Below are 55,241 nucleotides of genomic sequence, written 5' to 3'. Positions count from 1 at the left end.
TGCATGGGCACGCAACGGGCGTGACGTGGCACGCAGCGGGAAGCCGGTCGTATATCGCCACCAAAATCGTGAAGTTTGGCCACAAGGGATTTCGCAACCCGACAGTAGCCAAGCGGAACCGTGCCAGTTTTCGATTCCTGTTAGCGGATGCATGCAGTTCGGTCGGTTAAGGAAGCAACCCGCCCCGCTTGATCAAGTTGAGCGCCCGATTCATGACTTGGAGATGAACATGAAAAGCAAGCGTCTAAGCGTTCTGTCTGCCGCAGCTGTTGTCCTTCTATCTCTCAGTGGTGCCGCGCAGGCCGACGGCCTTTGCTCGAACGCAACGCTGAAGGGAGCGTTCGAGTTTATTGGTCACGGAGAGATTCTTGGATTGATCGGTACCGATGGCAAGGTGCATCCCTACGCGGCCCCGTCGATCCTCGATGATGTCGCCCTGGTGACGTTCGACGGTACGAGCCATTTTTCACGCACCGACTTCGGGGTGATCGGCGGCCTGCCGAAAGGTGGGCAGACCACGTTCAATCCGCACCAGACCGGCACCTACACGGTGAACTCCGATTGCACCGGCACCATGAGCACCGTCTATACCACCGGCGGAGCCGTGCCGGCCGGCGTCGAGACCGATCTGAACATCGTCGTCGCGGCCGACGGGACGCTCATCGAATCCGTTGTCTACAAAGCGGTCACCGTGGCAGGCGAGAGCGCGGATGGTGTAGTCAAGTGTCCGACGAATTGCCAGCAAGGTGTGCAAGAGCGCTTTGAGGGGAGAAAGATCTTCGTGCATCGAGAAAACCACGATTGACCGTTGTACCGTGGTCGCTGCCGTTCGAACGCCGTCGGGCCGAACGGCAGCAGTAGGTCGATCACAGCCGGTCCGGAACGTAGCGCTGATGCGAGAACGCGAACCGCCCCCCCTGACCACGTCCCGGTGATCGCAGCAGCAAGTTTGCGGTGACGTAAATCCGTTCGTCACCGCGATCTGGCAATATGCATCGGCAGACCTCAGACAGGGCACTCCATGCACATCGCGATCCTGACCTTCCAGGGCTTCAACGAACTCGATTCCCTCATCGCACTGGGCGTGCTCAATCGAATCAAGAAGCCCGACTGGCGGGTCACGCTTTCATGCCCGGAGCATTTCGTCACTTCGATGAATGGTGTGACCGTGCAGGCGCAGTCGACGTTGGCTGACGCAAGCACGGCGGATGCCGTCATCGTCGGGAGCGGCATTCAGACCCGGGATGTCGTCAACGACGCGTCGCTGATGGCGCAGTTGAATCTCGATCCTGCCCGGCAACTGATCGGTGCCCAATGTTCGGGCACGCTGGTGCTGGCAAAGCTTGGCCTTCTCGACAGCATCCCGGCCTGTACGGACCACACGACCAAACCCTGGGTCGTCGAGGCGGGCGTCGAAGTCCTCAATCAGCCATTCTTCGCTCAGGGTAACGTCGCAACGGCGGGCGGCTGCTTTGCTTCGCAGTATCTGGCCGCATGGATCATTGCCCGCCTGGAAGGCGAGGAAGCCGCGCGGAGCGCACTGCACTACGTGGCGCCGGTCGGGGAGAAGGAAGAGTACGTTGCTCGTGCGCTGACGAACATCAAGCCTTACCTGCCGTAGCTTGATAAAAAATGGCGCTCCCTCCATCGCAGGGCGCCGGGTTCAGCCGTAACGTCGTGGTCCCGTTACCGGCTTCTACGGTGTGCCCGGTTGCCGCGTCGTTCGGCTGCCGCGTGGAAGCAGGCGCGAGAATGTTCGCCGACCCGTTCAGGCAGAGCCATTCAGCGACGCCGGCTTGCAACGGATCGGACTCCACCAACCAGTTCGTATGACAAAGACGGCAGCGATACTGGCGCACGACTATGGCAGGCCGTCCTAGCGGCCGCAATTTCGTTGGCTTGTGCAACTCCACCAGTTCCCGATGGGCGACAGGATCGGAAGTCACGTGCAGGTTCGTGCAGGCTTCGCAAGGCATGGGGTCATGCCTTTCAGGAACGCGTGGGTTCGGTGAAGCGCTTCTTCGCTCATGGCGCAAATTGTCCGCTGATTGCAACGTGATCGGCCGTGCGTCCGTCCCGTGTTCAATTCAAGCACACGCGCCATCGCGGTGTGCGTCGATTGTCGGTCGTGACCGACATTCCGGACGCGCATCGAAGGGTCGTTCGTCTTCGCCGTGGGGCGAACGCAGGCGATTGCGCGTCCCATCCGGAGCACTCGGTTGCACGCAGTGGCGCTCAGTTTGCAACCGGCTTGCCGGACGCATCCTTGATTTTCGCTTTCCATTGCTTGCGGATTTCGGACACCACCGAATCGGGAAGCGAGATGTAGTCCAGATCCGTGGCGGCCGCGTTGCCGTTGTGGAATGCCCAGTCGAAGAACTTCAGCGTTTCCGCACCTTGTGCCGGCTTCTCCTGGGTTGCGTGCAGCAGCACGAACGTCGCGCCGACAACCGGCCATGCGTCCTTGCCCGGCTCGTCCGTCAGGATCTGGTAGAACGACTTCGACCAGTTCGCGCCTGCAGCCGCGGCCTTGAACGTTTCCGTCTTCGGTTCGACCACCGTGCCCGTCGAGTTCTTCAGGGCCGTATAGACCATGTTGTTTTTCTTCGCGTACGCCCATTCGACGTAACCGATCGCGCCCGGCAGGCGCTGCACGAACGCTGCTACGCCATCGTTGCCCTTGCCGCCGGTGCCCGTCGGCCAGTTGACCGTCGTGCCTTCGCCGACCTTCGACTTCCACGCGCCGTTGACCTTCGACAGGTAGTTCGTCCAGATGAAACTCGTGCCCGAACCGTCAGCCCGGCGCACCACGGCGATGTCCGCATCCGATAGCTTGACCTTCGGGTTCAGCGCGGCGATCGCCGGGTCGTTCCACTTCGTGATCTTGCCGAGGTAGATGTCGCCGAGCACCGGGCCCGACAGCGTCAGTTCGCCGGCCTTCACACCCGGCACGTTGACGACCGGCACCACGCCGCCGACCACCGTCGGGAACTGGAACAGGCCTTCCTTCGCGAGTTCGTCATCCTTCAGCGGAGCATCCGAGCCGGCAAAATCGACCGTCTTCGCGTTGATTTGCTTCAGGCCGCCCGACGAGCCGATGCCTTGATAGTTGACCTTGCCACCGCCCGCCTTCTTGTACGCGTCTGCCCACTTTGCGTAAATCGGTGCGGCAAAAGTGCTGCCTGCGCCGGTGATATCTGCCGCGTGAGCACTGAGGGCAACAAGAACGAGGGTGCAGGGCATCAAGATCCGGATGTTCATGTAACGCCTCCTGTCTGCTATCGGCATGTCGGCCCGCAAGCAGGCCTCGGTTGAGAAGTCTGACTTGTCGAGTGGGATCTGCCGGCCGCCTTTCGGCAACGTCTGTCGATCGACCGCGGCAGCGATCTTCTCTCGATTGCTTTCAAACACGGTGAGCCATTGCGTGGGGGCAGCAGCCTCGATGCCGCATGTTTCTCGCATGACGTCCGCCGGGAGCTTGATTGAAACGTACCCCAACCGAGGCCGCAGGCAGAGAGCGGACGGTCTTGATCGTCACCGACGATCGGGTAGGTCAGACAAGGGGCGAAGTCCGTCATCGTGCGCGGCAAGCGGTCTCGCAACGAAGGGTGATAGGAGTATTGCAGTTGACTGTGAAAATTCAAGGAGGGCGCAATTGCTCGATCCGCCAGGTTCAATGCACGTCACTTGCGACGATGGACGCCAACGCCCGATCGCCGTCGCGTTGGGCGGTGTCTTCAGTGGAAAAGCTGTCGGTACTGAATGCGATGAGTTTGAAGCCGGATCCCGTGGCGCGAGGAATCGTAATACCCCAGTGCCAGCCTCCATCCTGCTGGAACACGTGGAGGGCAGGGGGCGCTTGGGCCAGTGCGGGTGAAGAAGTCGTCATGGCGTGCTCTCCCGTCATGGGGCGACTGCGGGGCAACTACATTGGACGCGAACTCAGTCTACGGGCTCTTTTGCTGCGGCGCAATATTCAGGATTCGCGAAAATGCCAATGTATGAATCGCCACAATTTTGAAATACAAATATGCAACGTCGGAGCGGGCTGGCATATTGATGTGACGATTATGATTTTTCGGAGGCTTTATGGATCGCAGTTCGCTTGTGTGGGCGGGGGTGCCGCATAGCAGCGATGGCGTCGTGTTTCAGGTTCGGATCGGCCGCGGACTTCAGCGTTTTCATATTGCCCGGTTGATTCTCGAGAAGGCGTGCGACCTCGAGCGACTGGCATCCGACGCGCGGCAGCTCGAGTGCTTTTACGAGCACTTGACTCCGATCCTGGCGGTTGCGCGAAAGATGCGCTCGAGTGCGAAGGCCGATACGGTTTCGCTGAATGTTTCGGATTTTGTTCGAGCGGGGAATGCCCGGGGCGAGCAGGCGGCTTGGGCGGCGATGCGGTGAGCGCCGTAGAGCAGTTGAGGGGGCGGAGGTCTCGGTCTCGGAACGGGCGGGCGCAGGGCTTGGCGTAACTTCGCGTGTTGCGTCTTGTCAGGTGCGGCGCAGGCACTGCTGCATGGTTGATGTGATGTTTGCGGGCTTGCGCGTAGTCGTGCGATTGAGCCTCGCGATGCAAGGGCGTCGCTCGATGCGCATACCCATGAATGAAAAACGCTGGCCGGTGAACTGGCCAGCAAAACGGTCCTGGCGATCCGAGGTTGATGTGTGCCAGAACCAAAGACACTGAACGGCGTGCGCGTGCAGCCAGACGATCACGTCAAACGATCGGCCCCGAACATCGGGGGCTTTCCGGCTTACACTTGCGCGACAATCTGTGATCGCAGTTTAGGCCGGGCTGGCGGATGCGATCAGACGGTCACTCACGCTCGGAAACTTGAAGGTATCGCAGGGCTTCTTCGGTACTTCCCATGCTGCGATCATCGCGTTAGTCGGCAGATAGTCGGGATCGGCCGACGCGACCCCGGCCCACACGCTGCGAGACATCTGTCTGCCATGGAGATAAAAGTGCAGCTCCCGGCCAGCGCGGTCGCACATACACCTGATTCTCTCGACCGATTGGCCCAATCCTCTAATCCGTGCGACCTGGTTGCGATCCAGCTCGAACAGGGCACTCATCACGCCGTCACAGTCGCCCATGCCAATCACGTTGCTGTCATCGGTCAGCGCCCATGTCGGATGCGGCGTGCCTAAGCGCAGCATAAAGAAATCTGCAGATTCCGAACCCACCATACTGTTTCCCCTGCAAAAGATACGTCGCTCTGCTCACTGAAGATCAATAACTGCGAACGTTCATCCAATCCTGTTCTCGTCGCCGCACCGGGATGCGCGAGTGGATGTGCCCCAGCGTCTTGCGACGGGCGGGCGCAACATTGAAACGCGCTGCGCCCGTCGCATCCGAAGCACCTACACGCTTGCCTGACCCGTCACGGTTTCTGCGGGGACACTGTCCGAACCGGAAAGTCTCACTGCAACAGCAGCTGCCGCGGTGCTCCCGTAGACGTTGAGGGCAGTTCTCCCCATGTCGAAAAAGGCGTCGACGCCCAACAGCAGCAGCACCGCATCGGCCGGCAACCCGATCGACGTCAGAACGATGGTGATGGCGACGATCGCCCCGGAGGGCACATTGGCTGCTCCGTCGATGGTGATGATCGTCAAGATCAAAATCGTAATCACCAGCGGCCAGGACCAGGCAAGATGATAGGCGTCGGCCAGATAGCCGACCGCAAGGGCTGTGTAGAGGACCGCGCCGTCGCGATTGAAAATATATGCCAGCGGCAGAATCGTGGACGCCACGCCGTAGGGAACGCCGAATTCAACCAGCTTCTTCAGGTGCAACGGGTACGTAATTTCGGACGAGCGCGTCGTGAAACCAAGGATCAGGGGTTCCTTCACCTTCCTGAGAACGGCGAGAGGCGACTGACCGGCGACGCGAATGACGATGGTGAGGACAACCGCCAGCACCGCCATGCCGAGATACGCCACGCCCAGAAGCTCGACGAGCGAGTGCACACCGGTAAAGCCCTTGGCTGACAACAGTTGCGCGATCGCGGCGAAGATCGCGAGCGGCGACCATGCGATCACCCACTGGGTCATCTTGAACAGTCCCGACAGCAGCGCCTCGAAAACGGCAATCGCAGGCTCGGCACGCTCCGGGGCTGCCGACAATGCTGCACCGAAAATGACGCCGAATACGAGTACCGGGAGAGAGTTCCCTGCAGCGAGCGCAGCGACGATGTTCGCGGGGATCAAATCAACGAGAAATTTCGTCCAGTCGATGCTGGACGCGAGTGCTGTGGGCATCGATCCAGAGTGAGTGAGGCTCGCCCCGAGACCCGGTCGAAATGCAAAGTTGAGCAGCAGGCCGAGCGATGCAGCCAGGCCGGTCATTAAAACGAAGAAGGCGATACTGGACAGTGCGACTTTTCCAAGCCGCTCGCGAAGTCGGCCCGCACGAAAGACCCCGACCGTGACCGACAGGAAGATCAACGGCATGACGACCATCTTGATCGCGTGGCCGAACATCGCGCTTAGAAAGCCGAGTTTCGCGGCAAAGTCTGGCGCAAATACGCCGCAAGCGACGCCCAGGACAAGCCCGCCAAGCATCTGGATCGGGAGCGAAAGCCCCTTATTTTTCGTGTTCATGCCGCGCCTTGAGTAGTTTTATCCGTGCGGGCGTACCGTCAACGATGTGATTCCACATGTGCTGACGTGCAAGCTCGCCGTTGTTCGCTTCGATTGCGTGAAAGATGTGCAGGTGCTCGATCGTGCCGCGCCGAACGGTTTCAGCGTCGCTACGCGGGAGTTCGTTCAGCGCCAGCGTTTGGGCCCGCAATAGACCATACGCCGACGAGATTCGCGCGTTCCTTGCGGCGGCAAACAACGCTTGATGAAACACCCAACCGATACGTTGCTCGAGCATGATGTCCGCGACGTCCTGGTCAATCAGCTCCTGCATTTTCTCGGCCGCCTCGCGAAGGTCCGCCGTTACCCCTGATTTGGCTGCAAGAAACGCCGCCGTACTCTCGAGGGCCAGCCGCATTTCGAAAATTTCGCGGAGATCGCTCGTCGTCGGCGATGCGACATAGGTCCCACTCTTTTCGATCACGACGACCAGCCCTTCGGCCTCGAGCAAATGCAATGCGCTGCGCACGGGCATGTGGCCGAAGCCAAGCTCGTCCGACAGGCCTCGATGCGATACTTTCTGCCCAGGCGCAAGGCGGCCGTCAAAGATCCTCGACCGGATCTCGTCGTAGGCAAGTTCTGCATCTGTCGAGACTTTCGACGTCATCTGTGATCGCAGTTAGCGTGTAATTGGAAAAGAAATGGCCGATAGGAAATTACCCTTACTGGTCACGCCCGGCAACTGCTAATTTTGCGAGTGGGTATCCCGAAAGAGAACCGGAAGAAAATTCGCGTCACGAAGCGAGCCGATAATCAGATGACTTCACACGATGTGCGCTTTACCATTTGCGCCGTCCGTGCGGAAGAAACCGATCCCCTCAGGGCCGCAATCTTGATGGCTGGAGATGATGAGGCGAGTGTTATACCCGGAGACCTCGCCCCAACGACAATGCATTTCGCCGTTCGTGATAATGACGGTATTGTTGCAGTGGCGTAAACGCGTAAAGAAGGGCGATCCGGTTTTTTGAACGCTGAAGCCTGGCGCCTTCGCGGCATGGCTGTCCATCCATCGGTACGTGGTCTAGACCAGCTTTCTACTTCAATCCGCCTTCGATTGCGTCTGGTGCCCGTGGATTTCCGCGATCAACCGGAAAAAGCAATGATCGAAGGTGCCCTGGCCTGCCTGGGTAGGGCTCACATGTTGAAAAACCATAATATGCGTTGACGAGATCCTCGATTATCAGACTCGAGTGCCACATGGCGCCCGCGTACTTGGCCTCTGCAAATTTCCGATGAGGTGAGAACCTCGGATCGACAAGCACAGGCAACGATCCGAGGGCAGGCCAGTGCCTCTTCGTGATCGCCGCATTTGCAGTTGACGTTACTGACATGACCGAAGACGTAGGCAGCACCGATAAATCAATTGCCTCCGCGAGCGACGTCACGCAATCGAAAACGGCGATGCACATAATGCCCGGGTACCATTCCCATGTCTCCAGAACCTGCCCAACAACGACTTTTCCATCCTTGCGCGGAATCCCGAATATCGCTCCCGGGACAGCAGTTTGTCGTACTCGAGGCATCAGGACACCTGCTATTCTCGCCAAGAAGTCCGAGTTTATCAGCGGCCTGAACGGGATTGTCTGTCACTCGGCGTCGCGATTCGGATCGATTCCGATTGCGGATGATCCGGCCGCCGGATTCTGACGGCAACGTTCTGCATGCGTATCGGGTAACGACGTGGCAGTCCGACGTTGCGCAAAGTATCTGGCGTATCTCGATGTCTTCAAACTGACGCACCGGAAACTGCCATGAGCTATCCGAGCACCTCGTTCATTCTGTCGGCGATCGATCCGGATCTTCTGTACCCGTGCCTCGAGGTTCGATTCGAAACCGACGACCTGGACGCGCTGCGGCGGCTGGTCGACCCGGACGCACCCGAGGATGCGGACCTCGACGACTACTATCTTCTGTCACCGGCACAGGTCGCCGCCATTTGCGAAGCTTTCTCGATCGCGTTTGACCACGGCTCGCGCGATGCCGTTATCTCGAAGTATGCCGATAAACGGTTTCGCATTCCTTATCTTATCCATACCGGTTACGAGCTGGCTCTGATGGTGCAAGGGCGAAAACCATTCGGGTTCATTGAATTCAACAGCGAATGGCGGCCATCGGTCGTACTGAAGGCTCGCTTCGACGAGTATGTGGCCCAAGGTGTGTTGCACTCGCACGAAATCCTCCTTGATGCACCGGCCCGCCCCGGCCGTCCAGCGCGTCGAATCGGGCAAGTCCTGTATACGCTCAAAGGCGAGGAGTGGCGCATCGAGGCTCTGGAATTTTTTCGTAAGAACCTCAACCTGCACGGCGATGGCTGCGAAAACATGGAGCGCCTGGAAGGTGCGTTGCTCGGTTACGAGCGATGGCAAAACGACTGGTGGATCGACCATCTCGCGCGCAGCGGTAGCAGTCGTTACGGCGCGTCCAGTATCGTCAAGGTGGACCGGGCGCAATTCGACTGGCTCGTTCACGCAGGCTTCCGGGCGCTTCCGCCCGTCGACGCACCGACGTTCACACTCTATTCGTCGCACTGGTTCGATGAAGATGCAATGAAGGCGGCGATGCGGAACGACCAGACTATTGAAGCGTTTGTTCAGTTCAACGTCGGATTGGTTCACATCATGCACGCAGCCGATTTCCGAACCGCAGGCCCTTACGAGATTCCGGCAACACTGATCCCGACGATAAACCAACATCTGTTGCGTGCGGTAAGGGGCCTGATTCGTCGAAGTGATTGCGTCGAACCGTCCGCTTCATAAGGAAGAATCCGGCCAGTTCGAGACCTTCGCCGTGATCGTTCAGATCGTTGAAAGTCGCCAAAGCCCCGTTGACGATCATGCTTTGGATAGGCAATATCGCCCGATGAACTCCGACGCGCTCAACTCCATGATGTGCACCATGACCGCCAACGGCGAGTCGTGGGAATCGTGACGTTCATACATCACATATAGACTTCCTCAACGGCCCCGCCAGTCATGACGGGGCCGTGTCTTTTCAGTCGCTCCGAATGCATTGGCACAGTCAGGAGCGATTGCATGCATGACAGAGTACGTGTTGACGTCCGTCGGAACGCCGCCGGCGTGGCAACCTGGTCGTTCGGAGCGAGGAGCGTGGCATGCTGACGATACGAAAAGCGACTTGCCATGACGCCCTCGACGCGTGGGATATCCGTCATGCCTCGGTGCATGCCGCGTGCGCCGGGTACTATCCCGAAGCAGCCCTTTCCGGATGGGTGGATGGCACGCCTTCAGACAAATGGTTCAGCATGGTCGAGCGTGACTTCTACGTGGCCGTCGATGAGGGGCGGGTTGTCGGTACGGGTATGCTGACGATCGCAAGCGGGCAAGTGGACGCAATCTTCGTCCGGCCGTCACACATGGGGCGTGGCATTGGATACGGGATTCTGCAGTTTGTCGAAACATTGGCGGGCAATCACGGCCTTGTCGAAATCCGTCTCGATGCAACGCTGAACGCGGTGCCGTTCTATCGTCGTTGCGGCTGGACGGGCGACGTGGTTTCAACGTATCGAACTTCGCGTGGAATCGAATTGGCTTGCGTGCCAATGACCAAGCGCGTTGCAGTCGGCGCGTAGATTGCCGTCGGGCCGATGACTGCCACCCGCACCTGGCACCAGTCGGCTCTGACTCACACCCCTGCGATCAACGGCCGTAACCGGGAGTCATTGCAGACGTCGGCGCCAGGCGGCGTGTTGTGGCGTCCAGATTCGAAGCACCCGCCCGGGTGCGACCCGTGCGATGATGCGCGCTGACCAATATGAGAGATGGAATGACGACTACCTTCGACGAGGCGAAAACGGCGGCGATCGCCGCGTTTGCCCAATTGGATTTCTACACGGCTGTGCAAGCGATGCGCGCCGAGGCGGATTACGACCACGAACGAGACCAGTGGATCTCGCGCTATATCGACGAGCACGGCGGCGGCGCGGACGATGCCGCATACGACGCGTTGCACGCGCAGGCCGAGGCAAGTCCGGAATTCGCGCAGTTCGTCGATGCGGTTCGCCGGGAAATCCTGGAATACTTCGGCGTGACCGACGATCAACTGGATTGCATGGTCGTGCTGCGCAATGACGACAGCGATGAGCTTTGGGCGGAAGTCAACCGGCAGCGGAGCGCACTGGGAACCGGTGAAGTGCGCGGAGATCTCTGACCCTTGGGCGACCTCGATGTCGTCTCGCGGGCGGCGGCGCCTCGATTACCGTGCAGCAACAGGAGAACCCGATGATCAAAGTCAGTGTCATGTACCCGTACGCCGCCGGCGCACGATTCGATCATGCTTACTACCGCGAGAGGCACATGCCGATGGTGAAGCAGCGGCTCGGCACTGCATGTCTGTACTACACGGTGGACAAGGGCATCGCAGGCGGTGCTGCGGGCACTGATCCTGTTTACGTGGCCAAGTGCGACTTCGTCTGCACCTCTGTCGAAGCTTTCGAGGCGGCCCGCGACCCGCACGCGCAGGAGATCATGGCCGACATCGCCAATTACACGGATATACAACCCGTGCTTCAAATCAGTGAGGTGGTCGTAGAGCGTTCGGAAGTCTGACCACGGTTCGAATATCGCCACGCGCCGCATCCGCGGATGGCTTGCCCCGGCAACAAGGCGGTGCTGATGCGGGCGCTCAGCCGGGGTATCGAAGTCGGGCGTCTTTCGAGGCTGCCTGTTTGACCTGCGGCCCGTGCCTGCAAGCAGGAAGTTGACTGATCGCAGTAGGATAGGGCTCTGCTACGGGCAGATCACGAGCGTCGATAGCGCGCCTTTGCCGACGCCGTGCCAGGCTTGCCAATGAACGCGATACACCGCGGCCCCGGCGGTTCGCCAATCAATTTGATCAATTGAAGGATGCAGACATGAGCACGATTTACGATATTCCTGTCAACGCCATCGACGGTGCGCAGACAACCCTGCGCCCCTACGAAGGCAAAGTGCTGCTGGTGGTGAACGTGGCGTCCAAATGCGGGCTGACGCCGCAATACGAAGGTCTTGAAGCGCTCTACGAAGGCAGGCGCGCCGAAGGCCTCGAAGTGCTGGCGTTCCCCGCCAACAACTTCAAGGGCCAGGAGCCGGGCACCGACGCGGAAATCCAGTCTTTCTGCACCGGCACCTTCGGCGTGAAGTTTCCGTTGTTCTCGAAAATCTCCGTGATCGGCGACGACCAGCATCCGCTCTATCGCTCGCTCACCCACGCGCAGCCGCAGGCGACCGGTGACGGCCCGTTCCGTGCGCGCCTCGAAGGCTACGGTATTCAACCGAACCCGGCGCCCGAGGTGCTGTGGAACTTCGAGAAGTTTCTCGTGAGCCGTTCGGGCGAAGTGGTCGCGCGTTTCTCGCCCGACACGGCCGCTGACGACCCGAAGTTGGTCGCGGCCATCGATGCGGAGCTTGCCAAGGCCGTGTAAGCGGGTGCGCGTGACGCGTGCCAGGAGGGATTGCCCGACCTGCACCCGTGGTCGTGGGTGCCGGGATGGGGCAATCCAGCGCAATTTCTGCCGACACGCAACTCGCGCACTGAAAACGGAACGCGAATGGATCGTCCCGTTCACTGAACCGATCACGAATGAACGTCAGGCGAGCGAAGCGGGACGGGTCGAAGTGGTGATAGCGGGATTTTGCAAGTCAGGCGACGGCACGATTTGCAGACAGCATTGGCCGCCCGGTCGTGTTGTTGAACGCGAGCGGGCGGATTCGTCGCCGCAGCCGGTGATGTGCGATGGGTGGGCAACTCAGCTCTTGCCGAGATCCCCCGCCGCAGGCGCCAGCGCCCAGTCGAGTGCGAAGTCCGCGACGTCCTCCCAGCCCTTCTCGCCACAGGTGTAGTGACTGCGGCCGGCAAACAGCTTGTACGCCGAGATCGCCCGTGAGCCCTTCGCATTCCTTTCGAAATTCTCGCGCTGGACGGCCGGCGGCAGGATGTGGTCGTTGCCGCCGGCGATAAAGAGCAGCGGTGCGCGATCGTCGTTTGCGAAGTTGTAGCGCGTCGGGGCATTCGGGTTGACGTTCGCGAATCCGCCTTGAAACAGGATGCGCCCCGACACGGGTACCGCGTAGCGGTCATAAACCCGCTTCGATTCCTCGAGGCTCAGGTTGTTCGTGAATGCATAGTGAAAGTCTTTCTCGGTGATGGGCACCGCACGATGCAGGTTGGCCGGATTGCGCAGCACCGGGAACGTTGCCTTGATCTCGCTGAACGGCAGCGCCCACACGCCCTTCACCGCAGCGCCGTCGATCGAGACACCGGCCGAGCCGTAGCCCGCGTCGAGGAGAAGCTGCGCGAATGCGCCGCCGAACGAGTGCCCCATGATGATCGGCTTCGTGTCGAGTGCCGCGATGGTCCGGGCCAGGTGATCGAAGATCTCGCGCACGCCCAGATTCACCAGCGGCGACGGGTCGCGGCGGAGCGCCTCGACGCCGGCCGTACCCGGCTGGACGCCCGGATATCCCGGCGTGATGACGCGCATGCCGCGCTGCTCGTAGCGCGTGACCCAATGTTCCCACGACAACGGTGTCATCCACAGACCGTGAATCAGTACAACTGTGTCGGTACGCGTTTCCGGATTCATATCCTTGCTCCTGTGATCGCTGGATGACGAACATCACGCCCGTGAGACCTCGGTATTTCCGGATCCGTCAGCCCCGTGCCCGGCAGCAACGACACAACGGGTACTACGCGGTTGCCGTGTGCCGTGCACCTTGAGAATAGCCTTTGACACCGGCATCGTTCAGCGTGAATGATGTGTCCATCATAAAGACCATCCGAGTACGCGACATGGCCAAAAAGCCGGAATTCTTTGCTCAAACGCCGACGGCGCTGGACGATGACGCAGATCCGTTCGCCTTCAAGCGGGATGCCTTTTCCGACGTGCTGGAGCTGATTCGCATTCGCGGCAATACGGTCTTCACGTGCGCGGCGTCGGCGCCTTTCGGATTGCGCTTTCCTGCCGGAAAGTATCGTTTGCATATCATCCGCAGCGGCAGTGTGGCGATCGAAGTGGAGGGGCTGGAGGAGCGATACCACGCGTCGCAGGGAGACCTGGTCATGCTGATGCATGGTCACGGCCATGTCATCTCCGACCGGCCGGGCCGCTCTGCGCGTCTCGTCACGGATCTCGCCCCACAGTACTACGACCGTGAGCGCCTGACGATCGGGAGCGGCGACACCACCTGGCTGTGCGGCGACTTCGGGTTCGACGGTGTGCTGTCGCAACGGTTGCTGTCCGTGCTGCCGCCGGTGCTGGTGCTGAAAGGGTTGCGGGAGCGGCCGTTCGAGTGGCTGGAGCTGAGCTGCCATTTCATCCTCGACGAGGCGTTGAGTCCGCGCGCGGGCGCCGCCGCGATGATCTCCCGATTGCTGGATGTCATCTTCGTCCAGTTGCTGCGCACCTGGGCGACGGAGGGCTCGGCAGGGCACGGATGGTTGTCCGGCGCGATCGATAGCCGGATCAACCCGGCGATGTCCGCGATTCATGCGGATCCTGGGCGTGCGTGGAGCGTCAGCGATCTCGCCGAGTTGTCGAACCTGTCGCGCTCGGCCTTTGCGGACCGGTTCCAGCGTGTCGTCGGGCAGGCGCCGTTGAGCTATCTCACGACCTGGCGCCTGGATCGGGCGGCGGAGTTGTTGCGGTACAGCCGCGCGCCGATTTCGAATATCGCCGGCCGGGTCGGGTATACGTCCGAAGCAGCGTTCAGTCGGGCGTTTCGCGGGCGGTACGAGATGTCGCCGATGCAGTGGCGGAAGGTGAATACGGAGTAGGGTGGGCAGGGCGGGTTCCCATCCCGGTCCGGCCGATGTCAGGGGCTAGATGGTCTGCAACCGGTATTGCGTCAGTCCGGAATATTCCCTGCGCTCCCTGACTGAAAACGCATGACGTTCGTAGAACGGGATATTGCGCGGCTCTCCCGTTTCCAACGATATTTTCCCCGACGGATCGATGTCTCGAAGATGTGACAACGTCGCACTCAGAAGCGCCGATCCAATTCCTTCGCCTTGCCGACCCGGCGATACGCCAATGAATTCAATCCGGCTGCAATCCGTATCCAGGGAATTCACGGGCGGAGTCTCGCGAAGCAAATCGATCCGGCTCAACGATGACGTGCCACAACCCGTCGCGATGTCGCGCCCCAGCGCTGCGAGCGGGTGGGGCGATTCGCAGCTGGATGCTGGTGCAAAGTAGCTGACCGCTACGAGGTCGTCATTTCGCCAGGCACCCAAAGCCGGCATGCCTGCATCGTAGTGATACTTCAGGTAGCTCCCGAGATAATGTGTCCGGCGCTCATCGAATCCCGGACTTTCGGCGAACAAACACCAACCAAGCGTAGGGTCTTGCTCGAACGCCGAATTGAGCAAGGCGAGCGCTGCGTCGAGAAACCGATGGGGCAGCGAGGCGACCTTCAATTCTGTACCGTGCATGTTTTGAGGTGGCTCAGTCGGAAAGTTGCGGGTGGAACGCGTTGGCGAAACCTGCAGCGTAGCTGATGAGTCGATTCCTCAGTGGGAAACATGTCGGTGCTGTTCCGGGCATCTTGTCGTACGGACAATCGATCAGAACGTCAACGACGTTTTTCCCTCTTTTCGGGTCGAATGGCGCTATTTGAGGGTTCCCGATAAAATGCGACTTTCCGGGTTTTTCACCGGGTCTTTCAGTCAACGACTTCGTCATGCATCGAATCGGATTTTTCGTCTGTCGCGGCTACGATGCGCTTGATCTTGCGGGGCCACTGTCGGCCTTCAATCAGGTGGCCACGGCCGCGGGCCATACGCCCTATGACCTCCATGTCGTCTCGCAGCCCGGCGGCGCGGTTCCGGGCAATACGGGCGTTTCGATCGAGACGAAGCCGATCGGAAGGCGCACGTTCGACACGGTCGTTTTCGTGGGCGGTGACGTCGATCCGATGCAGACATCGGAGAACATCGCCGCAGCCAGAAAACTCGGCGCCAGGGCCGCGCGGGTGGCGAGCGTGTGTACGGGGGCGTTTCTGCTTGCGGAAACCGGTTTGCTGGACGGCTTGAGAGCGACGACGCACTGGCGATACGCGGGTCAACTGCAGTCGCGCTTCCCTCGCATCAAGGTCGAGAGCGATAGCATCTATATCGAAGCGGGCCGTATCTGGACATCGGCGGGCATCGCCTCCGGAATCGATCTCGCGCTCGGCATGATCGAAAGAGACATGGGCTCGGAGGTGGCGCGCGCTGTATCGAGGCTGCTGGTCGTTCCGTATCGTCGGCCGGGAGGGCAGTCGCAATTCTCGGCGATGTCGCAGATGGAGCCGGAATCCGATCGTATCCGCATCGCGCTGAATTTTGCCCGGGAACATCTGGCCGAAGCGTTGCCTGTCGAGCGGCTCGCCGATGCCGCACGATTGAGCTTGCGGCAGTTCGGGCGCGCATTTCGCCGGGAAACCGGTGAAACACCTGCGAAGGCAGTCGAGCGCTTGCGCGTCGAAGCGGCGCGGCTGCGTCTGCAGGGTGGCAGCGAACCGATCGAACAGATTGCGCTGGCTGTCGGATTCACCGATCCGGAGCGGATGCGGCGGGCCTTCATCAAGCTGCATGGGCACCCGCCGCAAGCGATTCGACGCGAGAGCCGATCGAACGGAGCGCGTTGATCGACCGCCGGCCGATCAGCGCGCTGTGTGGCCAACGTCCGTCTGACGGCTTGGTGGCGCATCGGGTGCGTCACGATCCGTTTCGCCAGACGATCAATGGTCGTCCGATTTCAGCGGACCATAGTCGTTCCACATGTCGCGGTGCAACTTCCAGGCGCCGCCCTGCTTCAGAAAAACGAGGATCTGCTTGCCGCGGTATTTGAGCTTGCCATCGTGGTCGTGGATCTCCGCATCCGAAACCTCCGTCACCATCCGGTCATTACCGTAGAACTCGTAATTGCTGAACGAGACGGTGGCTGGCTTTGACCCGGCATACCCGTTGGTGAAGTACCCGACGATCGCGCTGCTGCCCGTGACCTTGTCGCCTCCGGGCGGCAAGAGCGTGCCGTCGTTGGTGTAGAGGCGGCCGATCGCCTCGTAGTCGCCTCGCGCAAAGGCATCCGCCCATCGCGCATTCTCGGCTTTGATGGCCGCTTCGGGCGGACGTGGCGAACCACCGGCAGTGGCCGGCGCTGCAAACGCGAAATAGGTGACGCAGGCCGCAAGAGCAGCGGTGAAAACACGATTCTGTTGCATCGAGTGATTTCCGGACATGGCTTGAATTGAGAGGACTGCGAATACTTCAAGGTGGAGCAGGCAAGGTCGGCTACGGTGTTCATCGAGGCCCGCAGATGGCCTTGCTCACATTGTCTGCAGGCGTTTCAACGAACGCCCGGGATGCGTGCGAGCCCCCTGGATGCGCCGGGCAGTTCCTTGTCGACCATCGCGATCACTTCCGGCTGCGCATCTCGCGGATGACCGGAGTGGAACGGCGGCGCGGGATCGTATTCGATCACGAGTTGCGTGAATTCGGCGGCTTGCCGGCCGCGCAGTTTCGCCGCGACGCGAAGTGCGAAGTCGATGCCCGCCGTCACGCCGCCGCCGCTCATGAACCGGCCGTTGTCGTCCTCGACGAAGCGATCGGGCACGGGAATGGCGCCATATTCGGCCAGCTTGTTGACGAACGCCCAATGGCAGGCGCTGCGCTTGCCCTTGAGAATGCCCGTTGCGGCGAGCACGAGCGATCCGTTGCACACCGACGTCACGTGCCTGGCGCTTTCTGCCAGACGCCGGATCTGCGCTTGATACGCGGGGCGCATCGGCGCCGACAGATCGGACCCGCCGGGGACCAGGAGCACGTCCGTCTTGTCGATATCGGCCAGCCGTTCGGTCTTGCCGTACACGACGCCGAATTCGAGTGTCACGTTGCCGCCATTGAGGCTTGCGTAGCGAACGTTCGTATTCGGGAGTCGATGGAAGATCTCGCTGGGGCCGGCGAAGTCGAGCAGCGTCCCGCCGTCGTAATTGACGATCAGGATGTTGAGCGGGTCGCTCGGCGCAAGTACCCCTTCGCTGCCTGCCTGCGCAAGAGCAGGGGTGGCGTGCCCAAGCAGGGCGCCGCCACCCAGGACGGCACCAAGCGTGGCAACGCCGCCAAACTTGAGCATGTCTCGGCGCGAACGACCTGCTTGGGTGAGCGGCTGTCCGGACGCATTGTTATCGTGACTGTCGGTCAAGATCATTTCTCCTTGCACTTCGGCCCCTCCGCGAGCGCAACCAGGCTGGGCCGGATGGAATAGCCGCCGCGACGAAACGCGTGGCGGACGTGAGATCGGATGTGTGGATGAGCCGCGATGATGTGCGGGGCTCTGGAGTCGGTAATCGCAGGCTTAAAGCTGCGAAGCACCGCCATCGACGACCAGTTCGGTGCCGACGACGTACGAGGATTCGTCGCTGGCGAGATAGAGTGCCGCGCTGGCGATGTCCTCGGCCTTGCCCAGGCGGCCGACCGGAATGGTTTCGGCGAACTCGGCTTTGCGGTCGCGCACCCATTCGTCCGGCATGCCCCACTTGCTGAGCAGCGGCGTGTCGATCGCGCCGGGCGCGATCGCGTTGAAGCGGATTTTCCGGTCGAGAAACTCGTAGGACCAACTGCGTGCAAGCGACCGCACGGCGGCCTTCGCTGCCGCAGTCAACGAGATGCCATGTTTGCCGGTCTGCGCGACGAACGAGGTATTGAGAATGAACGACGCGCCTTCCCGCAAGTCGGGCAGCACCGCCTGAAGCGTGAACACCACGCCCTTGACGTTGATGTCCATGATCTCGTCATAGAGTGCGTCGTCGATGTCGCCGACGGCGGACGGGAACGCCCAGCCGGCGTTCGCGAACACGATATCCAGGCCGCCGAACTGCTCTTTTACCTCGGCGGCAATCGCCCGCATGTCCTTGATCGAACGGACGTCGCCCTTGAGAACGAGCGCATGCTCGCCAAGCTCGGCCTTCACGCGCTCGAACACGGCGTCGTCGCGCCCCGTCACCGCTACGCGTGCGCCTTCCGCAATGAACAGCTTCGCGGTGGCAAGACCGATGCCGCTGGTACCACCGGTGATTAACGCCGACTTGTTTTTAAGCCTCATCTTCTGCTCCTTTCTTCGTCGTGATGGATCAGGCCGTCAGTTCAAAACGCAAGTGCGTTTATGTGCTGTTCACGGCTTGATCTTCCACGCCAAGTATGGAACGCGAAGCGTATGGCTCAAAGGTCGTATAACCCTCAAAAAACGCCACTCGGTCAAACGAGTGACTCATGCATCTCGTCGTCAGGTGGTGGCATCGCAGGTCAGTGCACGTTGGGCTTCAGCCTGCGTTCTCGTAAAGCAACCCATACCCACTGCCCGTCCGCTTGATACGTGCGAACCCGAGTTCCCCCAGATGCATGCCGGCGATCAACAGCCCCTCCGAGCTGACCTGATCCAGAAGCCGTGACCGCGTGGCAGTTGCCAGCGATGCATCGTGATCGAAGGCAATCGATACATCCGGCCGCTGTATCTGGATATGCGGGAAATGCACCACGTCGCCCCACACAAGCAGGCCCTGATCGCGGGACTCGAGAACATATCCGGTGTGTCCATCGGTGTGCCCCGGCAGGGGGAGCGCGCGGATACCGGGGAGCACGTGTCCGTCTTCGAACCGACGAAGCCTGTCGCCATAGGCATCGAATACCTGACGTGCCTTCGCAAAGTTGCCGCGTGCCCGCTCACTGGCGCGACTCAGATTGCCGTCGTCCCGCCAGAACCTGACCTCTCGCTGATGCGCAACCAGTTCCGCATTCGGGAACGCGACCTGTCCCGCATCGTTCACCAGTCCGCCGACATGATCGGGATGCGCGTGGGTGAGCAGGATCGTGTCGATCGCTGCGGGCTCGATACCGGCAAGCACCAGGTTCGTTCGGAGTTGGCCTCCCCATTGCTTGAACCCGCCGGCCCCACCGTCAATGAGAACGGTACGACCCGCTCCGCGCACGACGTAGCAATTGATATGCACGGCGGCAGGCTCTTTCCGACCGGCATCGCGCTGAATTCTTGCCGCGTCGGACGAATCGATATTCGACAGAAAGTCGAGGCTGGCAGTGAGATATCCATCACTGATGGCAGTAATCGTGAAATCCCCGACTTGCTGAGCGGGAAAGGTAAGCGTGGACATCATGTTTCTCCGAATCGGCTAATTGCGAGCGTGAATGTTCGATGCGGTGTAACCAAAACACCGAATGCGCGCGGTGAGACCGGTGCGTTGAACGATCGCCTGATCCAGCGCTGCCATGAACCGCTCCATGACCGCGGGTGTACGAGACGCCCCGACGCGATACCGGATGTCCGCGAACACGGGATGTCCATGCCCATGGCGAGCGTCCAGAAAAATGATGTGGACGTTCTTGAGCTCCGCTTCAAGCACATGCGTACACAGCTCGACGCAGTCGCGCGACAACTCGGCAAGACGCTCGTCAGCCGGCATCCGCTTCGCATCGATCGAGAAAGTGACGTTCGGCATCGCGGTCTACTCCTGAGCCGCCGAAACGGCGCGTGCGCTTGTCAGCTGCGCCGTCATCGGCGAGTAAAGGTGAATGCCTTCCGGGAGTGCGTTGACACGCAGCGCGCTATTCCGCGGCACGACGGCGAGCCAGCGTCGCGCCGGCGACTTCTCCAGCGCAACGGCCTGCATGGCGAGCGGTGCGAGGCCCAACCGAATCAGCGGATCGGGACCGTCGGCACAAAGCGCGAGGCGTTCACCGTCCTTCACCGCCGGGGCAAGACCGATATCGCTGTAGAGATTCCGATGCCAGTCGGTGATGTGTTGCTGCCATTTCGCGAAATTGCCACCGCCTTTCCGGCGATATTCGTCGCCGGTCAGCACGTCGAGGCCGTCGATCGTGTGGACCGCCAGATAGACAGGGCAACCGCCGTTGATCGCCTTGAACCGCTGCGACGTATGAAACCCCGTCACCGAGATCAGGGCGGGCAGCTTGTCGAGGCTGTAGAAGTCGTTCCATTCGGCTTCGCTGTCGAGGTCGGCGAAGCTGCATTCCACGGTGTAGATCATCGGATCGTCCTTTGAGCAGGGCGCACATCCATCTGCGAACGCGCGATGTTCAGTGCGGTAACGTAATGCTAAGCTCGCATTTCCGCCCCATAAAACGAAATAAAGTCAGCCTTCAGTGACATTTGATCAAGCTGATGGCGCGCACACCCTGACCAACAAGGCGCCCATGCCCCGCAAGATCCCAAGCAATTCCGCGCTCCAGGCGTTCGAAGCCGCGGCCCGACACGGCAGCTTTGCCCGAGCCGCCGAGGAACTGGCACGGACCGAGGGCGCCGTCAGTCGCCAGATCGGCCGGCTGGAGGCGTTCCTGGGCGTCACGCTGTTCGAGCGGATCGGCAACCGGGTGCGGCTGGCGCCGAACGGGGCGCGATACGCGGTGCAGGTGCGCGAGATCCTGGATCGGCTGGAACGGGACAGCCTGTACCTGATGGGGCAGCCGATCGAAGGCGCGAGCATCGATATCGCCGCCATTCCAACCTTCGCCACCCGCTGGCTGATCCCCCGTCTGAAACGCTTTCAGGACCGGCATCCGAACATCACCGTGCATATCGCCGAGCGGATGGAGCCGTTCCTGCTGGCCGGGAGCGGTTTCGACGCAGCCATTCATTTCGAGCATCCGGCATGGGCGGGGATGCATCTGCATCCGCTGCTGGAGGAAGTGCTGGTGCCCGTCTGCAGTCCGGCGCTGCTCGCCGGTGCCGGGGCGAATCCGTCGCTGGATGCACTGCCGCGACTTCACCGGCGACAAAACCCGGACGCGTGGCAGGCTTATGCGCAGGAGTCCGGCATCGTGCTGACCAATTCGGCGGTCGGCGCGCGTTACGACCTTCATTCGATGCTGATCGAAGCGGCGCTGGCCGGCCTGGGTGTCGCGCTGGTGCCGCGCCTTTACATCGACGCGGAGCTCGAGCAGGGCCGGCTGGTCGCGCCGTGGCCGGCGGGCAAGGCGGTGACGAAAAACTTCTGCCTCGTCCTGCCCGAGCCGATCGAACTGGCCGACGGGCCGTTGCAGGCATTCGCGACATGGATGCTGGATGAAGCGCGGGGATTGGCGCGTCGCAGCCGCGCGTGATGCGCATCGCGCAGCGGCCATCGCCGCAGCGTTTCCTCACAAGTCGATGCGCCGGGCGCGGGCGGGGCTCGGGTACACTCGGTGTCCCGTCACGCACGCAGCATCAGCATGGACAGTCAGCTTTGGATCATCTGCGGGCTTACCTTCGTCATCCATGTGATCGCGACACTGGCTTATGCCGTGCGGATCGCCGGCGTGCGCACCCGTCGCATCGCGTTGTCGTTCTCGTTGTTCGGGATCATCGCGCTGGTGTCCCGAACGGCCAACTCCTTTCAGGGGCCGTTCATCGCGAAACGGGTTGAAATGGACATCGCGCACCGGATGGGGAGCGGGTTGCTGACCGACTTCCGGTGGTTCCTGCTGTCCGCAACCGTGGCGACCATTGTCGGAACATTTCTGATTCCGACGTTCCAGCGTTATTTCAGTCGCGCGGTCGAACACTTCCAGGCGAACCGCTCGATTCCCCGACTGCTGCTGCACGCGTGCAGTCGTGCGGGTATCAACTATCTGCGCGTCGGCGCACGACTGCCTTCGAGCCAGAACGTGACGCAACTGACCGCGAATGCCGGTGTGTCGTGGCGCGTCATCGCGTTGAATGTCGCCGCGATGGCGATCTGGACGGTCGGCGTGTTCGCGTCGTTGTATGCGGGCTACCTGAAGCCCGACCTGAGAGTGACATGCGCGAACCTGTCGTCCGTCATCAACGGTTTCGCGACCGTCGTGCTGGCGGTCGTCATCGACCCGCAGGTTTCCGTCATGACCGACGACGTGATCGAAGGGCGGATCTCGGAAAACAGCTTCCGGCGGGCCATCACGACACTCGCGGGGGCGCGCGTGCTCGGCACGTTGTGCGCGCAGGCGCTGCTCGTTCCGGCCGCGCTCGTCATCGTGCGCGTCGCCGAGCTGATTTAGCGCGGCAGGCTTGAACGGCGCGAACGAGCGAGATCGGATCGACGCGGCGGAATGGCGCGATCCCGGTTCGGATAGCGGCTTGTTCGCGGCCTCGCGCGATGCGCATCGATACGTCGACATGCACGCCGGAGGATGGCGCGCGCCGTATACGTGCCCATGTCGACGCCGCGCGTGGGTGAGTGTTGCGGGGTTTTACCGGAATACGCCGCATCCTCGTTTAAACTCGGTCGCTCGGAAGATCCCCGGCGACGCAGCATGCGTCGTCGTGGCGCGACACATCGCATCGTGCCCGCGAACGGGGGACGCGCGATGAAACCGATTCCTGCCGCGAGGTCTCGCTGTCGTGGCGTCAAAAAATCAGCAGTCTTGCACAACTCGAACTACGTGCCTCAGGGAGCCAATCGAATGAATTCCCCGGTGATTCGGGCCGCCGTCGCAAAAGACGTGGGAGACATCTACGCGGTACATCGCGACTCGGTCGTCAATCTTTGTGCCGGTCATTACACGCAGCAACAGATCGAAGGCTGGCTGGACGGGCGTGATCCTTCGATGTACCTGGCCGCCATCACCGATGGCTCGATCTGGGTTGCCGACGACGGCGGACTCTGCGGCTTCGTCGAGACGGCCGGCGACGAGGTCACCAAGCTGTTCGTCCGTGGCCATTCTGCGGGAGGCGGCGTTGGCGCCATGCTGCTCGCGCATGCGGTCTCGGAGATCGCGAACGGCGGCCATGCGCGTGCGTATCTCGAAGCCACCACGAACGCCCGGGCTTTCTATGAGCGACACGGGTTCGAGGTCGTCGGGCAGGGGCGTTTTTCGCACGGGCGAAGCCAGGTCGAACTCGAGATCGTGAAGATGGAGCGCCGCTTGGCGCGGGTCTAGACGGCGAGCGAGGCGGCTCCGGCGAATGAACGGGAGGTGGCTGGCTCGTCGTGTCCAGACAGGGGATTCATGGATTGAATGCGCGTCGATTCAAAATATAAATTTCGGGAGGACTCTGGCACGGGATATGCTTCGCAGTTCTGATCCGATCGGAACAGAGGCCGGATATTCGTCTGGAAAATCAGACAACAGCATGAACCGGGTTGATCTGACAAGGCGATCAATTAGAGGATGGACCGTTTGTGCAATCCGCGCGGCAGTGCCAAGCTGCGCGCGAAGCAAAGTCGTACACGGATGGATCGAGTTGGGTGACGTGAAACGCAGGCCGTAACTCCTTGCGACGGCCACTACTGACAGTTCAGGATATGACATTACAGATTGGGGTCCCTCTGGAGACGGCCCACGAGGAGCGGCGCGTAGCGACCGTTCCCGACGTGGTCGAAAAGCTGATCAAGCTCGGGTTCTCGGTGGCCGTGCAAAGCGGTGCCGGCACCGGTGCGAACTTCAGCGACGACGACTACCGTACGGCCGGGGCCGAAGTCGTGGCGACGGCTGCCGATCTATGGGGCCGCAGCGATATCGTCCTCAAGGTGCGTCCGCCGAGCAGCGAGGAAGTCGCGCTGATGCGCGAGGGCGGCACGCTGATCGGTTTCGTCTGGCCGGCGCAGAACCCTGAACTGATGCAGCAGCTGGCCGCGAAGCGGGCCACGGTGCTGGCGATCGATTCGCTGCCGCGCACGCTGTCGCGTGCGCAGAAGATGGATGCACTCACGTCGATGGCCGGCGTGAGCGGCTACCGCGCCGTCATCGAGGCGGCCCATGCGTTCGGCCGTTACTTCAACGGGCAGATCACGGCCGCGGGCAAGGTGCCGCCGGCCAAGGTGTTCATCGCCGGCGCGGGCGTCGCCGGCCTCGCGGCGATCGGCACGGCCGCGGGCCTCGGCGCGATCGTGCGCGCCAACGACACGCGCGCGGAAGTGGCCGACCAGGTCAAGTCGCTGGGCGGCGAATTCGTCAAGGTCGACTACGAGGAAGAAGGCTCGGGCGGCGGCGGTTACGCGAAGGTGATGAGCGAAGGCTTCCAGCAGGCGCAGCGCGCGATGTACGCGCAGCAGGCCAAGGAAGCGGACATCATCATCACGACCGCGCTGATTCCCGGCAAGCCGGCGCCGAAGCTGATCACGGCCGAGATGGTGCAATCGATGAAGCCGGGCAGCGTGATCGTCGACATGGCCGGCGAGCAAGGCGGCAACTGCGAGCTGACGGTGCCGGGCGAGGCGGTGGTCCGCCACGGCGTGACCATCGTCGGCTACACGGATCTCGCGTCGCGTCTGGCACGGCAGTCGTCGACGCTGTATGCGACCAACCTGCTGCGCGTGGTCGAGGAGCTGTGCAAAGGCAAGGACGGCACGATCGACGTCGACTTCAACGACGACGCGATCCGCGGCCTCACGGTCATCAAGGAAGGCAACGTCACCTGGCCGCCGCCGCCGATCCAGCAGCCGGCCGCCGCACCGAAACCCGCCGCGGCGCCGGTCGCGGCAGCCGCATCCAAGGGGCATGGCCACGGCAGCGGCGCGCCGATGTCGGCCAAGTCGCTCGCGATCGTGTTTGCCGTCGGCGCACTGGCGTTCCTGCTGGTCGGCCAGTTCGCGCCGGCCACGTTCCTGGCGCACTTCACGGTGTTCGTGCTGGCCTGCTTCATCGGCTACATGGTGATCTGGAACGTCACGCCGTCGCTGCACACGCCGCTGATGAGCGTCACCAATGCGATCTCGTCGATCATCGCGATCGGCGCGCTGGTGCAGGTCGCGCCGCCATTGGGCGACGCGGCGGCGGAGGGCCGTCCGTCAGGGCTGATCCTGGGCCTGGCGGTGGGCGCGTTGACGCTCACGGCCGTCAACATGTTCGGCGGCTTCGCGGTGACGCGACGCATGCTGGCGATGTTCCGCAAGTAAGGAGACGACCACAATGACTTCCAATCTGACTACCGTCTCCTATATCGGCGCGGCCATCCTCTTCATCCTCAGCCTCGGCGGGCTGGCCAATCCCGAGACCGCGCGCCGCGGCAACCTGCTCGGCATGATCGGCATGCTGATCGCCGTGCTCGCCACGGTACTCGGCCCGCGCGTGTCGGCCGAGGGCATTCCGTACATCGTGGCCGCGCTGGTCGTCGGCGGCGCCGTCGGCCTCTACGCGGCGAAGAAGGTGCAGATGACGCAGATGCCCGAGCTGGTTGCGCTGATGCACAGCCTGGTCGGCCTGGCGGCGTGCCTGGTGGGCTTCGCGAGCTATATCGATACGTCGGTGCAGTTCACGGGCGCCGAGCACGCGATCCACGAAGTGGAAATTTACGTCGGCATCCTGATCGGTGCGGTGACCTTCGCGGGCTCGGTCATTGCGTTCGGCAAGCTCTCCGGCAAGATCGGCGGCAAGCCGCTGCTGCTGCCGGCACGGCACTGGCTCAACCTGGCCGCGCTGGTGGTGGTGATCGTGTTCGGCCGCGCGTTCCTGCACGCGGAGACGGTCCAGGATGGCATGACGCCGCTCATCGTGATGACGGTGGTGTCGCTGCTGTTCGGCGTGCACATGGTGATGGCGATCGGCGGCGCGGACATGCCCGTCGTGGTGTCGATGCTCAACAGCTACTCGGGCTGGGCGGCGGCGGCCACCGGCTTCATGCTCGGCAACGACCTGCTGATCGTGATCGGCGCGCTGGTGGGTTCGTCGGGTGCGATCCTGTCGTACATCATGTGCCGCGCGATGAACCGCAACTTCATCAGCGTGATTGCGGGCGGCTTCGGTACCGGCAGCGGTGCGCCCGCAGCGGCGAACGGCAGTGCGCAGCCGGCCGGCGAAGTGGTGGCGGTGAGCGCGCTGGAGACGGCCGAGCTGCTGCGCGATGCCAAGAGCGTGATCATCGTGCCGGGGTACGGGATGGCCGTGGCGCAAGCCCAGCACACCGTGCACGAACTCACGAAGGTACTGCGCGAGAAGGGCGTCGACGTGCGTTTCGCGATCCATCCGGTGGCCGGCCGCATGCCGGGGCACATGAACGTGCTGCTCGCCGAGGCGAAGGTGCCTTACGACATCGTGATGGAGATGGACGAGATCAACGGCGATTTCCCCGAAGCCGACGTGTCGATGGTGATCGGCGCGAACGACATCGTGAACCCGGCGGCGCAGGAAGATCCGGGCAGCCCGATCGCCGGCATGCCGGTGCTCGAGGTGTGGAAGGCGAAGACCTCGATCGTGATGAAGCGCAGCATGGCGTCCGGCTATGCGGGTGTCGACAATCCGCTGTTCTACAAGGACAACAACCGGATGCTGTTCGGCGACGCGAAGAAGATGCTGGACGAGGTGTTCGGCGCGTTGAAGGCCTGACGAGGCGCGTGTTCGGGCGCGTGCGCGGGTCGAACGATAACCGGCTGGGGTGTCGGACAGTCGGTTGATCGGGGCCCGGCACGCCGGACATGTGCATCGGGAAATTCACGGAAGTGCGGGGCGGGATGGTCCGTTTCGCACTTCCTTCCGGAAAATGACGGCGATCGATTGTCGGTGCGCCGATCCCCCTCCGACCAGCAGTCACACCCGATCCTTCCCCGTGACTGCGCTGGCGACGATCCCGTCTATCCAGCGAATCCAAGCTCCGCGAAACTGGTGGTCCTTGCGTCGCACGCGCGCGCCAGCGCCGGATCGTGACTCGAAAAAAAGACAGCCCGGTCTTTGGCCAATGTCTTGAACAGGTCGATCAGCACCGCACGCGACGCAGCGTCGAGCCCGTTGCCCGGTTCGTCGGCGATCACGACGGTGGGCGTGCCGAGCGTCGTCGCCGTCAGGAACAGCTTCTTGCGCGTGCCGAGCGACATCTGCTCGAAACGCTTCTCCATATGCGGGGCAAGCCCGAATCGATCCGCCAGCTCGAGCGTGCGGGTATCGACGACGGTCTTCTTGGCGGCCGCCACGAGATCGAGAAACTCGCGACCGGTCTGGAACGGATAGGCCAGGCAATCGTCGGGCACGTACGCCAGCGCGGATTTCGCGTCGAGCGGCGCGGTGCGCAGCGAATGGCCGCCGAGCCATACCTCGCCTTCATCGGCGTCGAGGGTGCCGGCGAGAATCGCGAGCAACGTCGATTTGCCACTGCCGTTTTCGTCGCACAGCGCGACGCATCCGGCACCGGATGCATAGTTGAGCCCTTGGAAGATGACGCGCTTGTCGTAGCGCTTGCCGAGATTGTCGAAGCGGAGCATGGATCGGGTGATCAAACGAAAATTTGCCAGGTGAGCGCGACCCAGACGATGGACAGCAGGAGGCCCAGCAACACGGATTGTCGGGACGCGTAGCGTTGCGGCAGATAGTGTAATGCGAGGAGCGGTGCGCCCGAGCCCACGAGCGCCATCGCCATCTGCGATGACAGCACGCCATGCATCGCCAGAAGCAGCGGTGCGACGGCGGCGAACGGCAACGCCAGCGCGGCGACGGTCAACCCGTCGGCGCGGCGCTTCGCGAAAGCAGACATCGGCAACGATTGGATGAAGTGAGCCGCATGCAGGTGAGCCGCCCGCAAATCGCGATAGGTCGTCGCCGCGATCAGTGCAATGGCCGCCTGCGCCATCAACGTCAGCGGAACGGCGCGCTTGTCGAACCCCCAGAGTGCGAGCAGGAAGCAGGCGGAGGCCGTGACTGCGCCCATCATCAGGCAGTGTCCGACGGTGCTTGCGGCACGGTCCCGCAGGATGCCGATTTGCAGCCTGGCCATGGGCGAAAGTCCATTCCGCACGCGGGTGCGGATGGAATCCATGACGCGTCGCGCGAACGCCCCCGGGGCTCGCGAGCGAGCGGTCGACGCAGGGGCGGTATGTGCGATCGCGAATGCGGCGAGCAACAACGGCACGGCCAGCAACACCGGACGTAACGCGCCCTCGGCATGAAAGCCGCCGACGAGGAAGACATTGGCAACCATCAACGCGATTGCGTTGCGCGTATTGCGCGACAGCGCGGTCAGTTGCCATCCGAGCGTAATCAGGAACAGGTCGAGAACGAACAGGTAGTTGATCGCCTTCTGCGGCAGAAAGGCGAGTGCGACTGCGGCGGCGAGTACGGGCAGCAGCAGCGGCGTACTCGCGACGATCACGACGATGGTGTCGACGAGACGACGGCGGCCATCGGGGACCGGCAACGACGCAAGGAAGGTGCCGAACGGCCCTCCGGTGATGGCGGTACGCTGCGCCAATACCCACAGGATGCCCACGGCTTCGAGCAGGTGCACCCATGCGTACCGCCATTCGATGCCGTGCGACGGCGCCAGCGCTGCGAGTACCGGGGCACCCAGGATGCGCGTCTGCGAAAACACCGGCATCGCCGGCAGCAACAGCATGGCCAGCAGGAGCAGTGCCTGCCAATGCCGGCGCAGCAGGCCGGACGTCGCGAGTGCGTACCACCTCAATCGGCAAGACAACATCCCTTCCCGCTCCCTTTCACTGAGCAAACGAACCCGGCATCCTGCCACGGCGATTGGCGCGCCACAACCACTGCCGTTTTCGGGGGCGTGGTGACGCGCATGAGATCGCCGAGTCGTATGAGGAACCGTCGCCGCGAATCGTCGCGCCGGACGCGCAAACGGGCGGGGCACGGCTACTCCGGATATCTGCCAGCGTAGCATCCGGATTCGCGCCTCGTCGGACTCACGAGCACGACAGCGATGACGATCGTCGGGCAATCGCCGGACAGGTTCGCTCGCCGAAAGTCGAGACGCGCGCGTCATACGGCTCGGGTATGCTGGATGAATGCCGTCCGGATGACCGGGCAGGACGGCAAAACTGCACACAATCACCGCGATCGTATCGCAACCACTGGCCGCACCGGGCCGATTTCAACTCGGGAACAGGGATTCGACATGGCAGAACTGGACAACGTGCTGTACGAGCGGATCGGCGCGCTGAGCGACGAGGGCGATGCGTTGATGGAAGACGGCGACTACGAAGGCGCGCTGGCGAAATTCTGGGCGGGATTCGACCTGCTTCCCGAACCCAAGACCAATTGGGAAGCCGGAACCTGGTTGATGGCCGCCATCGGCGACGCGAATTTCCTGAAAGAGGATTACGCGGCCGGACGCGACAACCTCGGCGAGGCGATGCATTTCCCCAACGCGATCGGCAACCCGTTCCTGCACCTGCGGCTCGGCCAATGCCAGTTCGAACTCGGCAATCTCGACCGCGCGGCCGACGAGCTGATGCGCGCCTACGCGGGCGGCGGGCCGGAGCTGTTCGAGGACGAGGACGGCAAGTACCTGCGATTCCTGGCGACGCGGGCAGAAGGCATCGAGACGCCCTGACGCACATCGTTCGTGTCGACCGGTGGCCGGCGTAGCGAGACAGCTTCGACGGCCGCGCCGCGATGCCGGGCGTTTTCTGCATGAGTGCTGCTTGCCCATGAACCTGACCTATCCCCTCGCCACCCGATCCGATGCCGAAACGCTGGTTGCCATCCGCATCGCCGCGATGCGCGACAGCCTCGAGCGTATCGGCCGCTTCGATCCGCAGCGTGCGCGCGAGCGCTTTCTCGCGTCGTTCGACCCGGCGCTGTGCCGCTTCATCGAAGCCGACGGCGTGCACGCGGGCTTTTTCGTGATCCGTCCGCAGGAGGGCCACTGGCTGCTCGACCATCTGTACATCGTGCCTGAGCATCAGGGAAAGGGCATCGGCGCGACCGTGCTGCACGGGATCTTTGCGGAAGCCGACGCGCAGCGCGTGCCTGTTCGCGTCGGCGCATTGCGCGGCAGCGATTCGAACCGCTTCTATGCGCGGCACGGCTTCGTGCACGCCGGCGAAGCGGAGTGGGACATCTACTACGTGCGCGAACCGGGTTCGGCGACGGGGTAGTTCGCATGCGGCCACGCACTGCGGCAATGCGTGCGTGGTGCGATCCGGGCGAACGCATCCGCGTTTTCCCGGATACGGAATGCGCGGCGCATGCCGATGATGCAGAGAGAATATAAATACAGGATCCGAGGCCAATCATGACCACATCTGCAACAAACGGACTGAATGCGGTATCGCCTGAAACGACCGGGGCGGCAGCGACATCCGACGATGCGGGTGGCGTGCCGTCGATCCTGCTGGTCGACGACGAGCCGAGCGTGCTGTCGGCGCTCAGGCGCGCGTTCCGGCCCGCCGGTTACGAGATCCTGACCGCGGAAAGCGGCGAGGCTGCCCTCGAGGTACTGGCGTCGACCGAAGTCGACCTGATCGTATCCGACATGCGGATGCCGGGCATGAGCGGCGCGGAGTTCCTGGCCCGTGCGCGGGTGCTTTACCCGGACACGATGCGCATCCTGCTGACCGGCTATGCGGAGATCGCGTCGGTCGTGCAGGCCGTCAACGACGGCGGCGTGTATCGCTACCTGAACAAGCCGTGGGACGATCACGACCTGCTGCTGACCATCGAACACGCGCTGGAGCAGCGGCACCTGCGGCGCGAAGCGGCCCGGCTCGCCGCGCTGACGGAAGCGCAGAACGAAGCGCTGCGCCGTTTCAACACGGAACTCGAAACGCAGGTTCGCGCACGCACGGAGGAACTCGGCCAGACCGTGATGTTCCTCGAAGCCGCGCAACGCGACCTGAAAAGCAGTTTCACCGCGATGGTCCAGGTCTGCGCGAGCATGATCGAGATGCGCTGCGGATCCGCCAGCGGTCACGCGATGCGGGTCGGCGAGATTGCGCGACGGCTTGCGCTGGCGTCCGAGATGAGCGAGCTGCATGCGCAGGACGTCTATTTCGCGGGGCTGCTGCACGGCATCGGCAAGCTGTCGCTGCCGGACGAATTGCTGCACAAGCCGCTCGTGAAGATGACGACGGAAGAGCACGGCCTGTTCCTGCAGCATCCGCTGCGCGCGCAGATGGTGCTGACGCCGGTCGCGCAACTGCACAAGGTCGCGTCGATCGTGCTGCATCAGTACGAGCGCTTCAACGGACGCGGCACGCCGGACGGCTTGGCGGGCGACTCGATCCCGCTCGGCTCGCGGATCCTGGCGATCGCGCGCGATTTCGAAGGGCTGCGTAATGGCGACATCGGCGCGCCACATTCGGTCGAGCAGGCGCTCGACGCGATGCGCTCGCAGGCCGGCGTGCGTTACGACCCGCGGATCGTCGCAAGCCTGATCGAACTGCTGCGGGACCCGGCGAGTCTCGGCATCGCGGCGTCCGTCGCGGAGATCAAGTCCGCGCAACTGCGCGAAGGGATGCAGCTCGCCGACGATCTGCGCACGCATCGCGGCGTGCTGCTGATGACCAAGGGCAGCGTGATGTCGGCGCACCAGATCGAGCTCGTGCGCCGCTTCGAGACGCGCGAGGGGACGTCGTTCGACATCCTCGTGCTGGCCGGCCAGGCTGCGGCGAAGGCGGCGCCGAATGCGGGCGCGGCGCCGGCCTGAACCTGGACGCGCGGCCTGATGGCCGCGGTGCGCGACTGCGCGCCGCGGCAACGCACTCAACTCGATTCGGGCGCTCGATCATGTACGGCACCTACAATCTTCCGCTGGTCCTGCTGTCGCTCGCGATCGCGACGCTCGCCTCCTATACGACGCTCGACCTCACCGCGTTCATTTCGCTGCTCGACAACCCGAAGCTCAAGCGTGCGTGGCTGGGCGGCGGCGCGGTGGCGATGGGTACCGGGATCTGGTCGATGCATTTCGTCGGCATGCTCGCGTTCTCGCTGCCGGTTCCGCTCGGCTACGCGTTGCCGGACACGGGCGCGTCGCTGGTGATTGCCGTGCTCGTGTCGTACTTCGCGCTGACCGTCGTCACGCGTGCGCGGCTGGGGTGGCGGCGGCTGCTCGCGGGCGGCGCGCTGATGGGCGGCGGGATCGCCGGCATGCATTACACGGGGATGGCCGCGCTGCGCATGGAGCCCGGCATTCGCTACGATGCCGCGCTGTTCGCCGCGTCGATCGGCATCGCGGTGATCGCGTCGACGGCCGCGTTGTGGATTGCGCAGGCGCTGCGCGTGCAGCAGGCGCGCCATGCGACTGCCCAGCGGGTCGGCGCGGCCTTCGTGATGGGTATCGCCATTACCGGCATGCACTACACGGCGATGGCGGCCGCGCATTTCGCGCCGGACGCGCGGTGCGGGGCCGCGAACGGGGTCGACACGCCGTGGCTCGCGACGACCGTCGCGCTGTTTACGACGGGGACACTGGTCGTCACTTTGTTGCTGAGCCGATTCGATGCGCGCACAACCTTCCTGCGCGGGATGACCGATACGCTCGAGCGGCTCGTGCGCTTGCGCACCGTCGAACTGGAACGCGCGCTGCACCGCTACGAACAGACGACGGCGATGCTGCAGCGGACGCGCGAGAACATGGCGACCGAGATCGACGAACGCAAGGCCGCGCAGGCGCGGCTCGAACAGGAGAAGGAGGAGCAGCGGCGCCTGTTGCAGGCGCTCGAGGAAACCCACGTGCAGTTGCTGCAGTCGGAAAAGCTCGCGTCGATCGGCCAGCTCGCGGCCGGTGTCGCGCACGAGATCAACAATCCGATCGGCTTCGTCAGCGCGAACCTCAATACGCTGAAGACCTGGGTACGCAGCCTGCTCGACGTGATCGCCGCGCACGAAGCCGCGCTGCCGCAGCTCGATCCGGCCACGCGCGACGCACTGATGGCGAAGGGCCGCGCGGCGGATCTGGACTACGTGCGCGACGAGATCGCGACGCTGATCGACGAATCGATCGACGGCGCGCTGCGCGTGCGGCGCATCGTACAGGACCTGCGCGATTTCTCGCGTCCGGCCAGCGGCGAGTGGAGCGTGGTCGATCTTCGCGCGGGCCTGGAAAGCACGCTCAACGTCGTCCACAACGAACTCAAGTACAAGGCCGAGATCGTGCGCGATTACGGCGACGTGCCGCAGGTCGAATGCCTGCCGTCGCAGTTGAACCAGGTCTTCATGAACCTGCTGGTGAACGCGGCGCATGCGATTCCCGAGCGCGGCGTGATCACGATCCGCACGTCGAGCGACGGCGAGCAGGTGTCGATCGCGATCAGCGACACCGGAACGGGCATGACGCCCGACGTCGTCCGGCGGATCTTCGATCCGTTCTTCACGACGAAGCCGGTCGGGCAGGGCACCGGGTTGGGCCTGTCGGTATCGCACGGCATCGTCGAGCGCCATCGCGGCACCATCGACGTGACGAGCGAGCCCGGGCGCGGCACGACGTTCTGTGTCCGGATTCCGATCCGGCGAGCCGGCGGCAATGCAAACGCGAGCGCGAACGCCGGCACGGCCGTGGAGGAGGCTAGCGCCGATCCAGCAGCGTATCGCTCAGTACACTGAACGCCGCGCCCGGCAGTTCGTGCAGATGCTCGACCACGCTGCTGACCGGATAGAACGCTTCGACCGAATCGTCGAGGATCCCGACGCCGATCAGTTCGACGCGCCGCTCGCGCAGCGCATCGACGCGTGCGCGCAGGTCGGTGCGCAGGATTGCCGGGTTGCCGTCGCCGGTTGCCGGATAGCCGTCCGACAGCACCATCAGGATTCGCCGCCGCGCGCGCTTCGCGAGCAGCCGCTCGGCGGCCCAGCTCAATGCCTCGCCGTCGGGATTCTCGTGGCCGCATTCGATGCACGCGAGGCCGCTCGGGTTGTCGGCATCGAAGCGCTTGTAGACGCGCAGGTCGAGCCGTTCGACGAACCGGTTATAGCCGAACGTGTCGCGGCCGGCGTCGATCCAGCGCTGGTAGTGCGCGCGCATCGCGGCATCCTCGACCGAGCTGTAGCCGAGGACTTCGCACGCGAAACCGAGCTGGGTCAGCGCGTCGCACAGTGCCGCCGCGCACAGCCTGGCGAGCTCGATCTTCTTGCCGGCCATCGACCCGCTGCAATCGATCAGCAGGCTGACGGCCGCGTCGCGTCCGGGCGCGGCGCGCCGGACGCGGAACGGCGTGCGGTAGCCGGGCGACGTGACGAGGCGCGCGAGCGACATCCGGTCGAGCGCGCCGCGTTCCTGTTCGCGCTTCCAGCGCGTCTGCTCGTCCACTTTCAATGCACGTTCGAGCCGTAGCTTGAGCGGCTCGGTCTGCGCGCGGGCCGCGCTTCGCAGGCGGTGCCAGCGCGCGGGGTCGCCCTTGCCGGTGAAATCCGTCACCGTGTCGAACGCGGTGGTCAGCGGGACCGACAGCAGCGGCCGGTTGTCCGCGGACAGGCGGATCGGGCGGGGGGCTGCATCGCTCGGTGTCGGCGATTCGGCCGACGATGCCGTGTCGGCGATCGCACCCGCGCTCGATTCGGCGGAAACCGGCGCACGCGCGTCGTCCGGCGCGCGCTGTCCGTCCGAGTCGAATTCGGCGCCGATGCTGTCGCTGTCGATCGTGCTGCCCGGATCGGCGGTGAACATCATGTTGTTCGCACCGGCCGATGCCAGCGCGCGCACGCGCTCGACGATCCGGTGCGCGATGCGGATGCTGTCGGCCGTCGAGGTCGCCGCACGTGCTTCGTCGACGAGATCGTCCGACGCGGCCAGCGTCGCATCGAGCGACGGCACGCGCTCGATGGGGGACGGCGGTTCGTCCCACAGCGCACGTTCGATGCGCCACGCCAGCCTGTCGCGCCACGCCATTCGCGGCCACCGGCGAAGTGTGTCGGCGGCCGTCGCCGCGCGCATCCGCCGCAGGAACGTCATCGCGCCGGGATAGATCGCAGCGAGGCGGCCGGCCGCACGCCGGTCGTCGATCGCCTGAGCAATGGCCCGCACTGCGGGCGACGCCAGCGCGGCGATGTCGTCGATTGCGCCGAAGCGGGTGCGCGCGGCGTGGAGGTCGACGAGGCCGATGATCGCGTCGTCGTCGACGTCGCCGGCGAGCAGCGTGTCGGGCAGCACCAGCAGGTCGCGCTGCACGGCCGGCGCCTGGCGCGCAAACCGTACCTCGATGCCGTGCCGTTGCGCGAGCGTGCGGGCCAGCCGGGTCAGGTGGAGCGACCGCGCGTCGTCGTCCCGGTCCATCGCGTCAGGCCTCGACGTCGATGTAGTGGCGAATGATGCTGCGGATCAGGTCGGCGTCTTCCGCGCCGACCTTCGCGTAGATCGTCGGGCCGGCCGCCGATTCGGGGTCGCCGGTGCGCAGCATCAGTTCGGCCCAGTCGATCAGGCGCCGCGTCGAGAACGCGCCGGCCAGATCCTCGCGGACGAACGCGGCGCGGCAGTCGGCCGCGATCGCCGCGAGCGTGTCGGCCATCGCCGACGTCATGGCCGCGCCGAACGTGCGCTGCAGCACGCCCGCCTCGTCGGGCGGCGGCAGATAGTCGAGGCGGTACACGCGCCAGCGGTCGAGGAACGCCTCGTTCATCACGTTGGCGCCCTGGTACAGGTGGCGGAACTGCCCCATCGCACCCACCGCATTGGCGGTCGCGAACAGCCGGAACGACGGATGCGGCGCGACGATCTCGTTGCCTTTTTCCTTCAGCAACAGGCGTCCGGCCGGTTCGAGCACGGCGGTCAGCACCGCGAGGATCGCCGGTTCCGCGAAGTCGATCTCGTCGACGATGAGCCACAGCCCTTCGCGCATCGCGGTCGGCAGCACGCCGTCGACCCAGATCGTCTCGCCGCCCTTGACGGTCCAGAACCCGACGAAATCGCCGACCGTCGTCTGCCCGTTCATGTTCGAGCGCAGCACGCCATGGCCGGCCAGCGCGGCGGCCTGCTCGATGAGGCTCGTCTTGCCCGTGCCGGTGTGGCCGATCAGCAGGATGCGCCGGTTCTCGACGATGTCTTCGAGCACGTTCGTCGCGCGCGCGGTGAACAGGTAGGCCGGGTTCAGCGGCGGCACGAGCGGCCCGCCCGGGCCGCGCGGCATCGGCACGCCGCCCACGTGCGCGACGTGCGCCGCATCGCCGGCTGCCGCCGGTCGCGACGCCAGTGCGTGGCGCAGGTCGTGCATGAACTCGCCGCGATGGGCGGGCGCCGCGCGGTCGTCTGCGTCGCGCCGGACGAAGCCTTCCTGAATCCACTTGTGCAGCTTCGCATCGAGGTTGTCCGCATCGACGACCGTATCGACCGACGTGCTGCCGTCAGACCGGTGATGCTGGATGCGGTACATGTGCGCGCGTTCGGAGCGGCTGACGATCCATTGCCCGGCGGACGGATCCGCCAGTTGCCGATAGACGCCGAGTACCGACGGGGCGGAGGGAGTGGAGTCAGCGGGTGCGTTCATGGTGGCGAGCGAGAGTGGACGGCTGGCGCTGCGTGCCTTCGATGCATCGCGTCGATTGTATATTTTTGCCGTGAAAGCGGGCATTCGTGCGGGAGGCGGCCTACCGCGATACGGCGCGTTGGATCGTTGCCCCGTCCGATCGGGTGAGCCCCGTCGGTCATGCGGTGCAGCATGGCTTTCGGCACGCTCGCCACGGCACGGCCCCGCTTTTGCAGCGCCGATCCGCCGGCGACGTCGCGGCTCATTGGCGTCGGTCGGCAACGTTCGTGCCTGTCGAGGTGGATTGACCTCCTGTCCTGCCCGGCGCTGGCCGCCCGGGTATTCCACGAAGACGATCCGTCATGTCGAATCGCGGGCGTCGCAACTTGATCGACAGGGGGGAAATTCAGTACCGTAGCAGGCTTGATTGCCTGGCTCCCATCGCGGGTTCTTGGGCGGCCCGGCTTGACATCCCGTCGTGCGCCGGGCGTTGCTTCCGGCGAAGGAGTGTTGAACGTGACGATGATAGAAGCAGACGAACGGGTGATCCGTCGTGCCAGCGCGCTCGATGCCCCGGCCGTGCTGGGGATCTTCGATGACGTGATTGCGTGGTTCGTCACCATCGGCAACGAGGGGCAATGGGGCCGCGAGCCCTGGTCGACGCAACCCAGGCGGATTGCGCTCGTGACCGAAGCCTGTGCGCTGCCCGACGCGTGGGTAGCCGAGGATCAGGACGGCCGGATCCTGGGCGCATTGATCCTGGGCGAGTCCATGCCCTACGTGCCGCCCGCGACCGAGCCGGAAATCTATGTGCGCGTGCTGGTGGCGTCGCGCGATGTGCGGGCGCGGGGTGTCGGCCGGCGTCTGATGGCGTTTGCGGATGAGCGCGCCCGGGCTGCCGGCGTGGGGCGCTTGCGGGTGGACTGCTATGGCGGCGGGACCGGCGCACTGGTGCGTTTCTACGAGTCCTGCGGGTATCGGCGAATTTCAACCTTCGACGTGGACGGCTGGCCGGGGCAGTTGTTGGGGCGCAGTGTGTGACGGTGCCGGGCTGCAACCGGGCAGTGCAACCCGCACATGAAGAAACGCGCGCCGCTCGCGATCGGGCGATGCTTGCGGCCCGTTTTCGCCGGTGCCGGCGTCCCACGTCGGGGCATCAATCCCAAAATGGCTGTCGGTGCATCGTGCTCGGAGCGAGAAGCGCGTAACGCCGGACCTGCCATGGAACGAGTACAAGGCGCGGGCGCCCGAAGCCTTTTGGGGGCCCGTTACGGTCCCCAAAAGGCTATTCTTCGGTCTTCTTGTTTTTTGTATGACTGCGGCCGCCCCTGTTTCGGCCGCTTAGGCGACGGTGATGTACGGATCCCACCAGAAATAGCCGTACACATCCTGGCGCTGGCCGTCGGCTGAGAGCGTGTAAAGCGCGAAGCTCAAGCCGAAGAATTCGGTGCCGCTCTGCCGGACGGTCGCTTCGAACGTCTGGAAGTGCTCCGTGACGTGAAGGGCCGGCAAGCCGTTACGCGTACTCGAATCGGCGTTCGGCTGCGCCGCGCCCGTCAACTTGTAGTCGTTGGTCGTGAACGGATTGAATACGTCGGTGTTGTTGGGTCGATCAACTTTCGAGATGCCGTAGACGATCACGGCGTCTTCGGAGTTGCCGTAAACCGACGTGCCGTTGAATCTGACAGTATCCTTGACGTTTGCCTTGAAGTGCAGGTCGCCCGTGCCCTGTCCGCTGATAATGCCCCGCGAACCCGTGCAGATCATGAACTTGTTTGCGTGATCCAGACCCGTTGGCGACTGCCATACCTGGCTCGGTGTCCGTGCGGGACTACTCTTGTTCCAGTAGTCTTTGATAGTCTCGGTGTCGATGACCACCAGAATATCGATGGCCTGGGAGTTTGATCTCAGGTCAATATCGCTCATGGTAAATTCTCCATTCTCGTGAATATATGGGAGACCGCTTGGTGATGCACCACCAACCACCTCGATATGCACGGGTCCGTCGGCCATTCGCCTGGAAGATCTCGTGGACTTGCGTATATCGAAACCTGAGATTAGGTTCGGCACCTTGCCAAATCAATTACACGTGATTACACGGCGGGGAAGTTGGAACGATCTCATGGATTGAGTCGCAATAAGAGATGAGCGGTTCGATTCCGATTCGCGCAGGTTGGAATCGTATGCCGTGCCTGAAATCAATCAAGTTTGAAAAGCACTTGATGTGAAACAAACTTCGCGTGGTCGCCGCTATCCGCATATTTCTGGATGCCGGTAGCGGTGACCAATGAAGATGTTTTCGATCTTCGTTGGTCTCATGTGTCCCGCATTATTTTGGTCGTGCCCCTGGCAACGTACCCAGGTCTTTGAGTTTTTCAGGAAATCGTAAAATAATCGTGGAAAGCGTGCGGTCGCATGCCAAAAATCCGAAAGGACGTTCCACCGCAGAGAATGGAGCCGGCGCGACTGCGTGCCGAAGTGGCTCGCCTGAAACAGGCGCGCGTGCAACGCTGCGCCGTCTTCGCGGCCCGCATACGGATGGTGGATCTCGCCGTCCGGGCGGCACCGGTCGAAACGCAGCGCCCTTATCCGGATAACGGTTGTCGGGATCGCGTCGTGCTTGTGGGGGAGAACTGCCGCGTCCCACGTCCGATGCCCGAGAGCAACAAATCAGCACTTGCAGAAGAAGGTAAACACAAGGATCCTTGATCCCCGTTCGAGTCACGAATCAACGGCCTTTCGCTGGCGTCATTGCGCCGAAAATGCTCGGCTCCTTCACGCCGCAAGGCAATGGGTCAGGACGAGATCGCCGCGACACGGCGCCTTCGTTTGTCGCCAAATCGCGCCCCATTATTCAAATGGAATGAAGAAATCATCATGGAAGTCGACGTTGTCGTGCATGCGAAGGCGCGGAAAATCCATGTGCTGGCGGTCGTGGATACGGAACGCGTCAAGGTAACTTACGGACCGAATTCGGATAGGCTGGCGCCAACATCCGTGAGCCCCAGGCACCTGTTCGTGACCGGTGCCGGCTTGCGAGGCGACATCGGCGAGCTGAAGTTCGAGGCAAGAATCGGCGACATCGTTTCCATGACAGGCGTGTCGATTTATAACAATTCGGACGACGCCGTGATCGTGTATGGTGTACATCCTGTCGAGCGAGGTCCTGTATTCAATCGCTTCAAACTGCATTATGTGAAGAGAATGGCCGGGGTTCAGCCCGATCCCGATTCGCCAAATAAAAATGGCTTGCCGGCCGTGGAGAGGGAGATTAGTTTTTCGAGCTTCGAGTCGAAAATCGCGGCCCACGGCGTCGAGCGCATCGATCTTGCCTTCGCGCTTTATGCGCTGTCGGGCAATGGGCAGGATCAGGAGATTTTCGGTTATTACCGGTGCGAACTCACTGTTGCCGTCGAGCGGCTGCGTTCGACCGACGCTGAATAATGGCGGCAACGATTCTGTTGCAGGGTGTTTCCACGTTTCGACAATACCATTTGAGCGTCCTTGCCCACACTGGCTGCCCCCTGCAATCAAGGATGCAACGAGCGACGCCTCGACCTCTCCCGGAAGTACGGGTCTGGAGACGCAGGCGCGGAGCGATTACGCATATGGGGCCATCCGGTCCGTGCGCTCGCCGCACGTGGCGGGTACACGATTGCAACCCGGTCCGCGCCGAGCGGCGCCCGGCTCGCCAGGTGCCAGCCGCACCCTAGCGCGCACGCCGACGCAGCCGCTGTGCTTCGAGACGCGGCAGCAGGTGCTGGACGACGCGCGGCAGCGTGTAGATCGGCAACTGCGCGCAAGCGAACACGAGCGCCATGGTTGGCGTCGCGGCAAGCCCGAGCGCGGCCCACATCAGGCCGACATTGCGATTGGCGACGATCAGCGCGACGTTGAGCCGCGTGCGGACGTCGCCGGGCGTGAGGCCATACGCGATGATCTGGAAGCCCGCGTTGACGGCGAACGCGAGGGCGATCGCGCTCAACGCGCGGTGCGGCGCGTCGATGATCGATTGCTGCATGCCGGCCATCGTGCCGAGCGCGAACACCAATAGTGCGGCGACGACGGTCGCATCGATCGGCGTCGCATGGCGCTCGAGCCGCGAACCCGCGAACCGCCGCACGAGCAGCGCGACACCCTCGGCGCTGCCGATCAGCAGCGCAAGCCGCAACGCGAGATTCAACGGCGAGATCGACACGGCCGCGTCGTGGCTGAACCAGGCCGTCAGCAGCGGCGCGGTGAGCGGCACGAACACCATCGACGCGATGGTCGCGACGAGCGCGACGCTCGCGTCGAGCGACAGCATCCGCGCGATCGTCGACGTGCCGCTCGACGGCGGCGCGCAGTACGCGATCACCAGCGCGACGACCCAGTCGTACGGCATCCCGGCGAGCCGTGCGGCGACGCCGAGCGCGACCGGGCACGCGATCATCGTCGCGGCGGGCAGCAGCAGCGACACGGCCGGCCGCCGCGCGACCGCGCGCACCGCGCCGGGCTCGACGCGCAGCAAGGTGCCGAGCACGAACAGGAACACGGTGACGGGCATCAGCGGCCGCGCGAGGTCCGCGAGCGGCGGCACCAGCAGCCCGAGGCCGACGCCGCATGCGAGCACGGTCGGGCCGCGCCGCACCAGCGCGGTGATCAGCGCGCGCACGGGAGCGCCTCGGGCCGGTGGTGACCGGTGGTGAAACCGGGGCTGACTGCGGATGGCATGCGGTTTCCTTGAAAGGGGCGGGCCGACACGGGATATACGGCAGGCTAATCCGGATGGTGAGCGAAGTAAAATGATATAAGACGAATCAGTAACAAGAGATAGTGATATGAACATCCCTCTGCTCGAAACCTTCCGGGCCGTCGTTCAGGAAGGCAGCGCGCTGCGCGCGGCGGACCGGCTCGGCTGCACGCAGTCGAACGTCACCGCGCGCTTGCGCCAGCTCGAAGAGTCGCTCGACGCGCCGCTGTTCGACCGCCATGGCAAGCGGCTGGTGCTGAACGACGCCGGGCGCCGGCTGATTCCGTATTGCGACCGCATCCTGCGCCTCGTCGACGAAGCGACGCAGGTGGTGCGCGAGACGCCGGTCGCGCGCAGCTTCCGGCTCGGTTCGATGGAAAGCACGGCGGCCACGCGGCTGCCGGCGATCGCCGCCGCATTGAAGGCGCGCGATCCGGCGCTCGGCCTCGCGGTGCAGATCGGCAGCGAGCCGGATCTGGCCGACGCGCTGCTGCGCGGCCGGATCGACGCCGCGCTCACGGCGCGCGCGGTTGTCCGGCCCGGGTTGCGCTACGAGCCGGCGTTCGCCGAAGAAATGGTGCTGGTGTGCGCGGCCACGGTCACACGCCGACAGGTGCTGGCCGACACCCCGGTGCGGCTGCTCGCGTTTCACGACGGTTGCCCGTATCGCGCGGTCGCGGAGCACTGGCTGAAGGCACGCGGTGTCGCGATCGAGTCGGTGGTGTCGTTCGGCACGTTCGGCGCGATCCTCGGCTGCGCGGCAGCCGGCATGGGCATTGCGATCCTGCCGAAGCGGATCACGACCGAGCACGTGGCGCGCAAGGCACTCCGCGCGCACGCGTTCGACGATCTCGACAGCGTGACGACTTATCTCGTCACGCCCGAAGAAGCGCCCGAGCTGCCCGAACTCGACGCATTGCGCGCGGTACTCGGCCGGCAGGCGGGCGCGCTGTTCGCGCGCTAGTGCACTGCGGGCGCAGTGCCGATCCGCTGACGGTCGCGATCCATGCGCCGATCGCGAACGGCAGCGACTGGAAGGTGCCCGGCCGCCGGCGTTTCGGCGCCGAAGCGATCGGCCGGCCACAGGCCTGGCTGCCGGAGCCGACACACACCTGAACCGCCCGAGTGCCCACCTCGACGACGCTCAGGTGATCGGCCACTGCAGGATCACTATCCCGCCGTTGTAGTCGGCATCGGTGCCGTCCTCCGCACCGAGCCAGCCTAGCCAGACGCCCGAGTGCCCACCTCGGCGACGCTCAGGTGATCGGCCTCTACAGGATCACTATCCCGCCGTTGTAGTCGGCATCGGTGCCGTCCTCCGCACCGAGCCAGCCGAGCCGGACGCCCGAGTGCCCACCTCGACGACGCTCAGGTGATCGGCCACTGCAGGATCACGATCCCGTCGTTGTAGTCGGTATCGGCGCCGTCCTCCGCGCCGAGCCAGCCTAGCCAGACGGTGTCGCCCGCCGACAGCGGCGCGAGGCGCGCATCGGTCGCGGATTTCCTGCCGTTGGCCGACGCGTCGATCCGGATCTTGCCGCCCTTCGAGTTCAGCGTGAACATCCTGACGCCGTCCTCGCTGTTGCCGACGAACGACGCGGCCGGTTCCGGCGCATCGTCGATGAAGAGTTTCAGGTCCTGCCGGTCGGCGGCATTCGCGTAGAAGATCGCCTTGAACGCGGTATTCGGCGGCAGCGTGAAGTTGCCATTGCGATCCGACGACGGCTTGAAACCGGGCTGCTTCGTGTCCGGCTGGCTCCCGGCGATCTCGATCGAGGTTTCCCAGCGGAAATAGCCGGATACGGTGCCGTCGCGGTCGAGCACGGCGAAATCGGCCGCACAGGTGGTCGCGCCCGCGGCCAGCACGTCGCTGCGCCAGTAGTGGTCCTTCATCGGATGGCAAGGCGGATGCAGCAGGTCGTCCGCATTCGGCACGGGCGTGGCCGCATCGCGTACTTCGGGTTCGATCGGCGCGACGATGCCCGCATCCTTCAACGTGAACCGGACGAACAGCACGCTCAGCTCCGCACGCAGGGCCAGCGCGGTTTCGCGCAGGTGCAACTGGTCGCCCGGCGACAGGCCGGTAAAGAGCCGGCTGTCGTTGTGGCCGAGCTGCACGGCGTCGCCGGGGCTCACCACATAGAGGTGCCGGCCGTCGATCACGGTCGGTGCGGCGGGGTCCCGGCTCGCCTCGGGGTAGGCCGACAGCAGCGTGACGGCATCGACGATCACCAGCACATCGCAACGAAGACCAGACATGAGCGCTTCCTCCGCAACTAGTGGATGACGCGGGCAGCCGCCGTGCGGCCGCCCGCCTGCCGCGATCAGTTATGGATCGAGATGAACGGATCCCAGGAGAAGCAGCCCTGGCTCTGGCAGTTGCGATCGATGATCTGGAACTGGAAGTGGTAGGTCACGCGGCCGACCTTCAGGCATTCCGACGACCAGTAGTAGTTCGCCACCTTCTGGCAGGTCGGCACTTCGGGCTTGCTGGTGTTCGGCACCGGAATGGACGCTTCCGCGACGCGCGGCGTCGGCGTCGAGATCAGTTCGTTGCCGACGTTGCCGACGAACTTGTAGAACACCACCTGGTTCTCGAAGCCCAGCGACAGGCTCGTTTCACGCCAGCGGATCAGGTCGCCGACCTGCGCCTTCAGGTCGAGTTCGCCGCCCGCCTGCCCGGAGATGACGTTGTCCTGGTTGGTGACCATATAGACATAGCGCCAATCGATCAGCGTCGGCGCGGCCGGGTTCTTGCTGGGATTCGGATATTTTTTGAGGATGGTTTCGGTATCGAAAGAGACGAGCACATCGGTGACGCGTGACATAGAAGCTCCCGTTTGAATGAATGGGACTTATTGTTGCGCGAATTTCTTCGTGCGGCCGCCATCGCCTTGTCCTGCAAGGCTTCGCGCCGATCAAGGCACGTGCAGGCGAGATGGCGATTGCAGATTATCCCGTTCGGTTAATTCTGAGAGCTGTAAAAGTAAACAGGGTATTTAATACTGTTTCAAACGGTAATTTTGAAATTGGATTCAATCGACTCGATGCGTTACATAAATATAACGACATTGAACCTGTTAATTGAGTGGCCGATTAATTCCGGGGCGGCGGAAAGGGGGCGGGATGGCTTACCGGTAGGTCCAGAGCCGGTGCAGCACGAACGTCGTCGGCGGAACCAGCAGCGCGATCGCGACGATGCTCATCCCGCGGGACGCGTCGAGCGCTTCGGCCGCCTGCGCGAGCAGCATGGTTTCGACGAAGCCGGCGAGCGTGACCGCGAGAAAGCGCACCACGTTGCGCGTGCGCACCGTCGACGAGAAGCTCCACAGCGTATTCGCGAGATACGAGAACGCCGTCGCGCAGAGGAACGCGATCGCGTTCGCCGTCACCAGCGTCGCATCGAACCGCGCGAACAGCGCCGTCGCGACCAGCGTGTGGATCGCGGTCGAGCAGAGCCCGGACACGCCGAAGCGCACGAGCCGCGTGCGCTCGCCATGGAGCAGGCCGATCATGACCGTCGGCGCCGGTCAGCGTGCGCCGATCCGCGCACGGGCCGGCTGCACGCGCCGGCGGGCGATCTGGCGGCGCGCATCGCGCGCGACCGGCAGTTCGATCACCTTGCCGTGCGCCTGGTAGCGGCGGCGGATCAGGTAGACGGGCCGTTGCTTCGACTCGTCGTAGATCCGCCCGATATATTCGCCGACGACACCGATCCCGATGAGCTCGATGCCGCCGATGAACAGCGTGACCGAGATCAGCGACGCGTAGCCGAGCACCGGATTGCCGAACAGCAGCGTGCGGACGATGATGAACGAGCCGTACAGGAACGCGAGCGCGGCGATGCCGACGCCGATGTAGGTCCAGCTGCGCAGCGGCACGGTGCTGAAGCTGGTGATGCCTTCCAGCGCGAAATTCCACAGCTTCCAGCCGGAGAATTTCGAGTGCCCGGCGCTGCGCGCGTCGCGCTGGTATTCGACGATCACGGTCCGGTAGCCGACCCACGCGAACAGCCCCTTCATGAAGCGATGCCGCTCGGGCAGGTTGCGCAGCGCGTTCACGACCTTGCGGTCCATCAGCCGGAAATCGCCGACGTTCTCCGGCAGTTTCACGTCCGACAGCAGGTTGTGCACGCGATAGTAGATCGCGGCGGCCGTGCGCTTCGCGAACGAGTCGCACGCGCGGTTGCTGCGCTTCGCGGCGACGACTTCCGCGCCGTCGCGCCAGTGGTCGATCATCACCGGAATCAGGCTCGGCGGATCCTGCAGGTCGGCGTCGAGCGGGATCACCGCGTCGCCGAGGGCTTCGTCGAGGCCGGCCGTCAGTGCGGCCTCCTTGCCGAAGTTGCGGGTGAGATCGATCACGCGCACGCGCCGCTCGCCGGTACTGATCCGGATCAGCCGGTCGAGCGTGTCGTCGCGGCTGCCGTCGTTCACGCAGACGATCTCGAAGCGGATCGCGTCGATCGACGTCATCAACGGAATCACGACGTCGAAGAAGCGCTCGACGGCCTCGCCTTCGTTATAGAACGGCACGACCAGCGATACGAGCGGTGTATAGAGCGATTCCCGCATGATGATTCCCCTTGTGATGTCGCTTCACCGATGCGCGCCGAGGGTCAGTCGGCCGGTGCGGCGCATTCCGTACGCCGGGCGGTGGTGCGTTCTGGCCTGATGGGTGAACGCGGTTTCGGTCGAGTTGTCGCGTGCGTCGGGCATCGACGGCACGTCGTGTCTTTCCTGCGCGATCCGGCTGACGAGCAGCCCGAGCGACGCCAGCGTGACGAGCGGCATGAACTGGAACGACAGATGCGGCACGATCGCGAGGCCGGCGAGCGGCATCAGCCACAGCAGCATCAGCCACTCGCGATCGAACCGCCGCCAGCCGTGCGTCCACGCATAGCGGGCGTACCACGCGATCACGATGCCGTACCAGGTCAGGTCGCAGTCGTACAGGTAGGGGCTGACGAGCAGGCACGCGCAGGCGAGGGTCGCGGCGCGCAGCGCATACGAGCATGCGCCGCGCCATGCATAGACGACGGCGATCGCCGCGATCGCGGCAGACAGCAGCTGCAGGCCGTTGGCGACGTAGGTGGGCCAGCCGGCCATCGCGGCCAGCGCGAACATGGTCGGCATCCGCGCGAGCTTCGCGTGGCCGGCGCTGACGACCTGGTAGACCCCGTGCATCCCGTGTGCGAACGCGATCCACGAGTCGGTGCCGAACGCGAGCGTGGCGAGCGCGACACAGGCGGCAATCGTTGCCGCCCACGCGGCCAGCGCACGCCACTGGCCGGCACACAGCAGCGCGAGCGGGAACAGGATGGCCATCTGCGGCTTCATCATCAGCATGCCGAAGCAGATGCCAGCCCAGACGGGGCGGCGATTCAGGAGCAGCAGGCCGAGGCCGCCGAGCGTCGCGGTAAACAGGCTGGTTTGCCCGACGACGATGGTCACGAAGGCGGCGGGGAAGGCCAGCGCGCACAGCCACGCGGTGCCGCGCTGCACGGTCGATTGAATGACGACGGCGAACAGCACGTACGTGACGCCGAGCCAGAGCACGACTGCCAGCGTGTACGGCAGCCAGCCAAGCGGCAAGACCAGCAACAGCATGCTGGGCGGATAGAGCCACAGGAGCACGCCATCCGCGAGATTCATGCCCGGAACGGCGAGCTGCTGGATCGCGAACAATGCGTTGAAATGCCAGGCGTCGACGGCACGTCCGTGCGCGGCGAGCCAGGCCGCGCTCCAGATCGCCGAGAAATCCTGCGACAGCGGAACCAGCCCGGCGCCATGCTGCCAGCTCATCCGGGCAAGGTAGATGCCGATGAACAGCAGTTCGGTCAGCAACACCCCGAACGCATAGGCGCGCACGCGATCGCGATTGAGCCAGTGAGGATAGCGGCGCGGGCCGGCGATCGGGAGTTCCGGATGCGCATCCATGGCAGGATGCGCATGGCGAACGGAAAGGGGCGTCTTCATTGCGGATCCCGGGGCGAGCGCCGGGCCGTGCGGCGAACGACGACGAACAGCACGGCAAGCAGGACGATCGGGCCGATCTGCGGCAGCTTCATCAACCGGTTCAGCATCTCGAAGATCGGCAGCAGCCACGCGAGCACGATCACGGCCTGGTCGCCGGGCAGCCAGCCTTCGTCGAAACCATGGGAGATCAGGCAGAAGATCGCGATGCCGAGCCAGGTCAGTTCGTAGTGCCACAGATAGGGCGTAATCAGCAAGGTGGCGACGGACAGCACCGCGCCGCGCAAGCGCATGTCGGGCGTGCGGCGCCATACGTCGACGGTCGCCGCGATCGCGAGCAGCGCGACCGCCGCCTGCGCGGCGAGCGCGGCCGGCATCGACACGCCGGCGAGCCGCAGCGCGGCGAACGGCGTCGGCGAAGCGAGCCAGTACGACGGCAGCATGAAATGCTGGTCGCGCACCGTCGCGACGGCCTGGCCAAGTCCATGCAGCGCGCCGGCGCCGGTGAGCGCGATTCCGGCGGCCGCGAACAGCGTCGCGGTGATTGCCGCGGCCCCGAACGCGCGCCACGCACGCGCCGCGATCAGCGCGAACGGGAACACCACGGCCAGTTGCGGCTTGATCGCGAGCAGCCCGATCAACACGCCGGCCGCGACCGGGCGCTTGCCGAGCAGATGCAGCGCAAGCGCGGCGAGGCCGGCGGTCAGGATGCTGTTCTGGCCGAACAGGGCGGACATGCACACGGCCGAGTACGCGACCACGACGAGCGCCGCGGCACGCGGCACGGGAAGATGCGCGCGCAATCCCGACAACCGCGAGATGGCGAACGCGTAGCATAAAAGACTGCCCGCGGAAAAGAGGAAGTAAGCGGGCAGGAAAGGCACAAGGGCAACCGGCGCGATGAACAGCAACATCGTCGGCGGATAGAGCCAGGGAAGCGGCCGATGCTGCAGATACGCACCGAAGTGCGCGGTCTCGGCCTGCAGGAATGACGAAGCGTCGTAGGCCGATGCGGCATGGCCTTGCAACACGAGATGCGATGCGGTCCAGAAGACCGAGAAGTCGATACCCGGACGGGCCGTGTCGCTCGACGTAAAGCCGTCGGTGACGACACCCCACACGACCACCAGCGCGACGAAGAGCATCAGCATGATGCAGCTGTACGGAATGATCCGGTCGGCTGTCAGCCATTGAGCACAGCGTATGGCGCGAATGCGCGTCCCACGATTGGCTGTGTACATGATTCCCCGTCTGTGTGTAGAGGCTGCCTGGTCTTGTGCAGCCGTTCGATGTTGTCGTGCCTGCGGATCGAATCGCACTCGAAAGGCGTTGTCCGGTGAATTCATTGTTGAAGAAAAAATCGCGTGATGCAAATCGCCTACTGAAAGCCGGAATTTATATTGACCGACGAAACACGTGAAAACCTGATTTTCAGGTATGAGAAATGGACTCAGCCGGATTTCATGTTTCTGCTTTGAAACATTCGGCGATTTTGACCGGCTCCGCATCCCGCCGGTCGCCGGCAACGCAGGTGGCTTCGCGCGTTCGGGAAAGTCCTGAGTAAAAATTTTTGATCCTTTGCGCAGCGCGGCGGCAGGCATTCCGGCTTACAACGCTTGCGGGAAAACATATATCAACTTTGAAACATTTCGTGCATCGGGCCCCGTGCCGGGGAATGCGGGATTCGCCGGAACCCTTGATGCGCCTCGATTTCGCTCCGGGTGGCCTGCTCTTTGCGTAAGCGTTGGCACGGCAGTCGACGAGGTGACGACCGGGCGGTTCCGGCAAAAGACAGACGGAACCAGCTTCGGAATCACCTGCGGAAAGGAAGGCCGGAGCGCGTCGGGGAACACGCAGCTCCAGGTCGATTAACTTCGCAAGCTTTCGTCGAATGACCCATGAGACCCGGTATCGTCAGGGCAATAAGAAATCGGCATGGCAGCATTGGGGAATAAAAATGAAAGACCACAGCACAGTGCGGCTCGCAAACCGCGTTAAAGACACATTGCGGCTTTGCCGGGAGTTTGTCTCCCGTTCAACAGGATTCCATGCGTCGAACGGCAGTCGTGCCGTTCAGGTCGATCGGGTCGTCCGGTTTATCCGGCCGGTCGCGCCGTACACGCCTCTCTCGCTCTCTGCGTCACTGATACCCGTTCGCACGGACAGGGGTGTGCCACCCCGTTCCCGCAGCTGAGCGGCGCGTTCCGTTTTTCTCGAGTAGTGCCGGTGGTGCCCGTCCCGACGTCCTGAACGACGAAGGGTAATTAGTAGTAGTCCGAAAGGAGATTACTTATGTCAAGAGTCATCGAAAAGATCGCCTGGTTCGTTCGGGATCAGGACGGCGTGACGGCCATCGAATACGGCCTGATCGCTGCACTGATCGCGGTCGGCATCGTCGTTGCGTTGACGGCGATCGGGACCGACCTGTCGACCGTGTTCAGCACGATCGCCTCGAGTCTGGATTCAGCAGTAACAGCACTTTGATGGACGGTACGACGAACGGCGCATCCGAATCGCTCGTCGGCACCACACGGCATCAACACCCTACCTCGACGTATCGATGCAAGGTCATCCGACCAGCCGGCACGCGAGGGCTTCTAAAGTAACCACGCAAGGAGATCATCATGTCCAAGCTCATTCAACAAGCCGCCCGTTTCGTTCGCGATGAAGACGGCGTGACCGCCATCGAATACGGCCTGATCGCCGCACTGATCGCAGTCGGCATCATCGTCGCAGTCACCGCGGTCGGCACGGAACTCAAGACCGTGTTCACCACGATCGCTGCCGACCTGACCGCGGCCGTTTGAGGCCGTTGACAAGCAGGGCGTGCGGACGGCTCGGCCGGTGCAGCGTTCGAGCCGCTCCCACGCATCTGATCACCCGGAACCGGAGACCGTCATGCAAACCAGCGCGCGTATCGCAAGCCTCGGGATCGGCGACGAGCAGGGTGTGGCGTCGATCGAGCATGCGTTCCTCGCTGCGACGTTTGCCGTCGCGGTGCTGGGTAGCGCAGTCACGCTGAAAGGCTCGCTTGCCGATACGTACGCGGTGATCGCAACGGCCGTCATGGCCGCCGTGGCCACCGCACTGGCGATGGTTTCCTGATCCTTCGATTCGCTCCGTGAGGTTAGCCATGTTACCCGTTGCGCCGCCTTACCCGATTCCGATGTGCGTGACGCTGCTCGCGGTCGCCGCGGCCGGCACGGACCTCGCGGCCCGCCGCATTCCGAATCGCCTCGTCGCGCTCGGCCTCGCCGGCGCGCTGGTCGCCCAGTGCGTGCTGCACGGCGTCCTGGCAGGCGCACTCGGCTGGCTTGCCGGCGCGGCGACCGGTTTCGCACTGCTGCTGCCGTTCTACCTGCTGCGCGGGATGGCGGCCGGCGACGTGAAGCTGATGCTCGCGATCGGTGCGTGGGTCGGCGCGCAAATGACGTTTTACATCGTGCTGGCCACCTTCGTGGCCGGCGGGATCGGTGCACTCGCGGTCGTGCTGTTGCGCGGGCGGATGCGCCAGATGTGGGCGAACGTCCGCGCGCTGCTCGCGCGGCACTCGCAAGGAACGCGTGCGGAGGCCGCCGACGGCCCCGCGGCAATCACGTCGGTCGGCTCGCTGCCGTATGGCGTGGCGATCGCGGCCGGCACGCTGGCCATGCTGTTCGCGTCGTACGCCTGATGCGACGCATCCGCAACGAGGATGGAGCGACCATGAACACGAACCCTACCGAACCGAGACGCGACGCGCAGGTGGCTCATCTGCCCGATCCGCTGCCGTCGCGGGAGGCGCATACGAAGCTGGGCGCGCAGCTGCCGGCGGCGCCGCGCACGCTCGACGAAACGGGACTGAGCAAGACGTTCCTCGCCGGGCTCGTGCTGAAGTCGACACTGATGCTCGGCCGCCCGTCGTACGGCGACCTGGTCGAGCGGCACCGCCTGCCGCTCGCGGTACTCGACGACGTCTTTGCGTTCCTGGTGCGCGAGCATCTCGTCGAACTCACGCATCGCGGTGCGACCGATCTCGACGTGACGTTCCGCCTGACCGACGCGGGCCGCGTCAGTGCGCTCGAGGAACGGGCGCGCAGCGGCTACAGCGGGCCCGCGCCGGTGACGCTCGACGCGTATCTCGCCTGCGTGGCCGCCCATTCGGTGCGCAAGCTGCATATCGCCCAGGACGACGTGTGGGCCGCTTTCGAAGGCATCGTGATCGATACGTCGGTGCTCGACGCGGCGGCCGCCGCGCTGAACGCGGGCCGTCCGCTGCTGATCTACGGCCCGGCCGGCAGCGGCAAGACTTTCCTCGCCGAGCGGCTCGGCTCGCTGATGCACGGCTACGTGCCGGTGCCGCATGCGATCTGCGCGGCCGGCGAAGTGATCGAGATCTACGACCCGCTCGTGCATGTCGACGCGGCTTCGCAGCCCGGCGGCCAGTCGGTCGATCGCCGCTGGCGCCTGTGCGAGCGGCCGGTCGTGATGTCCGGCGGCGAACTGACGCTCGACGAGCTCGACCTGCGCCGCGACGAAGCCGCCGGCTTCTACCAGGCGCCGCCGCACATGAAGGCGAACATGGGCATGTACGTCGTCGACGATCTCGGCCGCCAGCGCGTCGAGCCGCGCGACCTGCTCAATCGCTGGCTGCGCCCGCTCGATCGCGGCGTGGATTTCATGACGCTCGAATCCGGCAACCGCTTCGTGATGCCGTTCGACGTCTGGCCGGTGTTCTCGAGCAACCTCTCGCCGGAGCAGCTGGGCGACGACGCGTTCCTGCGCCGGCTCGGCTCGAAGCTGCACGTCGGTGCGCTGTCGATCGACGACTACCGCGCCGTGTACAACGCGGCCTGCGCATCGCTGGGCCTCGTATCGGCGAGCGATGCATTCGACTACCTGCTGCATCGGCTGCATCTGCCGACCGGCAAGGCGTTTCTCGCCTGTTTCCCGGCGGACCTGCTGCGCCTCGTGGCCGCCGGCGCGCGTTATCGCGGCGATCCGCCCGAAGTGACGCACGACGCGCTGTACGACGCATGGACGAGCTATTTCGGCACGGCGCCTGAACGGGACGGCGGCCATCCGCCGCCCGTCGAGCGCGGCGGGCGCACCTACGTCACCGGTTGAGCGGTTTCTTTCACGATTCGTCGAGGAGCATTGCCATGAAAAACAGTCGAGCAGTCATGATGCTGGTCGTCGCGATGGTCGCGGGTCTTGCCGCGGTGTTGTTCGCGTCCCACTGGCTGATGCAGACATCCACGAGCTCGGTCACGCCGGTTGCGGTGGCAGCCACGGACCTGAACCTGGGCGAACCGCTCGGGCCGAACCAGATCCACATGGTGAACTGGCCGTCGGGCAGCGTGCCGACCGGCGCATTCACCGATACCAAGGCGCTCGAAGGGCGCGTGGTCCGCACCAGCCTGTCGCGAGACGAGCCGGTGATCGAATCGAAGCTCGCGCCGATCGGCACGAAGGGCGGGCTGTCCGCGGTGATCTCGGACGGCAGCCGCGCGATCACGGTGCGCGTGAACGACGTGGTCGGTGTCGCGGGCTTCGCGCTGCCGGGCAACTACGTCGACGTGATCGTCAATACGCAGGAACAGCAGGGCAAGACCGACGGGCAAAGCATCTCGAAGATCGTGCTCGAGCACATCCTCGTGCTCGCCGTCGCGCAGCAGGTCAGCCGCGACGACACGGCACCGAAGGTCGTCAACGCGGTCACGCTGGAAGTCACGCCCGACCAGGCCGAACGACTCGACCTCGCACGCAGCGTCGGCACGCTGTCGCTCGTGCTGCGCAACCAGGTCGACCAGAAGACGCTGAACACCGACGGTGCGACCAAGCTGACGTTGCTCGGCAAGGAACCCGCACCCGAAGCGCCGCCGGCACCGGTCCGTGTGCGCACGGTACGCGTGCACGTCGCCTCGCATGCGGCGCCGGAAGTGCGGCGCGACTGCGTCGGCGTGCTGACGGGCGTGCGGGGCAGCGTCGAATGCTTCTGAAGCAGATGGACTCATCCAGATAAACAGATCGGCCGTCAGTGAGACACGGCGGCCTTGGAAGTCGATAACCGGCGCAGCGCCGGTCTCTCGGGGGATCAGACGAAATGAAGATCAAACCGCAATGCACAGGTACCGGCCCGCTGCGTACGCGCGTCGCACGGGGCACGATGATGGCCGCGATCCTCTGTTCGGGATGGCTGACCGTCTATGGCGCACTGGCCCAGGAAGGTGCCGAGTCGGCCGTGCTGACGAAGGGCGGCGCCAGCGCGCCGGCCGCGGTCGGCAAGGGGCCGATGCAGATGACGATCAGCATGGGGCCGGTGGCGGCCGCCGCACCGGCCGCGTCGGCGGGACCGCTGCGCGGGCCGAACTGCGTCGGCGCGGTGCGTGAATCGACCAGCGTCAGCGTGCCGCTCGGCAAGTCGCTGCTGGTGCCGATGCCGGAGCCGGTCCGCAATCGGACGATCGGCAACCCGGCTGTCGCCCAGGCCACGATGGTGTCGCCGCAGACGCTGTACATCCTCGGGCTGTCGGTCGGCACGACGAACATGATCGTGCAGGGCCGCAGCGGTGCATGCCGGGTGATCGACGTGGCAGTCGGCGCGGATGCCGGCGGCCTGCAGGCGTCGCTGCAGCAGCTGATGCCGAACGAGCGCGATATCCGCGTGACGACCGCGGCCGGCACGATCGTGCTGTCGGGCACCGTGTCGAGCTCGCAGGCCGCGCAGCAGGCCGTGCAGATCGCGCATGCGTACGGCGACAGCGCCGGCGCCGGCGACCCGGCCGCCGCGGGCGGCAAGCAAAGCGGCGGGGGCGTACTGAACATGCTGGCCGTCACGTCGCCGCAGCAGGTGATGCTCGAGGTGAAGGTGGCCGAGGTGTCGAAGACGCTGATGAACCAGATGGGCAGCGCGCTCAACATCCAGGGCGGGTTCGGTTCGTGGAGCGGCGCACTGGTCAGCAACCTGCTCGCGGGTGTCGCAAGCGGGGTCGCGTTCAGCAAGTCGAACAACAAGCCGTTCAACCTCGCGGCCGACGCGCAGAACACCGACAACCTGGTCAAGATCCTCGCGGAGCCGAATCTCGTGACGATCAGCGGCCAGGAAGCGACGTTCCTCGCCGGCGGCAAGATCTTCATCCCGATTCCGCAGAGCAGCGGCAACGGCACGTCGACGATCACGCTGCAGGAAGAGGAATTCGGCGTCGCGCTGAAGTTCACGCCGACCGTGCTGGCGAACGGCCGGATCAGCCTGAAGGTGGCGCCGGAAGTGTCGGAACTGTCGCAGACGGGCGTCACGCTGAGCGCGACCAACATCGGCGGCACGTCGATCCTGCCGCTGATCACGACGCGTCGCGCGTCGACGACGGTCCAGATGAGCGATGGCGAATCGTTCGCGATCGGCGGGCTGATCAAGGACAACGTGACGGGCGCGCTGAAGGCGATCCCGGGCGTCGGCGAAGTACCGGTGCTCGGCGCGCTGTTCCGCAGCACGTCGTTCCAGCAGGACCGCACCGAGCTGATCTTCCTGATCACGCCGCACCTGGTGAAGCCGCTGCAGACCGCCGACGTGCCGCTGCCGACCGACAGCTTCTCGAAGCCGAACGAAGCCGACGTGTATGCGACCGGCAACATGGAAGGCCGTGGTGGGGTTCGCAAGCCGGGTGCACAGCCGTCGAACGGCGCAGCAGCTGCCCCGCAGGCACCGGCTCAAGCCCCCGCACCGGCACCGGCGCCGCAATCGGAAGCGCCGTCCGGCCCGACCGCCGCGCTGCCCGCACCGCGCGCGCCGCAAGGTGCGGACGCGCAGCCGCCGGTACCGGCCGAGCC

58 protein-coding genes and 1 pseudogene are annotated in these 55,241 nt (G+C 64.0%); 31 read left to right on the top strand and 28 right to left on the bottom strand.

From position 1 onward, the window contains the following. Positions 1-229: 229 nt before the first annotated feature. Both BDI24065_RS24245 and BDI24065_RS24240 read left to right on the top strand, forming a co-directional pair. Positions 230-805, top strand: a complete 576-nt coding sequence (locus BDI24065_RS24245) for a hypothetical protein (RefSeq protein WP_175033383.1) — start codon at positions 230-232, stop codon at positions 803-805. 216 nt (positions 806-1,021) lie between these two features. Beyond that, on the top strand, positions 1,022-1,621 hold the full coding sequence (locus BDI24065_RS24240) for a DJ-1/PfpI family protein (protein WP_175033382.1): 600 nt from the start codon (positions 1,022-1,024) through the stop codon (positions 1,619-1,621). Positions 1,622-2,235: 614 nt separating this feature from the next. Here BDI24065_RS24240 and pstS read toward each other — a convergent pair. Both pstS and BDI24065_RS24230 read right to left on the bottom strand, forming a co-directional pair. Next, positions 2,236-3,261, bottom strand: a complete 1,026-nt coding sequence (pstS, locus tag BDI24065_RS24235) for a phosphate ABC transporter substrate-binding protein PstS (RefSeq protein WP_175033381.1) — start codon at positions 3,259-3,261, stop codon at positions 2,236-2,238. A gap of 412 nt (positions 3,262-3,673) precedes the next feature. Continuing rightward, positions 3,674-3,889, bottom strand: a complete 216-nt coding sequence (locus BDI24065_RS24230; RefSeq protein WP_175033380.1) for a hypothetical protein — start codon at positions 3,887-3,889, stop codon at positions 3,674-3,676. A gap of 200 nt (positions 3,890-4,089) precedes the next feature. Between BDI24065_RS24230 and BDI24065_RS24225 the strand changes: the two genes are divergently transcribed. Next, positions 4,090-4,404 carry a hypothetical protein gene (locus BDI24065_RS24225; protein ID WP_175033379.1) on the top strand — a complete coding sequence of 105 codons (315 nt, stop codon included), beginning with the start codon at positions 4,090-4,092 and terminating at the stop codon, positions 4,402-4,404. Between the two features lie 87 nt (positions 4,405-4,491). On the opposite strand, the gene BDI24065_RS24220 is transcribed toward BDI24065_RS24225, so the two are convergent. From BDI24065_RS24220 to BDI24065_RS24200, 5 genes are all read right to left on the bottom strand, one after another. Then, positions 4,492-4,716 (bottom strand): hypothetical protein, encoded by a 225-nt coding sequence (locus BDI24065_RS24220; RefSeq protein ID WP_175033378.1) that lies wholly within the window; start codon positions 4,714-4,716, stop codon positions 4,492-4,494. A 69-nt stretch (positions 4,717-4,785) separates the two neighbouring features. After that, on the bottom strand, positions 4,786-5,190 hold the full coding sequence (locus tag BDI24065_RS24215; RefSeq protein WP_175033377.1) for a hypothetical protein: 405 nt from the start codon (positions 5,188-5,190) through the stop codon (positions 4,786-4,788). Between the two features lie 174 nt (positions 5,191-5,364). Continuing rightward, a complete protein-coding gene (locus BDI24065_RS24210) occupies positions 5,365-6,603 on the bottom strand; it encodes a dicarboxylate/amino acid:cation symporter (protein ID WP_175033376.1) in 1,239 nt (412 codons plus the stop codon). Continuing rightward, on the bottom strand, positions 6,587-7,249 hold the full coding sequence (locus tag BDI24065_RS24205; RefSeq protein ID WP_175033375.1) for a GntR family transcriptional regulator: 663 nt from the start codon (positions 7,247-7,249) through the stop codon (positions 6,587-6,589). The genes BDI24065_RS24210 and BDI24065_RS24205 overlap by 17 nt, the downstream gene beginning before the upstream one ends. Positions 7,250-7,405: 156 nt before the next feature. Beyond that, positions 7,406-7,648, bottom strand: coding sequence for a hypothetical protein (locus BDI24065_RS24200; protein WP_175033374.1), 243 nt, complete (start codon positions 7,646-7,648; stop codon positions 7,406-7,408). Positions 7,649-8,393: 745 nt separating this feature from the next. Between BDI24065_RS24200 and BDI24065_RS41140 the strand changes: the two genes are divergently transcribed. The 6 genes from BDI24065_RS41140 to BDI24065_RS24165 all read left to right on the top strand — a co-directional run bounded on the left by BDI24065_RS41140 (position 8,394) and on the right by BDI24065_RS24165 (position 12,061). Beyond that, positions 8,394-9,398 carry a hypothetical protein gene (locus tag BDI24065_RS41140; RefSeq protein WP_254609849.1) on the top strand — a complete coding sequence of 335 codons (1,005 nt, stop codon included), beginning with the start codon at positions 8,394-8,396 and terminating at the stop codon, positions 9,396-9,398. A 31-nt stretch (positions 9,399-9,429) separates the two neighbouring features. Next, positions 9,430-9,570, top strand: a complete 141-nt coding sequence (locus BDI24065_RS24185; protein WP_175033372.1) for a hypothetical protein — start codon at positions 9,430-9,432, stop codon at positions 9,568-9,570. A gap of 184 nt (positions 9,571-9,754) precedes the next feature. Next, positions 9,755-10,231 carry a GNAT family N-acetyltransferase gene (locus BDI24065_RS24180; RefSeq protein WP_175033371.1) on the top strand — a complete coding sequence of 159 codons (477 nt, stop codon included), beginning with the start codon at positions 9,755-9,757 and terminating at the stop codon, positions 10,229-10,231. A 194-nt stretch (positions 10,232-10,425) separates the two neighbouring features. After that, a complete protein-coding gene (locus BDI24065_RS24175) occupies positions 10,426-10,809 on the top strand; it encodes an ATP-dependent protease (protein ID WP_175033370.1) in 384 nt (127 codons plus the stop codon). Positions 10,810-10,880: 71 nt separating this feature from the next. Then, positions 10,881-11,207, top strand: coding sequence for an EthD family reductase (locus tag BDI24065_RS24170; RefSeq protein ID WP_175033369.1), 327 nt, complete (start codon positions 10,881-10,883; stop codon positions 11,205-11,207). A 305-nt stretch (positions 11,208-11,512) separates the two neighbouring features. After that, positions 11,513-12,061 carry a glutathione peroxidase gene (locus tag BDI24065_RS24165; protein ID WP_175033368.1) on the top strand — a complete coding sequence of 183 codons (549 nt, stop codon included), beginning with the start codon at positions 11,513-11,515 and terminating at the stop codon, positions 12,059-12,061. A 324-nt stretch (positions 12,062-12,385) separates the two neighbouring features. Here the strand turns inward: BDI24065_RS24165 and BDI24065_RS24160 are convergent, their stop codons facing one another. Further along, on the bottom strand, positions 12,386-13,222 hold the full coding sequence (locus BDI24065_RS24160) for an alpha/beta hydrolase (RefSeq protein ID WP_175033367.1): 837 nt from the start codon (positions 13,220-13,222) through the stop codon (positions 12,386-12,388). Positions 13,223-13,428: 206 nt separating this feature from the next. Here BDI24065_RS24160 and BDI24065_RS24155 point away from each other — a divergent pair, with 206 nt between their 5' ends. Then, positions 13,429-14,412, top strand: coding sequence for an AraC family transcriptional regulator (locus tag BDI24065_RS24155; RefSeq protein ID WP_175033366.1), 984 nt, complete (start codon positions 13,429-13,431; stop codon positions 14,410-14,412). A 45-nt stretch (positions 14,413-14,457) separates the two neighbouring features. Here BDI24065_RS24155 and BDI24065_RS24150 read toward each other — a convergent pair whose 3' ends face one another. Further along, positions 14,458-15,069, bottom strand: a complete 612-nt coding sequence (locus BDI24065_RS24150) for a GNAT family N-acetyltransferase (RefSeq protein ID WP_175033365.1) — start codon at positions 15,067-15,069, stop codon at positions 14,458-14,460. Between the two features lie 248 nt (positions 15,070-15,317). Here BDI24065_RS24150 and BDI24065_RS24145 point away from each other — a divergent pair, with 248 nt between their 5' ends. Continuing rightward, the gene (locus BDI24065_RS24145; protein WP_175033364.1) at positions 15,318-16,265 is read left to right on the top strand and encodes a GlxA family transcriptional regulator; all 948 of its coding nucleotides are present in this window, start codon (positions 15,318-15,320) and stop codon (positions 16,263-16,265) included. Positions 16,266-16,358: 93 nt separating this feature from the next. On the opposite strand, the gene BDI24065_RS24140 is transcribed toward BDI24065_RS24145, so the two are convergent. The 6 genes from BDI24065_RS24140 to BDI24065_RS24115 form a co-directional block, all read right to left on the bottom strand. Next, positions 16,359-16,841, bottom strand: a complete 483-nt coding sequence (locus tag BDI24065_RS24140) for a YybH family protein (RefSeq protein WP_175033363.1) — start codon at positions 16,839-16,841, stop codon at positions 16,359-16,361. A 125-nt stretch (positions 16,842-16,966) separates the two neighbouring features. Beyond that, complete coding sequence (locus BDI24065_RS24135) at positions 16,967-17,821, bottom strand: DJ-1/PfpI family protein (protein WP_175033362.1); 855 nt, start codon at positions 17,819-17,821, stop codon at positions 16,967-16,969. A gap of 153 nt (positions 17,822-17,974) precedes the next feature. Continuing rightward, entirely contained in the window at positions 17,975-18,721 is a 747-nt protein-coding gene (locus tag BDI24065_RS24130; RefSeq protein ID WP_175033361.1) for an SDR family oxidoreductase, read from the bottom strand. A 217-nt stretch (positions 18,722-18,938) separates the two neighbouring features. Then, positions 18,939-19,784 carry an MBL fold metallo-hydrolase gene (locus BDI24065_RS24125; protein ID WP_175033360.1) on the bottom strand — a complete coding sequence of 282 codons (846 nt, stop codon included), beginning with the start codon at positions 19,782-19,784 and terminating at the stop codon, positions 18,939-18,941. An 18-nt stretch (positions 19,785-19,802) separates the two neighbouring features. Then, positions 19,803-20,129, bottom strand: coding sequence for a hypothetical protein (locus BDI24065_RS24120; RefSeq protein WP_175033359.1), 327 nt, complete (start codon positions 20,127-20,129; stop codon positions 19,803-19,805). 6 nt (positions 20,130-20,135) lie between these two features. Next, the gene (locus BDI24065_RS24115) at positions 20,136-20,678 is read right to left on the bottom strand and encodes a sugar ABC transporter (RefSeq protein ID WP_175033358.1); all 543 of its coding nucleotides are present in this window, start codon (positions 20,676-20,678) and stop codon (positions 20,136-20,138) included. A 166-nt stretch (positions 20,679-20,844) separates the two neighbouring features. Between BDI24065_RS24115 and BDI24065_RS24110 the strand changes: the two genes are divergently transcribed. The 5 genes from BDI24065_RS24110 to pntB all read left to right on the top strand — a co-directional run bounded on the left by BDI24065_RS24110 (position 20,845) and on the right by pntB (position 26,928). After that, the gene (locus BDI24065_RS24110) at positions 20,845-21,750 is read left to right on the top strand and encodes a LysR substrate-binding domain-containing protein (RefSeq protein ID WP_175033357.1); all 906 of its coding nucleotides are present in this window, start codon (positions 20,845-20,847) and stop codon (positions 21,748-21,750) included. 108 nt (positions 21,751-21,858) lie between these two features. Next, the gene (locus BDI24065_RS24105) at positions 21,859-22,662 is read left to right on the top strand and encodes a lipid II flippase Amj family protein (RefSeq protein WP_175033356.1); all 804 of its coding nucleotides are present in this window, start codon (positions 21,859-21,861) and stop codon (positions 22,660-22,662) included. Between the two features lie 405 nt (positions 22,663-23,067). After that, a complete protein-coding gene (locus BDI24065_RS24100; protein WP_175033355.1) occupies positions 23,068-23,544 on the top strand; it encodes a GNAT family N-acetyltransferase in 477 nt (158 codons plus the stop codon). A 365-nt stretch (positions 23,545-23,909) separates the two neighbouring features. Further along, positions 23,910-25,502 carry a Re/Si-specific NAD(P)(+) transhydrogenase subunit alpha gene (locus BDI24065_RS24095; protein ID WP_175033354.1) on the top strand — a complete coding sequence of 531 codons (1,593 nt, stop codon included), beginning with the start codon at positions 23,910-23,912 and terminating at the stop codon, positions 25,500-25,502. A 13-nt stretch (positions 25,503-25,515) separates the two neighbouring features. Next, positions 25,516-26,928: a Re/Si-specific NAD(P)(+) transhydrogenase subunit beta gene (pntB, locus tag BDI24065_RS24090; protein ID WP_175033353.1), complete on the top strand. Its 1,413-nt coding sequence runs from the start codon at positions 25,516-25,518 to the stop codon at positions 26,926-26,928. Between the two features lie 245 nt (positions 26,929-27,173). On the opposite strand, the gene BDI24065_RS24085 is transcribed toward pntB, so the two are convergent. Both BDI24065_RS24085 and BDI24065_RS24080 read right to left on the bottom strand, forming a co-directional pair. Beyond that, positions 27,174-27,797 carry an ABC transporter ATP-binding protein gene (locus BDI24065_RS24085; RefSeq protein ID WP_175033352.1) on the bottom strand — a complete coding sequence of 208 codons (624 nt, stop codon included), beginning with the start codon at positions 27,795-27,797 and terminating at the stop codon, positions 27,174-27,176. Positions 27,798-27,808: 11 nt separating this feature from the next. Further along, positions 27,809-29,008 (bottom strand): DUF6136 family protein, encoded by a 1,200-nt coding sequence (locus BDI24065_RS24080; protein WP_175033351.1) that lies wholly within the window; start codon positions 29,006-29,008, stop codon positions 27,809-27,811. A gap of 321 nt (positions 29,009-29,329) precedes the next feature. On the opposite strand from BDI24065_RS24080, the gene BDI24065_RS24075 reads away from it, so the two are divergent. From BDI24065_RS24075 to BDI24065_RS24060, 4 genes are all read left to right on the top strand, one after another. Beyond that, positions 29,330-29,881, top strand: a complete 552-nt coding sequence (locus tag BDI24065_RS24075) for a tetratricopeptide repeat protein (RefSeq protein WP_254609848.1) — start codon at positions 29,330-29,332, stop codon at positions 29,879-29,881. A gap of 97 nt (positions 29,882-29,978) precedes the next feature. Then, on the top strand, positions 29,979-30,428 hold the full coding sequence (locus BDI24065_RS24070; protein ID WP_175033350.1) for a GNAT family N-acetyltransferase: 450 nt from the start codon (positions 29,979-29,981) through the stop codon (positions 30,426-30,428). Between the two features lie 137 nt (positions 30,429-30,565). Next, positions 30,566-31,978 carry an HD domain-containing phosphohydrolase gene (locus BDI24065_RS24065; RefSeq protein WP_175033349.1) on the top strand — a complete coding sequence of 471 codons (1,413 nt, stop codon included), beginning with the start codon at positions 30,566-30,568 and terminating at the stop codon, positions 31,976-31,978. Positions 31,979-32,058: 80 nt separating this feature from the next. Continuing rightward, positions 32,059-33,873, top strand: coding sequence for a histidine kinase (locus BDI24065_RS24060; protein ID WP_175033348.1), 1,815 nt, complete (start codon positions 32,059-32,061; stop codon positions 33,871-33,873). Here BDI24065_RS24060 and BDI24065_RS24055 read toward each other — a convergent pair. Both BDI24065_RS24055 and BDI24065_RS24050 read right to left on the bottom strand, forming a co-directional pair. Then, on the bottom strand, positions 33,836-35,539 hold the full coding sequence (locus BDI24065_RS24055) for a cobaltochelatase CobT-related protein (RefSeq protein ID WP_175033347.1): 1,704 nt from the start codon (positions 35,537-35,539) through the stop codon (positions 33,836-33,838). The two genes, BDI24065_RS24060 and BDI24065_RS24055, sit on opposite strands and share 38 nt — an antisense overlap. Positions 35,540-35,543: 4 nt before the next feature. Beyond that, positions 35,544-36,746, bottom strand: a complete 1,203-nt coding sequence (locus BDI24065_RS24050) for an AAA family ATPase (RefSeq protein WP_175033346.1) — start codon at positions 36,744-36,746, stop codon at positions 35,544-35,546. A gap of 501 nt (positions 36,747-37,247) precedes the next feature. Here BDI24065_RS24050 and BDI24065_RS24045 point away from each other — a divergent pair. Then, positions 37,248-37,766: a GNAT family N-acetyltransferase gene (locus BDI24065_RS24045; protein ID WP_175033450.1), complete on the top strand. Its 519-nt coding sequence runs from the start codon at positions 37,248-37,250 to the stop codon at positions 37,764-37,766. Between the two features lie 300 nt (positions 37,767-38,066). On the opposite strand, the gene BDI24065_RS24040 is transcribed toward BDI24065_RS24045, so the two are convergent. Then, positions 38,067-38,651, bottom strand: coding sequence for an inclusion body family protein (locus tag BDI24065_RS24040; protein WP_175033345.1), 585 nt, complete (start codon positions 38,649-38,651; stop codon positions 38,067-38,069). 864 nt (positions 38,652-39,515) lie between these two features. Here BDI24065_RS24040 and BDI24065_RS24035 point away from each other — a divergent pair. Continuing rightward, positions 39,516-40,169, top strand: coding sequence for an AidA/PixA family protein (locus tag BDI24065_RS24035; protein ID WP_175033344.1), 654 nt, complete (start codon positions 39,516-39,518; stop codon positions 40,167-40,169). A 265-nt stretch (positions 40,170-40,434) separates the two neighbouring features. Here the strand turns inward: BDI24065_RS24035 and BDI24065_RS24030 are convergent, their stop codons facing one another. Then, a complete protein-coding gene (locus BDI24065_RS24030; protein ID WP_175033343.1) occupies positions 40,435-41,379 on the bottom strand; it encodes a hypothetical protein in 945 nt (314 codons plus the stop codon). Between the two features lie 166 nt (positions 41,380-41,545). Here BDI24065_RS24030 and BDI24065_RS24025 point away from each other — a divergent pair, with 166 nt between their 5' ends. Continuing rightward, positions 41,546-42,421, top strand: coding sequence for a LysR family transcriptional regulator (locus BDI24065_RS24025; RefSeq protein ID WP_175033342.1), 876 nt, complete (start codon positions 41,546-41,548; stop codon positions 42,419-42,421). Between the two features lie 180 nt (positions 42,422-42,601). Here BDI24065_RS24025 and BDI24065_RS41535 read toward each other — a convergent pair. The 3 genes and pseudogenes from BDI24065_RS41535 to BDI24065_RS24010 all read right to left on the bottom strand — a co-directional run. Then, a pseudogene (locus BDI24065_RS41535) lies at positions 42,602-42,670 on the bottom strand (fucose-binding lectin II); the annotation flags it as partial. Positions 42,671-42,825: 155 nt separating this feature from the next. Further along, positions 42,826-43,716, bottom strand: a complete 891-nt coding sequence (locus tag BDI24065_RS41135) for an AidA/PixA family protein (RefSeq protein WP_254609847.1) — start codon at positions 43,714-43,716, stop codon at positions 42,826-42,828. A 65-nt stretch (positions 43,717-43,781) separates the two neighbouring features. Beyond that, positions 43,782-44,285, bottom strand: coding sequence for an inclusion body family protein (locus BDI24065_RS24010; RefSeq protein WP_011349899.1), 504 nt, complete (start codon positions 44,283-44,285; stop codon positions 43,782-43,784). 20 nt (positions 44,286-44,305) lie between these two features. Here BDI24065_RS24010 and BDI24065_RS24005 point away from each other — a divergent pair, with 20 nt between their 5' ends. Beyond that, positions 44,306-44,545 (top strand): hypothetical protein, encoded by a 240-nt coding sequence (locus tag BDI24065_RS24005; protein ID WP_175033341.1) that lies wholly within the window; start codon positions 44,306-44,308, stop codon positions 44,543-44,545. Between the two features lie 43 nt (positions 44,546-44,588). Here the strand turns inward: BDI24065_RS24005 and BDI24065_RS24000 are convergent, their stop codons facing one another. Genes BDI24065_RS24000 through BDI24065_RS23985 form a run of 4 tightly spaced genes read right to left on the bottom strand, consistent with a single transcriptional unit; the run spans position 44,589 to position 48,673 of the window. Then, positions 44,589-44,972: a GtrA family protein gene (locus BDI24065_RS24000; protein WP_175033340.1), complete on the bottom strand. Its 384-nt coding sequence runs from the start codon at positions 44,970-44,972 to the stop codon at positions 44,589-44,591. 15 nt (positions 44,973-44,987) lie between these two features. Next, complete coding sequence (locus tag BDI24065_RS23995) at positions 44,988-46,031, bottom strand: glycosyltransferase family 2 protein (protein WP_175033339.1); 1,044 nt, start codon at positions 46,029-46,031, stop codon at positions 44,988-44,990. 24 nt (positions 46,032-46,055) lie between these two features. Next, a complete protein-coding gene (locus tag BDI24065_RS23990; protein ID WP_175033338.1) occupies positions 46,056-47,435 on the bottom strand; it encodes a glycosyltransferase family 87 protein in 1,380 nt (459 codons plus the stop codon). Beyond that, complete coding sequence (locus BDI24065_RS23985) at positions 47,432-48,673, bottom strand: glycosyltransferase family 87 protein (RefSeq protein ID WP_175033337.1); 1,242 nt, start codon at positions 48,671-48,673, stop codon at positions 47,432-47,434. The genes BDI24065_RS23990 and BDI24065_RS23985 overlap by 4 nt, the downstream gene beginning before the upstream one ends. A 1,051-nt stretch (positions 48,674-49,724) precedes the next feature. On the opposite strand from BDI24065_RS23985, the gene BDI24065_RS23980 reads away from it, so the two are divergent. The 7 genes from BDI24065_RS23980 to BDI24065_RS23950 form a co-directional block, all read left to right on the top strand. Next, positions 49,725-49,916 carry a Flp family type IVb pilin gene (locus BDI24065_RS23980; RefSeq protein ID WP_175033336.1) on the top strand — a complete coding sequence of 64 codons (192 nt, stop codon included), beginning with the start codon at positions 49,725-49,727 and terminating at the stop codon, positions 49,914-49,916. Between the two features lie 140 nt (positions 49,917-50,056). Continuing rightward, entirely contained in the window at positions 50,057-50,239 is a 183-nt protein-coding gene (locus BDI24065_RS23975; RefSeq protein ID WP_128842450.1) for a Flp family type IVb pilin, read from the top strand. 91 nt (positions 50,240-50,330) lie between these two features. Continuing rightward, entirely contained in the window at positions 50,331-50,537 is a 207-nt protein-coding gene (locus BDI24065_RS23970) for a Flp family type IVb pilin (protein ID WP_175033335.1), read from the top strand. Positions 50,538-50,565: 28 nt separating this feature from the next. Further along, positions 50,566-51,105 (top strand): A24 family peptidase, encoded by a 540-nt coding sequence (locus BDI24065_RS23965; RefSeq protein WP_175033334.1) that lies wholly within the window; start codon positions 50,566-50,568, stop codon positions 51,103-51,105. Between the two features lie 32 nt (positions 51,106-51,137). After that, positions 51,138-52,538, top strand: a complete 1,401-nt coding sequence (locus BDI24065_RS23960; protein WP_175033333.1) for an ATP-binding protein — start codon at positions 51,138-51,140, stop codon at positions 52,536-52,538. Between the two features lie 35 nt (positions 52,539-52,573). Further along, positions 52,574-53,413 (top strand): Flp pilus assembly protein CpaB, encoded by an 840-nt coding sequence (cpaB, locus tag BDI24065_RS23955; protein WP_175033332.1) that lies wholly within the window; start codon positions 52,574-52,576, stop codon positions 53,411-53,413. A 104-nt stretch (positions 53,414-53,517) separates the two neighbouring features. Then, positions 53,518-55,241 (top strand): type II and III secretion system protein family protein (locus BDI24065_RS23950; RefSeq protein ID WP_175033331.1); only part of this gene is annotated, 1,724 nt, incomplete at its 3' end.

It is taken from the genome of Burkholderia lata, assembly GCF_902499025.1.
Taxonomy (GTDB): domain Bacteria; phylum Pseudomonadota; class Gammaproteobacteria; order Burkholderiales; family Burkholderiaceae; genus Burkholderia; species Burkholderia lata_C.
Note: the sequence above shows the minus strand (reverse complement) of the source record. Positions and strands in the feature narration are given on the sequence as shown.

Coding starts and splice junctions, on each gene's coding strand:
- BDI24065_RS24245 (WP_175033383.1), top strand. CDS start 230: ATGAAAAGCAAGCGTCTAAGCGTTCTGTCTGCCGCAGCTGTTGTCCTT.
- BDI24065_RS24240 (WP_175033382.1), top strand. CDS start 1,022: ATGCACATCGCGATCCTGACCTTCCAGGGCTTCAACGAACTCGATTCC.
- pstS (WP_175033381.1), bottom strand. CDS start 3,261: ATGAACATCCGGATCTTGATGCCCTGCACCCTCGTTCTTGTTGCCCTC.
- BDI24065_RS24230 (WP_175033380.1), bottom strand. CDS start 3,889: ATGACGACTTCTTCACCCGCACTGGCCCAAGCGCCCCCTGCCCTCCAC.
- BDI24065_RS24225 (WP_175033379.1), top strand. CDS start 4,090: ATGGATCGCAGTTCGCTTGTGTGGGCGGGGGTGCCGCATAGCAGCGAT.
- BDI24065_RS24215 (WP_175033377.1), bottom strand. CDS start 5,190: ATGGTGGGTTCGGAATCTGCAGATTTCTTTATGCTGCGCTTAGGCACG.
- BDI24065_RS24210 (WP_175033376.1), bottom strand. CDS start 6,603: ATGAACACGAAAAATAAGGGGCTTTCGCTCCCGATCCAGATGCTTGGC.
- BDI24065_RS24205 (WP_175033375.1), bottom strand. CDS start 7,249: ATGACGTCGAAAGTCTCGACAGATGCAGAACTTGCCTACGACGAGATC.
- BDI24065_RS24200 (WP_175033374.1), bottom strand. CDS start 7,648: ATGGACAGCCATGCCGCGAAGGCGCCAGGCTTCAGCGTTCAAAAAACC.
- BDI24065_RS41140 (WP_254609849.1), top strand. CDS start 8,394: ATGAGCTATCCGAGCACCTCGTTCATTCTGTCGGCGATCGATCCGGAT.
- BDI24065_RS24180 (WP_175033371.1), top strand. CDS start 9,755: ATGCTGACGATACGAAAAGCGACTTGCCATGACGCCCTCGACGCGTGG.
- BDI24065_RS24175 (WP_175033370.1), top strand. CDS start 10,426: ATGACGACTACCTTCGACGAGGCGAAAACGGCGGCGATCGCCGCGTTT.
- BDI24065_RS24170 (WP_175033369.1), top strand. CDS start 10,881: ATGATCAAAGTCAGTGTCATGTACCCGTACGCCGCCGGCGCACGATTC.
- BDI24065_RS24165 (WP_175033368.1), top strand. CDS start 11,513: ATGAGCACGATTTACGATATTCCTGTCAACGCCATCGACGGTGCGCAG.
- BDI24065_RS24160 (WP_175033367.1), bottom strand. CDS start 13,222: ATGAATCCGGAAACGCGTACCGACACAGTTGTACTGATTCACGGTCTG.
- BDI24065_RS24155 (WP_175033366.1), top strand. CDS start 13,429: ATGGCCAAAAAGCCGGAATTCTTTGCTCAAACGCCGACGGCGCTGGAC.
- BDI24065_RS24150 (WP_175033365.1), bottom strand. CDS start 15,069: ATGCACGGTACAGAATTGAAGGTCGCCTCGCTGCCCCATCGGTTTCTC.
- BDI24065_RS24145 (WP_175033364.1), top strand. CDS start 15,318: ATGCATCGAATCGGATTTTTCGTCTGTCGCGGCTACGATGCGCTTGAT.
- BDI24065_RS24140 (WP_175033363.1), bottom strand. CDS start 16,841: ATGCAACAGAATCGTGTTTTCACCGCTGCTCTTGCGGCCTGCGTCACC.
- BDI24065_RS24130 (WP_175033361.1), bottom strand. CDS start 18,721: ATGAGGCTTAAAAACAAGTCGGCGTTAATCACCGGTGGTACCAGCGGC.
- BDI24065_RS24125 (WP_175033360.1), bottom strand. CDS start 19,784: ATGTCCACGCTTACCTTTCCCGCTCAGCAAGTCGGGGATTTCACGATT.
- BDI24065_RS24120 (WP_175033359.1), bottom strand. CDS start 20,129: ATGCCGAACGTCACTTTCTCGATCGATGCGAAGCGGATGCCGGCTGAC.
- BDI24065_RS24115 (WP_175033358.1), bottom strand. CDS start 20,678: ATGATCTACACCGTGGAATGCAGCTTCGCCGACCTCGACAGCGAAGCC.
- BDI24065_RS24110 (WP_175033357.1), top strand. CDS start 20,845: ATGCCCCGCAAGATCCCAAGCAATTCCGCGCTCCAGGCGTTCGAAGCC.
- BDI24065_RS24105 (WP_175033356.1), top strand. CDS start 21,859: ATGGACAGTCAGCTTTGGATCATCTGCGGGCTTACCTTCGTCATCCAT.
- BDI24065_RS24100 (WP_175033355.1), top strand. CDS start 23,068: ATGAATTCCCCGGTGATTCGGGCCGCCGTCGCAAAAGACGTGGGAGAC.
- BDI24065_RS24095 (WP_175033354.1), top strand. CDS start 23,910: ATGACATTACAGATTGGGGTCCCTCTGGAGACGGCCCACGAGGAGCGG.
- pntB (WP_175033353.1), top strand. CDS start 25,516: ATGACTTCCAATCTGACTACCGTCTCCTATATCGGCGCGGCCATCCTC.
- BDI24065_RS24085 (WP_175033352.1), bottom strand. CDS start 27,797: ATGCTCCGCTTCGACAATCTCGGCAAGCGCTACGACAAGCGCGTCATC.
- BDI24065_RS24080 (WP_175033351.1), bottom strand. CDS start 29,008: ATGTTGTCTTGCCGATTGAGGTGGTACGCACTCGCGACGTCCGGCCTG.
- BDI24065_RS24075 (WP_254609848.1), top strand. CDS start 29,330: ATGAATGCCGTCCGGATGACCGGGCAGGACGGCAAAACTGCACACAAT.
- BDI24065_RS24070 (WP_175033350.1), top strand. CDS start 29,979: ATGAACCTGACCTATCCCCTCGCCACCCGATCCGATGCCGAAACGCTG.
- BDI24065_RS24065 (WP_175033349.1), top strand. CDS start 30,566: ATGACCACATCTGCAACAAACGGACTGAATGCGGTATCGCCTGAAACG.
- BDI24065_RS24060 (WP_175033348.1), top strand. CDS start 32,059: ATGTACGGCACCTACAATCTTCCGCTGGTCCTGCTGTCGCTCGCGATC.
- BDI24065_RS24055 (WP_175033347.1), bottom strand. CDS start 35,539: ATGGACCGGGACGACGACGCGCGGTCGCTCCACCTGACCCGGCTGGCC.
- BDI24065_RS24050 (WP_175033346.1), bottom strand. CDS start 36,746: ATGAACGCACCCGCTGACTCCACTCCCTCCGCCCCGTCGGTACTCGGC.
- BDI24065_RS24045 (WP_175033450.1), top strand. CDS start 37,248: ATGATAGAAGCAGACGAACGGGTGATCCGTCGTGCCAGCGCGCTCGAT.
- BDI24065_RS24040 (WP_175033345.1), bottom strand. CDS start 38,651: ATGAGCGATATTGACCTGAGATCAAACTCCCAGGCCATCGATATTCTG.
- BDI24065_RS24035 (WP_175033344.1), top strand. CDS start 39,516: ATGGGTCAGGACGAGATCGCCGCGACACGGCGCCTTCGTTTGTCGCCA.
- BDI24065_RS24025 (WP_175033342.1), top strand. CDS start 41,546: ATGAACATCCCTCTGCTCGAAACCTTCCGGGCCGTCGTTCAGGAAGGC.
- BDI24065_RS41135 (WP_254609847.1), bottom strand. CDS start 43,716: ATGTCTGGTCTTCGTTGCGATGTGCTGGTGATCGTCGATGCCGTCACG.
- BDI24065_RS24010 (WP_011349899.1), bottom strand. CDS start 44,285: ATGTCACGCGTCACCGATGTGCTCGTCTCTTTCGATACCGAAACCATC.
- BDI24065_RS24005 (WP_175033341.1), top strand. CDS start 44,306: ATGGGACTTATTGTTGCGCGAATTTCTTCGTGCGGCCGCCATCGCCTT.
- BDI24065_RS24000 (WP_175033340.1), bottom strand. CDS start 44,972: ATGATCGGCCTGCTCCATGGCGAGCGCACGCGGCTCGTGCGCTTCGGC.
- BDI24065_RS23995 (WP_175033339.1), bottom strand. CDS start 46,031: ATGCGGGAATCGCTCTATACACCGCTCGTATCGCTGGTCGTGCCGTTC.
- BDI24065_RS23990 (WP_175033338.1), bottom strand. CDS start 47,435: ATGAAGACGCCCCTTTCCGTTCGCCATGCGCATCCTGCCATGGATGCG.
- BDI24065_RS23985 (WP_175033337.1), bottom strand. CDS start 48,673: ATGTACACAGCCAATCGTGGGACGCGCATTCGCGCCATACGCTGTGCT.
- BDI24065_RS23980 (WP_175033336.1), top strand. CDS start 49,725: ATGTCAAGAGTCATCGAAAAGATCGCCTGGTTCGTTCGGGATCAGGAC.
- BDI24065_RS23975 (WP_128842450.1), top strand. CDS start 50,057: ATGTCCAAGCTCATTCAACAAGCCGCCCGTTTCGTTCGCGATGAAGAC.
- BDI24065_RS23970 (WP_175033335.1), top strand. CDS start 50,331: ATGCAAACCAGCGCGCGTATCGCAAGCCTCGGGATCGGCGACGAGCAG.
- BDI24065_RS23965 (WP_175033334.1), top strand. CDS start 50,566: ATGTTACCCGTTGCGCCGCCTTACCCGATTCCGATGTGCGTGACGCTG.
- BDI24065_RS23960 (WP_175033333.1), top strand. CDS start 51,138: ATGAACACGAACCCTACCGAACCGAGACGCGACGCGCAGGTGGCTCAT.
- cpaB (WP_175033332.1), top strand. CDS start 52,574: ATGAAAAACAGTCGAGCAGTCATGATGCTGGTCGTCGCGATGGTCGCG.